The organism is Corynebacterium sp. c8Ua_99 (assembly GCF_039907185.1).
GTDB classification, from domain to species: Bacteria; Actinomycetota; Actinomycetes; order Mycobacteriales; family Mycobacteriaceae; genus Corynebacterium; species Corynebacterium jeikeium_D.
Genome location: NZ_JASBOG010000007.1, coordinates 57,672 through 115,342, shown reverse-complemented (window position 1 = coordinate 115,342; position 57,671 = coordinate 57,672). Strand labels below are relative to the sequence as shown.

Below are 57,671 nucleotides of genomic sequence, written 5' to 3'. Positions count from 1 at the left end.
ATATCCGAGGCATCGACCAACACCCAGGCGTTGGAGTGCTCATGCACCCGCCGAGAAATGTCAGCTACCGGGGCGATGGTGCCAATGAACGGATCCGCGGCCGGGACGACAACGAGGCGAGTGTGCTCGTCTACGAGCTCGTCGAACTGCCAGGACGGCAACGTACCCGAGGACAAGTCGGCCTCAGCAATGCGGACTTGAGCTCCGTAGAGATTGGCTGCCCGGCGTAGTGGTGCGTGTACGACCTGCGAACCAATGCGAGAAATCACCAGGTTAGAGCCGAGCGTCAAGCGTCGACTCATTGCGGACGTGAACTGCTCCATGAGCACCGCACGCGAAGATCCCAACACCACACCGGCGACCGGGCCGCCAGTGAGGTCGGCAAAAGCCCGGCGCGCACTGGCGGTTAGTTCCGCTGCAGCGGGAACGCCCGAGCTGCGCGACTGGCCATGAGCCCCCGCCCCAGTCTCACCAGGAAGGGACTTCTGCGCATTGCGAAATGCAGAAATCATCGCGGCCTGGACACGCTCGGGTACCTGGGTGCGTTGACCCGCATTGAGGTATGCCCAACCGTCGGAAAGCGACGAGTAAGCACCCCTGGTTGTCGGCACATCGAAGGCCATGAAAACCCTTTCCCGGTTTCGAATTCAAGCTGCGATATCTATTTCAGAGTTAACTGTGCAATCACCCACGAATCGAGCATCCATGCCCCGAACCGTGTATCGATTGCACATCTTAGTTGGAGCCAATTCTATCGGAGCAACCCCATATAGGATAATCTTTATCCCTTTTTAGCAGTTGCTTAAAATTGGCCGAACTTTTCTTGCCTGTAGCCATGCGCAAGCACTCCCGATGCGTGAACCATATGCACCAGCTGCATGCCATAAAGCAGTTACAGCGGTGATTGTATGTAAGTTTTCCAGGGTCACATAACCAGTCGCATAACCAACCGTGGAAACAGCCTCAGAAGCACCACGTCACCACCAATGACGACCACCCCACGCGACGGTTGTTCGCCGTCACGACGTGGAATAATGGCTCGCCCGGTGCCGTCGGTATTCAATCTAAACCGCCCTAGCTAGTAGTTTGGAGACGTGACTAACGCAGAAAATGATCGCCAATCCGCAGCTGCAGCCGACCAGCCGGCCAATACTGTGCGCAATGGCTCCGCTATCCGCACGGAGGAAACTCTCCGTCGCGACATTGCGCGCATAACTGACGCAACGGGTGAGGCACCGGCTTTCAAGTCGCGTTCCCGCACCATGGGCGCTGCCTGGCAGGATCTGGTTACCGGCTTCGGCCAGCGTGAGCTGTGGCTGCAGCTGGGCTGGCAGGACATCAAGCAGCGCTACCGCCGCTCCACGCTTGGCCCACTGTGGATCACCATTGCCACCGGCGCCATGGCCCTGGCTCTCGGCCTGCTGTACTCGCTGCTGTTCCAGCAGGAGCTGGCGTTCTTCCTGCCACACGTGACCGTTGGCCTGATCATCTGGGGATTCATCTCCGGCTGCGTGCGCGAGGGCGCAACCGTCTTCATTGAAAACGAAGGCCTGATCAAACAGTTGCCCAGCGCGCTGAGCGTTCACGTCTACAGGCTGGTATGGCGGCAGCTGCTCTTCCTGGCCCACAACATGGTGATCTGGCTAATCCTCGTGCTGGTCTTCCGGCCGGATTTGGGCTGGAACTTCTTTCTGGTCATCCCCGCGATGGCGCTGCTGGTGGTCAACGGTGTGTGGGTGACGATGTTCTTCGGCATCATCGCTACGCGCTACCGCGACGTGGCACCACTGCTGGATTCCCTAATTCAGCTGGTGTTTTACATGACTCCGATTGTGTGGACCACCAAGACGCTGGAGGAACAGGGCGGTGCCGTCGCCGAACGCGCACGCATCGCAGAGATCAACCCGCTGTTCCACTACCTGGAAATCATCCGCGCCCCATTGACCGGCGAGCCGGTGGATACCTACCACTGGTGGATTGTCCTCGCCTGCACCGCAGTCGGCCTGCTGCTGGCACTCGGGGCCATGCGCCTGTGGCGCTCCCGCGTGAGCTACTGGGTTTAGGCCGCAAGGGCCGTCGTAAAGCGAATAGAACTAGCAAGGGATAAGCATGGTCAGCATTGATACTTACAACGCGTGCGTTGACTTCCCCATTTTCGACGCCAAATCGCGGTCGATGAAGAAGGCGTTCCTCGGCGCCGCGGGTGGTGCGATTGGCCGCAATGACTCCAATGTCGTGGTCATTGAAGCGCTGAAGGACATCAACATCCACCTGCGTGAGGGCGACCGCGTCGGCCTGGTAGGTCACAACGGCGCGGGTAAGTCCACGCTGCTGCGACTGCTGTCGGGCATCTATGAGCCCACGCGCGGTGCCGCCGATGTGCGCGGCCGTGTGGCTCCGGTGTTCGACCTCGGTGTCGGCATGGACCCGGAGATCTCAGGCCTGGAAAACATCATCATCCGCGGTCTGTTCCTGGGGCAGACGCGCAAGCAGATGAAATCCAAGCTCGACGAAATCGCAGAGTTCACCGAACTCGGCGACTACCTGCACATGCCACTGCGCACCTACTCCACCGGTATGCGCGTGCGACTGGCGCTCGGCGTGGTCACGTCCATTGAGCCGGAGATTTTGCTTCTCGACGAAGGCATCGGAGCCGTCGACGCCGCATTCATGGCGAAGGCCCGGACGAAGTTGACCGAATTGGTCGACCGCTCCGGTCTGCTGGTGTTTGCGTCGCACTCAAATGAGTTCCTGGCGCAGCTGTGCGACACGGCGCTGTGGATTGATCACGGTACGGTTCGACAGGCAGGGCTTGTCGACGAAGTGGTCGAAGCCTACGAAGGTAAAGAGGCCGCCGACCAGGTGCGCCGCGTGCTCGCGCAGCGACGGTAGCAGCTTCGCCGGGAGTCCGGGCGCGGTTCCCCCCATCGTGGCCGAGCGAGCGGCTCGCGGGCAGCCGGCCGGCGGCTGGCGGGCGGCACGGATGCTTGGAATTGCCCACCCGGAGCAACATGGCAAGATAGACAGCAATAAAAACAGTAATAAACGGTACTTCCCCCGATGGAGAACGAAGTGAGCGAAAACTCGGCTGACCACCCAAAGCACGATGAAGCAGCAACGGCCGCAATCGTGGTGACTCACAACCGCATCGAGGACCTGCGTCAATCGCTTCCCATCGTTGCCAGCCAGACCCACATGCCGAAGTGGCTCATCATCGTCGACAACGGCAACGACCCGAAGGTCAAGGAACTCGCCGAGCAGGTGGCGGCGCAGCAGTCGTCGGAAAGCGGATCGGCGCCGGAGATTCACTACGTCGGTTCCAAGACGAACCTGGGCGGCGCTGGTGGTTTCGCACTGGGCATGCTGACTGCGCTGTCGCTCGGCGCGGAGTGGATTTGGTGCGCCGATGACGACGGGCGCCCGGAGGACTCCTACGTGCTGAAGGCGCTGCACAGCTGCGCGCGACGCCACCAGCTCGACGCTGTCTCGCCGGTGGTCTGCGATATTAAGGCTCCGAACAAGCTGGCATTCCCCCTGCGCCGCGGGCTGGTGTGGCGTCGTCATCGCGAGGAGCTTTTCGAAAGCGGAATCAACCCCAAACTCCCGGCAGTGAACGACTCTGAGGGGCGGAGATGGTTCACCAATTTCGCAGATCAGAAGGCTGCGACCGGACTCGAACTGCCTAGCGACCTCGAAACCATCGACGGCAACCACGACCTCCTGCCCGGCATCGCATCCCTGTTTAACGGCGCACTGTTTAGCGCCCGCTCGCTGGAACAGCTCGGCGTTCCCGACTACCGCCTATTCATCCGCGGCGACGAGGTCGAATTCCACCGCCGCCTGGTCCGCTCCGGCCTCCGGTTCGGCACATGCTTGACGACGGCCTACCTGCACCCCTCCGGTTCGGGTGAATTTGTGCCCATTCTCGGCGGCAAAATGCACACGCAGTACCCGACCAATGACTTCAAGCGCTACTTCACCTACCGCAACCGCGGCTACCTGATGAGCCAGCCCGGCATGCGCAAGCTCATGCCACAGGAGTTCCTGCGCTTCGGCTGGTTCTTCCTGGTCCAGCGCCGCGATGTCCGCGGCTTCTACCGCTGGTTCAAGCTACTGAAGCAGGGGCGCGCGGAGAACTTCGAGCGCTTCGATCCAAAGTCGAAGTAGTTCGGGCTGGCGTTGCGGCGCTGGCCTGCATATTTGGCCTCACCCGGGTCATGTAGTCCGCATTTCGAGTGCTCAGTGCGCAAAAGTGTTACCTAACCCCTGGTTCCCTTTTCCTCCACTGACATATCGATGAGGTATTCACTCATCGATGCGCTACAGCCTGCGCATAAGTGAATAGTCCTACGATAAGTGCGCGGGCCAGGCCAACAGCGTGGCCATAAGTCCTGAAAAGTCATCGATAAGTGGCGGGAAGCTGGCCATAAGTCCCGGAAAAACATCGACAAGTGGCGAGAAGTTGGCCATAAGTGAGCACGACGGCCAAAAAGCGTCGATGAGTCTTGAAAAACCGTCGATGAGTGAAGTGAAACTGGCCATAAGTCGCTGGAAATCCGAGCCAATCCGCTCGAAATCGCTCCTCGAAATCGTTCCAAGTCCGGTCAGCACAATTGCAATAGGTCAGAAGCCGAACTCAGCGGGAGTCGCGCGAGGCCGGTGCATTTTCCAGAAGCTGCAAACGCTGCTTACGCTCCTGGATTCTGGACTCACGGAGCTGCCGATCTTTATACGGGACAGTGGCTTGACGAAAACGCCCAACTTCGGACGAAAATACCAACCCACCTGCCTGAATGCGCTGCCTCTGTCGAATAGCGAACTGTCGCAAGACCTCCACGCAGTCCCCATTAATGACCTGTGCCCATTGGAAGCGGAGTACATCTAAGTGGAGATTCCTCAGACGCTTCTCGCGAGCTTGCTCTTTCAGAAGTACAGCCTCCGTAGCTGCTACCCCGCCACCGGAATACTTAGTCAGCCCATCGAACTCAATGATCAAATTCAGATGAGGCACATAAAAATCGACGCGCCCAATGAATCCTTCACTGTCATAGAACTCGACTTGCTGCATGAGCACGCATTTTTCGTCGTAAAGCGTGGCAATTCCTGAGTCGATTATGCATTTCTTTGTGATTGACTCACCGATGGTTTCGCTGTGTGCGCTGGCAGTTCGAAGTAGCTCGCGGGCGCGGCGGGTACCCGGCGAACGTGGGTAATTTGTGAGGACGGTGTGCAGTTCTTCGAGGTCACACCACTGTCGCAGTGCGGTGTCAACGATGATTGGCCCGTTTTCGGACTCGGCGGTGCGGCAGATATCGATGACGGTTTTCGGCACATCTGTAACGCAGCGCCCACCAATGCGAACGATGTCTTGTTCGAGGATCTTGGCACCGACATGGCGCAATCCGCCGCCAGGTCGGCGCAGGCCGGAATTGGCAAGCGCGATTGTGGCATTTCGAACAAGCAACGGGATGCCATGCAACGCAGCGGCTGCTTCGCCCGTAATGATTGTCCCGGAATCTGGCTTGACCAGTGCCTTTATCTGCAGTTGAAAACGTTCGAATGCTGACAGCGCATTCCAGCGAGAGCACTCGATGTAGGTGCCGTACGCCAGTCTGAGCAGGGATCCATCTCGAATATTTGCGCTTCCGACGTGCCCGTGCAGATTATCCAGCTCTGACTTGGCACTGACATATTCACAAGGATGCTTGATTTGCTTCTGCGAAGCCGCATGGATGAGGCCATCGGAATCGTAATTCCAGGTAGGCATTGGTTTAGGCACGCTCCCCGAGGTGGGCTACAGGAATTCACGCATTGGAATTAGTGCCTTTAGTTATGGTCGACCCCGCGGAAATTGGCAGCAGAAAAGCCGCCGAATTGCCCGTTTCTGTGGACAATTTGGCGGCTGTGGATAACTGCGTAGAGACTAGTTCAGGCTAATTCCGCGGCGCATTCTCGAGAACGATTCCAGAAGGAACTCCCGGGTCAGATGGCCAGTAGTATTCGTCGTCGGCGAAGGTAATTGTTGTGTGCTCACCATCGTTGTGCAGAGCGGGATTGACTACGGCTTTTTCAATCACACGCGTATCCGGCCCGCCTTGCCCAGATAGCTTCGCCGTTACCTCGGTCGGCTGATCCAACACCAAGATGGCATAGGGACCTTTATCCTGCGCACCAGGATTTGGATCCTGTCGCTGCTCATAGGCAAGAACCTCCGCTCTGGTCTGGAACACTTTCACGGTTCCCGTGAGCGAATTGGCTCCAGACGTTGTCGCCGAAGAATCCGAGTCCGAAGCCCCGGACTGCGAACCCGAACCAGACCCCGACCCCGAAGCCGACCGCCCCGCCGTCGGATTCGGGCCGCCGTTGCCACCGTTACCACCATCAGCGCCAGCACCATTCGAGCCCGAGCCCGAGCCCGGCGCGCAGTCATTACCAGCAGCAATGGCCTCGACGACATCCAGGTTGTCAGCCGGAATCCAGTTAAACTGTTCGAACTCCCCGGCACCCGGATTCGCAGGCGTTTCCACCAGCTCATTGCCCTGGCGCGTCACCAGCAAATCTTCCTGATCGCGCCCCATCCTCTCTGCAGAAAACGAGAACATACCCGGCTGACCAGTAGCTCGCTGAAGAGCGCGACGTACACCGCCCACAGAAGTCACGCCGTCATGGTAGGAATTCTGAAACTGAATTTCCTGACCATTCTCGTCAACGCCGTAGACACCAATCGCATCAATTTCGGCGCTCATCGCACTTGTGCCATAGTTCAGCACCAGCTCGGGCACGCACCCATCATCAAGATGCACGAGCGCATATTTCATCGCCCCACCGGGGCTAACTTCTCCGACAAAAGTCTGCAGTGGCGCCGGGTTCGCCAGCACCTGCTTGTACACAACGACGGCCTTCTCCGCCTGCGCCTGCACCTGCGCATCGCCATTTTCGCGTGACGACGACACACTGCCCTCGGCAGCCGCCGAATCGCCACCTCGATCCCCAGAAACCTGGAGGAAAAGGAACAGAGCCAGCAACAGGATAATCAGCACCAATAGCACCAAAATGGCGATGAGCTGCTTGCGGGTTTTGCCACCTGAGCTAGTCGAAGGCGTGGGTGTGTGCGTGGTCATGATTGAAGAACTACTCGCCTTGGAAGAACTTTTCCCAGTTGTCTTCGCTGGTCAAAGATGGCACGGCGGCACGCCACTGCTTCGCAAGGTCGTCCCACTTGGAGGACAGTTCGCGCATGAGGCTGATGGTCTCGGCGCGCATGGACTTTTCCTTATCCAGGTCGCGGACCAGGTGACGCACTCCGTTCTGGGAGGCATCGGTGACCCAGACATCGTCGAACGTGGAAATGTGCCACCAGAAGGAGTCCTCGAAGGCCACAGCCACCGGACCAGGGCGCTTCTTACCCATCTGCGTATAAGCCAAACGCTTTGCCATCGTCTTATTTTCGCTGGAGATCTCGTGTGACGGCGGGCGAACTGGGGTCAGACCACCCGGCATCTCGTGCATCGGCAGCAGCTCGGTCTCCGGGAAGTTCTTTCGACCAGCAGAAATGCGAGCGAAGTCGCCCTGCGATGCGTTCTTCAGCACCTCCGGGCCACGCAGCAGGTCACGAACAGCTTCCATCTGCGTCCAGGCCAGGCCGTAGCGCATGGAGACCAGGTTCGAGAGGATTCGTCGTGAAGCGACGTTGACCATGTCCTTTGCGGTGACATCGCCGTGCATGGTGGCGGCGATGAGGGAGTTGCGCAGGCCGAAGTACTGGGCGGCGTTTTCGATGTCCTTCCAGTAGAAATCGGCGTGCCAGACGGCGGCGCCCGGAATGGTGTCAGTCGGGTAGCCGGCCTTGGCGGCGCGGAAACCGTAGTCGATGTCGTCGTACTGGAAGAACAGCGGCAGCGCCAGGCCAATCTTCTTAATGACCTCGGACGGCACCAGGCAGGTCCACCAGGCGTTGTAGTCAACGCCCAGGCGACGCAGCTGGTGGTACTTGCGCACGTCCACGTCGGCGTAACCGAACTTGGGGTCGTTCTCCTCGACGGTCAGCGCCTTCCAGTTGTAGGTCTCGCCGGTGCGGAAGAGGCTGGTCGGGTTGAACAGGAAGAGCATCTGCGCACCGAGCAGCATCGGCTTTTCCGCGCATACGGCCAGGGCGGATAGGCGCAGGGTGGTTTCGGGCTCGGGGCGGATGTCGTCGTCGGTAAGCAGAACCATGCAGTCGCCCGCAGCGGTGGCGTCGCGCATGCCGCGGGAGAAACCGCCGGCGCCGCCGAGGTTCGGCTGGTGGACAACGTTCAGGCGCTCGCCGAGGATCTCCTTGGCCTGGATGAAGTCGGCTTCGTCGGCCGGGTGCTGTTCGCCCTGGTCAACGACGCGGATGGTGCGAACGCGCTCAAGGGCTGGCAAATCCTCAGCCAGCGTAGCGACGGTTCGAGCACAGTCAACCGGTCGGTTATAAGAACAAATGACCAGGTCAGTCGGAATATCGCGCTTGATAGCCGACTTGGGCACAACATAGCGGACATCGGAAATCTTTGCGCCTGCGTCCTCGGTGTCGAAGCGCAGGTGAATGGCACCGCCATCGGCGAAGCGGTCCAGCGGAACGGTCAGGCGAACCTCTTCATTGGCAGAACCCGACATCGGCGAATGCTCACCGGTCCAGTTGCCGTCGGCATCCGAGCCGCCCGCTGCCCAGGAGTCCTCCAAGCGGAGGTGGCCCCCAATATCTTCGGTGTAGGCCAGCACACGCGCGGAACCGACCACGCGCGCACGGATTTCGACCTGCTTAATTGAGGTCCAGCGCTGCCAGTAAGAAGCTCGGAAGCGACCGAAGTAGGTGTCAGTGCGCACCACGGTGTGGCGACCGAGCGTGATCGAGTTACGGGTGGCCTGCACCGAGCTGTCGTAGGCGCCAACGCCTTCGACTCGGTAGTACAAATCCGGCTCCACCCAGTCTGCGGGCGGAGCAAACAGCACGCGCTGAATAGTCAGCATGTCAACATCGGTTTCGGCGGTCAGCTGAGTGGATTCCTTATTAGAAGCAGTCGAAGTCACGTCCCCCAGCGTATCGCGCTATTTCACACGGAAGATGAATACACGCTGAATGATGAAGTTAATTACCGTCGCAACGCCCTGTGCGACGACGAATGCGCCGAACTGTGCCCACTGCGCGTTCCAATCCCAGGCCTCGACAAGCCAGGGCTGCAACACATTAAAGATGCCGACCTGTGTGGCGTAAGTAATCAAGTACAGCACCGCAACTGCCAGCACCTTCTTCGCCGAGGACTTCGACTTGAAGGTCCAGCGGCTGTTAATGATGTACGCCGTAATCGTGCCGAAAACCCAGCCGACCGTCTTGCCCCAGAAGTTGGTCGCCCCGAAGACGTTGAGCATGATGAACGTCAGGCCGAAGTCCACTACCGCCGCGATGACACCGGAGATGATAAAGCGCATCATCTGCACTTTCAGTCCGTGCTCGTCCTTGGTCTCCGTCGCCATTGGCACTGCGGCCGAGTCCTCTACGACAAAACCGTTTTCGTGGGAGCCGTTTCCGAGCTTGCCGTTGTCGCGGTTCGGGTTTTCATTTGCTGTTTCATTCGCTGACACGCCTAGGAATTCTAGGCCACCGGCCAGCTAACAAACAGCCAGCGCGAACATAAACAGGCAATAAAGAGGAGAAAAAATCTAACGTCGCAGCGCCTCACGCAGTAGATCCAGCCGCTCCACCGGCGAGAGCGTATCCTCCCCAGCTAGCCCCAGCGCGCTCATCTCCGCCCAGCTAGCCGCTGCCAATTCCTCCACGTCCTCGCCGGATAGCGGGATGCCCTCGTCGCTCTCCCAGCCGAGGCGCTCCATGACATGCGCCGCCACATCATGCCGTAGCTCATCCGAGGTCAGCGCCGCCAAGCACAGCAGCTCCACCAATGCCGCATCGTGCCCGGCTGGGTCTTTCTCGGCGTCCTCTATAGGCAATGCGCGCAATCGCTTAACGACGCTCTCCCCCGCCTCCCCGGTCAATTCCAGCGCGGTTGCTTCCGACCTCTGCAGGTCCAGAGCCTGTAACAGGGGCACGAATTCAAACACCCCCGACCTCTCGATGATGTCCACGATATCGGCACGAGCGGTGGCCAGCGTATTTTGAATAGAGTCCCGTCCGGTCAATTCCCTATTGATTGCGGCAATATCTACCGGCTCCTCCGCGTCCACATCCCCCAGTGCGCGGATTGAACCCGAGCCACCGATGCACAGGGCATCCGGGGTGGCCTCATCGCGGGCAAAAGCTTCTCTGACCTGCAAGGTATGTTCCCACAGGCCCCACTGCCAGATAAGGGTATCGCCGGGACTTTGCAGCACCTCGGCAACTGTGGTGGACAGGGGAACATCGACGACTCCGACCGCTGCGGGTCTGCCGCCAGTCACCAGCTGCGCCGCAGACTCCACCGCAGAGCCGGGCAAATGGAACTTCGTCGGCACGCTTTCCTCGCCCCACCCAAAGATGACTGCTAACACGCGGGACAGGCTTCGCAGATCCATCTGGTCATTGACCCCGAAGACGCGGTGGGCACTGCACGGTTCTTCCTCTAAAGAGGCACCGATAATGAGCGTGGCCGGTTCCGTGGCCACGCGAACGCCTGGGAAGGCGACTACGTTATCGGTCTGTGCTGCCATACCTCACAGCGTACGCAGGAAAAACAATGTGGCCTGGATGGCAAAAACTCGCTACAATGCGCGCGTTTTTACCAGCGGAATCTGGCGCGGCTCCGCACCCCACGGCTCTACCAAGTACTTGCGACGCAGGCGCTGCGACTCCACCGCGGTCCACTGCGCCACCAGCTCTTCTACCCCGCGGGCAAGCCCCAGCACCGGCCCTGCGACTTCTTCGCCTACATGCGGAAAATCAATAACCTCTACGTCGTTGACCTTGGGGAACCGCGGCTCCGTCAGATTTCCCTTGCCGGGCTTGGCCTTCTCTTCCTTCGCGGCAGCACGCAGCTGTCCGATGTGGTCACGAATGCCGGCCACGGATGCCGTCAGGTCAATCACCGTGGCCCCTGCCTGTTCAATCGCATGCGATAGCAGGTCCGCCCCCTCAGCGCTCTCTGCACTCTCTGCCGCAGCGTCACCGTCACCATCGCCCGCGGTCACAGACGCAACAAAGCAACCGGTGAGCAGATTGGTGGCGGTCTCCAGGGCTCCGTCGTCAAGCGGATCCACCAGCCATGCACCCGACAACCTCTCGCCTGCAAAGGACGGCGAGAGCTCCACATGCCAAATGACAACGGGCGATGTGGAACTACATACGGCAAGGGTCTGCGGAGCAGCAGCAGGCGTGGACATCATGAGGTTGATGGTATCGCGAGTGACGGATCCCACGCGGGGTAGCCTTTATCGCATGTTCGACTTTTTCAAAAAGAAGCCGCGTGAAACCATCAACATGGCCGCCGAGTACACCAACACCCCGCTGTCGAACCAGATGGTCATGCTGTTCGCCGAGGAACTGCCCATCCTCGACAGCAAGGAACGCGCACAGGTCTACCGCGCACTCGAGGCGTACGACGGCCCGCAGATCACCTCGCAGGAAATGCTGCCGGAAGAGATCCGAAAAATTATGGATCTATAGCCTCTCCGTACATTTCGTTCGCTTTCCGACGGCCCGTGCGCGGCCTCAAGCGTGACCAACACCTCGGAGCGTCACGGGCGACGGAGCCGGTGCAAGGGGGTAGCCTAGCCTTGATGTCCACTAACACTAACGGCAAGTCCAGCACCGATGCTTCGAACGGTGCCTACGGAGCCGTACACACAGAAGCCAGGACCCTGACCGGTTGGGGTCGTACTGCCCCCGCTAAGTCCCAGGTGCTGTCGACGCCGGACTTGGATGAAATTGTTAACGCCGTCAAGGCTGTCGCAGACCAGAACTCCGACAAGCCTGCCCACCTGCGCCGCGGTGTGATTGCCCGCGGTATGGGCCGCTCTTACGGCGACCCCGCCCAGAATTCGGGCGGTCTGGTCATCGACATGCAGAAGCTCAACAAGATCCACTCCATTGATCAGGAGTCGGCGATTGTTGATGTCGACGGCGGTGTCACACTGGATCAGCTGATGAAGGCCGCGCTGCCCTACGGCCTGTGGGTGCCGGTACTGCCGGGTACTCGCCAGGTCACCATCGGTGGTGCCATTGGTCCGGATATTCACGGTAAGAACCACCACTCCGCAGGTTCTTTCGGCAACCATGTGCTGTCGATGGAGCTGCTGGTCGCTGATGGCCGTATCCTGCACCTCGAGCCGGAGGGCTCCGCAGATGATCCGGACGGCAAGCTGTTCTGGGCAACTGTCGGCGGCATGGGCCTGACCGGCATTATTGTCCGCGCTCGGATCAAGATGACCAAGACCGAGACGGCCTACTTCATCGCCGATGGCGACATGACCCACACTCTGGACGAGACCATCGAGTTCCACTCCGATGGCTCCGAGGAAAACTTCACTTACTCCTCCGCGTGGTTCGATGCCATCTCGCCGGAGCCGAAGCTGGGACGCGCCGCAATCTCCCGCGGTTCGCTGGCAACCCTGGCTCAGCTGGAGGAATACGCCCCGAAGCTGGCCAAGGACCCGCTGAAGTTCAACGCTCCGCAGCTGGTGACCGTGCCGGATATCTTCCCGTCCTTCACCATGAACAAGCTGACCATGATCAGCATTGGTGAGCTGTGGTGGCTGAAGTCCGGTACCTACCGGAACCAGGTGCAGAACCTCACGCAGTTCTACCAGCCGCTGGATCTCATCGGTGAGTGGAACCGCGGCTATGGCTCCAAGGGCTTCCTGCAGTACCAGTTCGTTGTTCCGCGCGAGGCCGTCGAGCCGTTCAAGGAGATTGTCCGCGATATCCAGCGCTCCGGCCACTACTCGGCACTGAATGTGTTCAAGCTGTTCGGCGAGGGTAACCGCGCTCCGCTGTCCTACCCGATGCCAGGTTGGAACGTCTGCGTGGACTTCCCGATTAAGCCGGGTCTCGGCGCCTTCCTCGATGATTTGGATAAGCGCGTCATGGAGTTCGGCGGCCGCCTCTACCTGGCCAAGGAGTCACGCACTTCCGCCGCTAACTTCCACCAGATGTACCCCGAGATGCAGAGCTGGCTGGACACCCGCAATGAGATTGACCCACACGGTGTCTTCGCCTCTGACATGTCGCGTCGACTGGAACTGCACTAAGACAACCGAGAGGATTTAAGCCCCAATGATTAATGCTGTAGGCGCTGCCCAGTCCATCCTGCTGCTCGGCGGCACCAGTGAAATCGGTCTGGCGATCACCGCCGAGTTCCTGAAGAAGGGCTCGGCCAAGGTCATCCTGGCTTCCCTGCCAAACGACCCCCTGCGCGAAGCCTCCGCCGAGAAGATGAAGGCCGCCGGCGCTTCCGAGGTGGTCACCCTCGACTTCGACGCAACGGACTTCGACTCCCACCCGGAGGTCGTCGATAAGGCATTTGCCGACGGCGACGTGGACATCTGCATCGTCGCGTTCGGCATGCTTGGCGACGCCGAGGAGCTCTGGCAGAACCAGCGCAAGGCCGTCCTGGCTGCGAACATCAACTACACCGGCGCGGTGTCTATGGGTGTTCTGGTTGGTCAGAAGTTCAAGGCGCAGGGCCATGGTCAGTTCATTGCCATGTCCTCCGTTGCTGGTGAGCGCGTACGTCGCTCCAACTTTGTCTACGGTTCCACCAAGGCCGGCCTGGATGGTTTCTACCTGAACCTGGGTGAGGCCCTGGAGGAGTACGGCGTCAAGACCCTGGTTATCCGCCCTGGTCAGGTCCGTACCCGTATGTCCGCTGACGTGGACGAGGCTCCGTTGACTGTAAACAAGGAAGATGTCGCCAAGCTCGCAGTGAAATCCGTCGAGGCCGGTAAGACCCTGGTCTGGGCTCCGCCGGCATTCCAGCTAGTGATGATGGTGCTGAAGCACATCCCGCGCCCGATTTTCAAGAAGCTGCCGATTTAAGACTCGAACAGCAGAGCTTTACAGGGTACTTCCGCGCTGACTCTCAAGTTTCTTGCATCCGTTTCGATAAAACCCCAGGGCTGTTTTCTGAGGAGGGCGAGAAGTGCAAGAAACTTGAGAGTTTCTTGCACTTAGGCCCCCTTTTCATCCTTGACCCCACTTTTAGCGCCTGGGCTCAGACAACCAAGCGTGTATTAGTCTCAACCCACAGCTGCAGTTCCAATTGGGATAACCGTGGAGCAATACGATTGCAGCAGCTCATCATCGTGACTGACTAGAACTATGCCCATTCCCTCGCTGTTGAGTTCTTGCAGAACGCTCATCACTTTGGTCGCTGCTTGATAATCAAGCGCCGAGGTAATTTCATCGCAGAGCAGGAGCTTTGGGCGCACGGCTAGAGCACGTGCGATTGCAACACGCTGCCTCTGCCCTCCAGAGAGTCCACTTGGCTTACGCTGTGCGAGCTGCTTATCGATACCGACTTTATCGAGCAAATCTATTGCCGCTCGGCGTGCGTCACGGCGTCCCCTTACCGACACCCGGGCTGCACGCGCTACGGCATCGAGCGCGGTCATTTTCGGGTTCAACGTAGAGGCAGGATCCTGCGGAACTATCTGCATCATCAAACGATTCTTCCGTGGCCATGTACGCTTAGCTTCACGAGTTACACCAGCACATTCAATCTCACCCGACTCTGCGTGGTTTAGCCCGATTAGGCACCGAAGTAGTGTCGACTTTCCGCTTCCTGACGGTCCCTTGACCCCAACCATAGTGCCACGCTGTACAGCGAAAGAGAGGCCCTGAAAAAGAGTCACGCGTTCATTATTCACGCAGCTCAGGTTGGAAACTCTTAAGACTGGAGACGCGCCCGCCCCTGCCCCCGCCCCCGGCATAGATTCACCAATCGAGGCTTTGGAGAGTTCTGTGACCTGGATGCCTTTCGTTACTGAACGCGGGCTGTGGCCAGAAGTCGTCTCTACACTCTGGCGTTCCACGCGCTGGGTGATCGAATCGCTTTTTTCCGTTCCATTCCCGACAGCCACGACCGAGTCAATGCAAATCGCAAGCTTAGGAACCTGGTGGGCGGTGAAAATGACCGTAACGCCACTATCCGCGATGCCTCTTAGCAGATGAGCGATTACCGTCGAAGTATCGGAGTCAAGGCCGGCGAAGGGCTCATCAAGAGCGATGGCTTCAGGCGAACGCGATAGTGCCCGAGCCAGTGCCACCCGTCGCTGCTGTCCACCAGAAAGCTGGTGAATCCGCCGGGAAGCAATGCTGGCTGGAAGATCTACACGCTGCAGCAACGCTGCAACGTCGGTGCCTGGGGCCAACTCCCGGAGCAACCGGGCTACTGACATCAATGGTGGCAACTCGGCGCCCGGATCCTGTCCTACGAAAGCAATGTGCTCACGGCGAAAATGAGCTAATTCACATGATGGAAGCTCCAGCGGGTTTACATCTCGCCACTCACTGGACTCGACAGAAACCCCACCAATTACTTCCGATCTCTCCGGTACCGCACCAATCAATGCCTTTAAAAGTGACGTCTTCCCGGAGCCGCTCACCCCAGTTAAAACCGTAATCTCACCCGCTCGGGCAGTGAGCACTGTGCGGGGTAGGATAACGTGCCCGCTTTGCATCACGGAAATATCTACATCAATCACGAGCTCGGCACATCCTTCGGTTCCTTCTGCCTCCCATTAATCAGGGTCACTACAGCAATCGATGTCGCTGCCAACGCGGCGGCTGGTGCAAGTACTGACCAGGGGTTCAGTGATATTCCACTCGCGTTATCCCGCACCATCGCTGACCATGCAAACTCACCGAGGCTTCTCCCGACCCCAAGGAAGCTCGCCGTAGACAGCACATACAGCGCTTCGATAATGCGAAGACTCCATACCGAACGAAGTACTGCGGAAATATTGGGAATGATGTCCCGAAAAATTATCGAGACGGTCGTTGCGCCACTGCCCTGTGCAGCCTGAACATAGCCAGCGCTAGCAACGGGATAGGTTGCGGCAGCGACTACGCGGGCGGCGTATGGAGTACCGACTGCGACAGAAACGCTGATAAGTAAAGGCAATCCTCCATTGGGATATAACACAGCGGTTAAAAGCAAAAGAATTACCGCCGGCACCAAGATCGTGGCATCCGCCACTGCTTCAATAAAGAAACCCAGTTTTGGCCTTAGCGCCCCCAAGATACCGAGTAGGGTGCCAAATACCGTGGTTAAAGAACCGACGATTATTGCAGTTACGACCAAGGACTGGCCGCCAACAAGCACCGCAGCGCCCACACTTCTCCCCAGGTGTTCTGTTCCTAGGAAGCCCGCCTCATTACCGTTAGCGAAGGGTGTTCCATGCGCCGACGGCTCAATGTCAAACAAACCAGCAGCGACCGGTCCGCCTAACACTAGGGCGATAAAGGCCCCCGCTAAAAACCTTCGAATCATAGTTGCACCTTCGGGGTGAATGCGACTTTTATTGCATCTGCCACAGTCAGCAACACCAATATGATCGCCCCTGTTACAGCAAGTACGGCAAGAATCACCGAGATATCCCGTTGCGCGACTGCATTAGACACCAAAAGCCCCACTCCAGGATGGTTAAATAACGCTTCGACTGTGACTGTCCCTGCTACCAAAACACCTGCTGTTGTAGCCATTGAAGTAGCAAATGTCGGTGCGGATAGCGGCAGGATATGTCGAAGTGCCAGCTGATTTCCCACGATTCCGTTTAGCTCAGCATTGCGGACCGCAGTGTTGTGAGAAGCATCCTCGAACGCTGCGAAAAGCATTCTCGAATTCCAGGCCGCCTGAGGAATTACCAGCGCCATAACCGGTAATGCGTACATACTTATCTGGGTTGGCAAGCCTTCCGCGGTTATAGTGACCGCGGGAAACCAACCAAGCCAGAGAGAGAATACCGCTACCAGAAACACACCAACGACAAACTCTGGTAGCGCAATTAATGCCACTGTCGATCGGTCAATAATGTGCGAAATCCAGGGTCTTTCAGCACGTGAAGCCCAAAAAATGGCGATTGCTACCGAAAGAACAGCAGTGACTAAAAATGCCATACCAGTTGTTGCCAGCGTCACAGGCAGCGCTGAACTCAGCAGATTAATAATCGGTACTCCGTTTACGGAAGTACCAAAGTCGCCCGCAAACGCACTTCCCAGCCAGCTCAGGAAGCGGGCCATAAGCGGCTTATCAAGATTCAGGTTTCTTTCTAGCGCTGCCAGAGCTTCCGGGGTCCGGTTTGCGCCCAAGATTGCGGAGGCAGCATTACCGGGCAGCCAATCAATCGCTACAAAAACAAGTCCGAGAACTGCGAAAAGTAAGCCTCCACGAATTATCAGCCGAGGAATAAGCCAACGCGCGATTTCCGCTGGCACACTAAGCCTTCTGGACGGTTTCAAGAAGGACACGACCATAGCCTGGAGCCTTAGGCAGACCACTCAAATTAGCTCTCGCAATATCGACTCCGTCAGATGCACCCCAGACCAGATACCCGGATCGCTCGAACTCAATCTTCTGCAGCTGGCGGCTTAGCTGGTTAATTCTCTCAGTATCGGTGCTTTCCAGTACCTGGTCATAGATCTCGTTGAATTCAGCATCATCAAATGCGGTCTCATTGGAGGCTGCGTCGCCATCGAGAACCTTCCCGGCGAAGAAGAGCACGGAATCGTTAGTTCCCCAATAGCCACAATATAGGTCTGCCTTGGTCCATGTCTCGTCGTAGAAAGTACCCGAATCCTGCTCCACTACATTGAGAGTCATGCCGATTTCTTTCACCTGATCAGCGATAACCTTCATCGCCTCTACTTGACCCGGAGCCTCAGGGGTAACGTACAAGTCATACGTTTTCTCAAGGTCAAAATCTGCCTCTTGGAGGAGATTCTTCGCTTTCACAACGTCACGCTTACGCACTAACGAAGAATCCAGGTTCGAATCTGCCGTTCCAAGAATGTCGTTTGCAGGGGTTCCATAACCGGAGAGAGCTCGTTGGATGATTTGCTCCCGATCAACTGCAAGGCGCAGCGCCTGACGAACTTTCACATCTGAGAAAGGCCCATCTGAGGTACGCATGATTAGTGGAATAACCGAGTCATTCATCCGGCGCACAATCTTTATATCTTCATTTCCTTCGACGGATCGGGCCGCAATAGGACCCGCAGCTTGAGCTAAGTCAATTTGCCCGGACAACAGCGCATTAGTCATTGCGGTGGAGTCTTCAAATGGAATGACATGGACCTCAGCAACTCCTGCTACTGTTCCGTGATAGTTATCGAAACGCTTGAGCTTAGCAGAACCATTTTCCCAACTGACCAGCTGGAACGGCCCCGATCCAATGGGCTTTTCAGCAGAAGAACCCTTCTTCATCACGAAGGTCATCAATCGCGCAAGCATCGGAAGCTGTGAATTCGGTTCCGCAGTTTCCATCACAACGACGTTGGCTCCAGCAGCACGAATGCTATCAGGCATCACTGGAAGCCGGAATGAGTTTTCCTCATCCGAAAGCATCTTCTTCAACGACCACACGACATCTTCAGATGTGACCGAGGAACCATCATGGAAGGTAGCACCGTCGGCAATCATAAATTCCCACTCAGTCGGATTATTCTGTTTCCATTCCTGCATCAGGCGTGGCACTACAGTTTCTTTCTCGCCCGGCACCGTCAGAGCCTCCCAGATCAGGGAGCTAATAAGCATATCTGAATCATTAGGCAAAAGCTGGTAAGGGTCTCGTTGAGCGCTTGCCGCTTTCCCGAGAGCCCCAACACGCAGCACATTAACGTTTTCGACTTCATCCCCACTGGCAGCCCCATCCCCTGCCGTCGACTCTCGTGACGTACACGCCGTCAGAAAAGTGCCTGTCCCAATAACTGCCATTGCAGCGAGGAATTGGCGTCGAGAAAAATTGGTCATGATGGTTCCTTAATCTCTAAGAAAGACTGCCCACAGGAGAATAGACATTGCTAACAACTACAGCAGCAGTAAAGCTTAGGCAAGCCTACTAACGAAATTCTTTTAAGAATAATTATCTAGGTCACCCTTTACAGCATAGGTTACCCTCACCTAATTTCTTTGTCATGCAGAATTTGCACCTGAGCCAAGAACTCTCACACAGGATCGTTAAAGCTGCCGACGAACTGGCTGCGACACAGAAGATTAGCTCTCCCGACTCGTACAATGCCATCAATCATCTTTTGACTGATGAGCTGGAGGAACTGAAAGAACTAATTCTGCTCTCCCCTACTGCCCATGCCACTTCCATCCATGGACTTCCCTTCCCTGCAGTTCACGGACCTACCCCAGCCACGTGGCAGGAATGCGTTGGCAAGGTCCGAACCTGGAGATTCGTTCTTGCGATTATCGCTAGCGCTGCCGGTCGCCCATTCGGATGGTTCGGACAGCAGAAAGGCCGTATCACCACAGACTTGGTGCCGACCCGCGGCCAGGAGAACCAGCAAGTTGGCGCCAGCAGCAACACCACATTGACTCTGCACACGGAAGATGCTTTTCATCCGCGGCGCGCGACGCACTTCGCTTTATTTGGTCTTCGTAACCCCAAAAATGTCGGCACTACGCTGGCCCCCATCGATGAAGCATGGCATCTACTCGATGTAGATTCGAAAAAAATTCTAACCGGGGACGGAGCCATCATTATTCCAGATGCATCTTACGGTGATTACGAATATGCAGCTCCTACTGCCATGACATCAATCTGGAAAACTGATGGCAATTTAGGCATGAGGTTTGACCCCGCCTACACAGACAAAAATTCTGGAACCTTACAGTGGTGGGAGGCATTTGAGAAGCTTCAACAGGCTCTTCACACTGTCACCTATACGGTGCCTATAAAGCCAGGTCAGATGGTCATCATCAACAATGACCGATGCGCCCACGGACGAGTACCTTTCGTAGCCAACTACGACGGGACCGACCGCTGGATGCTACGCATCAACATTATGGGAACCAAAAACACACGCCCTATCAATGAAATCAACGAACCCGGCTACGGCCAACACATCCGATTTATGGATGGTGAAATCCTATGAAACAGCGAACTAACCTGACCGTCCTCAGCAGATCAGAATTAGCTCAAATAAAAATTTCACCCGAGTCCGTACTCGAGTCGGTGAAATCCGCTCTCATCGAGCTCGACCAGCCAGGAACTCTGTGCCCAGGGAAAATCAAAGTTGAAGTACCTGAAAGCGTGAGTTACTCGATGGTCGGCAGAAGTCGTTCTTCAAATTCCGTCGGATTCAAGACTTCCTATACCCATTGGGGCAAAACTCACCAACAAAGCGCCAGGGATAGAAGCTATTACACGACCCTCACACTGTACGACGATTCCAGCGGATATCCTATTGCACTTCTCGACGGCGCTGCGGCAGGAACTCTCAGAACCCCGGCAGTCTCAGCGCTATTGGCACAGTATGCTGGTGCAATTCCTCAGAGCGCTCTCATCATCGGTTCGGGAACCCAAGGACAAAACGCAGCCCCTTTTCTCCTTGAAACCTTTGAAACATTAAACACGATTTATCTCGCCGGCAGCCACAGCGTGGGACTAGAGAAAGGCGCCAAGATTGCATCAACAGCAGCAGTGAAGCTTGGCCGAAAAATAAGAATCAAGATTGTAGACGATCCTACAACTGTGAGTTCAAACTGTGATCTCATTATCGGGGCCGCTGGACCTGAGACTCGTTGTACTGTCACAGCATCCGATATTCCCCGGCACGCAACCGTCGTTGTTGTGGGCTACGGAATCGCCCCTGATATCTGTCATCAAGCGAGCAGAGTCATCACGACGAGTATCGAACAGATGAATGTTACCGGTCGCGATTACGCTGACACCGATGGTCGGTTGCCGAATGTCCATGCCGAACTATCCGATTTGCTCCGCAAAGGGCGCAAACTGCCTCGTATTGACGAAACTACGTTTTGCTATAACAGCGGACTAGTTCTAACCGATATCGCTGTCGGCCAAATCCTCGCCAAGGAAGGTCTTAAGCAGGGATTCGGGACGGAGATATCCCTGTGGTAAGTGCCATATCATGCAAGATTGATGTTCCAAGCTGGCAAACGGCTCTGATTGGCTCAGGGAAACTTGACTTCATTGCTGAGCTTTCCGACACCCCTTTTCATGTCCTTTGCCCAAACCAATTTGCTCAAACACTTTCAGCCTGGCATACAACCGCTAAGGAAGTCGGCATTAAATTCGGTATCCGGTTTGGCAAAAAGGCAAATAAGTCCGCGCACTTCAGTCGCGAGATAGCACTGAGTGCTCTTCGTGGTTTCGACAGTGGAATCGATGTCGCCAGCGTCGAAGAGTTCCAATCATCTCTGGCCGCTGGTGTACCAGGAAATAAATTAATCATTACTGGTGCTACACCGAGTCGAGAACTTATCCATTTGGCAGTTTGCCACGATGCAACTCTAACTATTTCCAATGAAGTAGATTCAAGAATAATTTCCCAATTTGTCGACGAAATCGATACGCCTAATCAGCTCCGAGTTCTTCTCCGGATTGCGAACCAAACCCCCTCCACACGGTTTGGTATGAGCATCGATACCGCCTTGTCTCTAACCGCTCGTCTTAGCCAAGGCCGTGCCAACATCGAAATTACCGGCCTAAGTTTCCACTGCAACGGTTATGACCTCCACGAGAGGATAAACATGTCGCATCTGGCAATCGACACCCTACTCAAGGTGCGCTCCCTGTCTCCACGGGCCGACACTATTTCCATTGGAGGTGGCTTTCCCACAAGCTCAGTCGAGTATGGAGTCTGGCGAAACCTGCAATCTCGACTAAAAAACGAAATGTTCATAGATTCGGATAAACCTAAAGACCAATATCCGTTCGGATCACCTTTATCCGGACAATACTCACTACGGTTTATAGCTAATCAACATCGCCCACTGACACGTCGAGATATGGAGTCCACTCGACGCAGCTCGGACTCCATGGCTCAGCGCGCTCATCGTCACAACATAAAGATTTTGGCAGAGCCTGGACGGTCTTTATGCCAGTTCGCGGGTGCTAGTTTCTTTCCTGTTCTTTCGTGTCACGCATTGCCCAATGCTGCACGGACAGTAACTGTCGTACGTGGAACTAGTCTCAGCCTCTCAGAGCAATGGTTCAACTCGGAGTATTATCCGGACCCATACCTTGTGCGTAACGGAGTCATTATCGACTCGGGAGTAGCTACAGCAACAGCAGTTTCCGGATCAACGTGCTTAGACAGCGATTATCTCAGCAAAAGAATGATTCAACTCCCCGACAGGCCTCGACCTGGAGATTTCCTAGTCTATCCCGACACAGCCGGGTATCAAATGGACTCGAACGAGTCTGCTTTCCACGGATATCGGATTCCTCAGAAATACGCCTTTAATCCTGTCACCATGACCATCACGGAAGATCGCTAGAACAGAGGCCAAATAAAGATGCCAAAAAGAATTTATACGCAGATGTCTCAACTCATTGGCAATACTCCTCTGTTCGAGCTTGTCTGTACGCCCCAGAAAAGTCGCGTTTTGCTTAAGCTCGAGCAATTCAACCCAACTGGAAGTGCGAAAATCCGGATGGCCCAGTCGATGATTAAGGCGGCAGAGCAGGATAACCGACTTCAAGAGCATGGCACTATCGTTGAATCGACTTCCGGTAATACTGGACAGGGCTTAGCACTTCTTGCACTTGAGCGCGGATACGACTTCGTAGCAGTCGTCGATAATCATTCTTGTAAAGATAAATTGAACTCCATGCGTGCAATGAATGCACAGATGTGCTTCGTTTCCAATCAAGATGACGATTCGCTCGCCACATCGGCTAGAGAAAACCATGCTGAGGAGCTCGGCAAACAACACGGCTGGGTATTCATGAAGCAGCATGACAATGTCGCAAACTCGATGGGTTATTACCCTGCAGCTGATGAAATTTTGAATGATCTTGGGGAAAGTCCGACTCATATCATTAGTGCCGTAGGCACAGGTGGAAGCCTCTTTGGAGTTACTGAACGTCTCCATCAATTGGGACACCGTCCCACTATTATAGGCGTCGAACCGGAAGGTTCCATTGCATTCGGTGCTCCTGGACACGACTATTGGCAATCTGGAACGGGCACCCCCGAAGGTGCAGTTATCGGCACTTCAGTTCGCTACGACTTACTCGACTACGGAGCAAAGGTATCCGACAAAGCAGCTTTCGCTGCATGCCGAACAATCGGAAAGCACATGGGGCTTCTACTGGGAGGATCTGCTGGCGGAGCCGTAATAGCAGCCCTCGAGCTCCTGCCGGGCTTTCCCGCTGGCTCTACATCGTTGACCATGGTGTGCGATGGAGGGGAAAAGTATCTAGATACCGTATTCAACGATGAGTGGATGTCCGAACGTGGTTTACTCGATGTCGCCCTCGAGGACAAAATTTGGGCACAAATTACGTCATTGCGCGCTGGGAAAAGTTCAATTCCGCTAGGTTCAACACGAATTTCATGGTCGAAGGAAAAGTAGTGCCCGGTACTACCTCACAGAACTTAAATCGTCAGCTTTTGGCGATGTCTCTTCCCCTCGCCGGCACACAGCTTGCGAACATCGCAATCTCAACCACGGACACTCTCATGATGGGTCAACTTAGCCTCGAGGCTCTGGCTGGCGGAGGCTTGGCAGTGGTGTGGTTTAACCAAGTACGCACAATGGCTGTGGGCCTATTAACACCACTGGGCAATAGGATTGCGTCGGCTCATGCGCTGTACGAAAGCAAATCTCGCGAACGAGCGGACTCTGAACTATCTGTTACTACGTTGCAAGGCGAAATTCGCAATCTTTCACGCACCGGCTGGTTCCTAGCAACTGCCAGTGGCCTCGTGGGAGCACTAGTGCTAATCGGGATTGCCTACGCGCTGCCATTTTTCGGCCAGTCCGCTGAGATTAGTTCCGCAGCCACTTCCATGATGTGGTTGCTCGCGCCAGGTCTTGTTCCTTGTTTGTGGTTCCAAGTCTCCCGTCAGTTTTGTGTAGGCCTCGGCAAACCAAAATCGCTACTACACATAACCGTGGCGATGATCGTAGTGAATGCAGCGTTGAACTACGCGCTCGGTTTTGGATTCGGGCCGTTTCCTGCATTGGGTCTGCTAGGCATTGGACTGTCCACCACACTGGTTCATTTATTGTCGGCCCTAATTTATCTGCGAATCACCATCCGAGATCCCGACCTCTCAACTTTTCTTGCCCTCGATTTCTGGAGTGCCGACGGAGACACGATGCACGGAAGGCTCCGTCACCTCGTCCGCACTCAGCTTCGTCTGGGGCTTCCAGTCTCAGCAACCTACGGAGCCGAAGCGGGCATGTTTTCTGTGCTGGCGATGGTCATGGGATCCTTTGGCACAGAAGCACTCGCAGCGCACAACGTCGTCTATCAAATAACCTTTATTGTTTTCCAGATTGGTGTTGGGTTCTCCCACGGCAGCTCTATTCTTGTGAGTCGCGCTTGGGGTCTGAATGACAACTCCCTTGCACGCCAAGTCGGCATTCGAACTCAAACGATGATGGCTGCCATCGTTGCTGTTGCTTCCGTCAGCTTTCTTTGCGCTCCCCGCCTCGTACTTTCCCCATTTATAAACAGCTCCGAGAAATCCAATGCCACCGAGACATTAAGCATCGCATTGGGGTTGTTGGCTATTGGCGCAGTGATGGAATTTGTCGATACTGCACAAAACATAGCTATCGGTCTCCTGCGCGGGATTAGCGACACCACTACTGGTTTGAAGGCATCCCTCACTGGTTATTGGATTATAGGTTTGCCAGCTGCTTTAATACTTGCTTTTCCCATCGGTCTAGGGCCTCACGGGGTGTGGTGGGGATTGGTCATCGGGCTTGCCAGTTCTTCAATAATCCTTTGGAGAGCTTTCCTTCTCGCGACGCGTAAAGACCTTACCGTGAAACTCTAAAGAACTCGTCCCTCAAAGCGATATCCACGTCGCAGGTATCCGGTCGTTCACGTTCGTGTGCAACACTTAAAAGCATGGTTGACAAGCAGGCCGACACCTCATCATGCAGCGAAGCCCAACAGGCTTCGCCAGCTTTTGACGAAACTACAGAGTTTTCCACAAACCGGCTCGCAGGCGAGTTCACCGACGAAGACCGTTACGAGATTTTCAATGATGACCAGCTCTCCCTCAAGGCTGCCTTCCTCTACCTGGTCGCAGCGCTTGTGGGCGGTTCGGTTATCGCTCTGGCGTCCTGGTTTGTGTTCCACCGCCTGTCGCTGCCGGCCTTTGGTGGCTCGCAGCTGACCAGGGCGGTCGCAACAGCGCTGATTGTCATCACGCTGACGCTCACCACCGTCCTGCTGTATTTCTTCGCCACCAAGGGCAAAGACAATCGCCCCAGGTGGCTAACGTGGTTGACGTACCTGATGGCTTACATGTCACCGGCCATTCTGGTGGTCTCTGCCGTCGGCCTGCCGCTGGGCTCGACCAGGCTGTGGCTGGACGGCCTTTCTGTCGACCAGGAGTTCCGCACTGAGTATCTCACCAGGATGGCCGCGGAGCCTGGCCTGCATGACATGTCGTACATCGACATCCCGTCTTTCTACCCAGCTGGTTGGTTCTTCCTGGGCGGACGCCTGGCCAATATTCTTGGCATTGCCGGCTGGGAGGTCTTCCAGCCCTGGGCATTGATTACACTCGCTGCCGCTGGCTGTGTTTTGGTCCCGGTGTGGCAACGCCTGAGTGGCTCCCTGCCCGTAGCCACTGGCATTGCGCTGACAACCACGGCGGTCGCCCTGGCGACTGTCGCCGATGAGCCCTACGCCGCAGTCGTTGCTATGGGCCTTCCGGCGATGACCGTGATGGCCTGGCGCGGTCTCACCGGCGCCTGGTCCGCCATGTTTGGCGTGCTCGTCTTCCTGGGTATTTCTGCGACTTTCTACACTCTTTACACTGCCGTAGGCGCGCTTATTGTGGTCGTGTTGGCCGTGGTCGCGTGGACGTCGTCAAGCTCTTGGATGCCCGTAGTGCGCCTGATCATTATGGGCGTGGGGTCGATGCTGATTGCGGCGACGGTGTGGGGTCCGTACATGCTGGCGGTTGCGACGGGGGCACCGCGCTCGGGCGCGACAGCGACGCACTACCTGCCCCCGGAGGGCGCGCAGCTGCCTTTGCCGATGCTCGCCGCCAGCGTAATCGGTGTGCTGTGTTTCATCGGCGTCGTGCGCATGCTGGTCAGCGCCACGGAGCCGGATGCCCGCGCGCTCGGCCTGGGCACGCTGGTGCTCTATGGCTGGGTAGTTGCCTCGATGGTGGCGACGCTGCTCGGACGCACGCTGCTGGGGTTCCGCCTCACCGCACCGATTACGTTCATGTTGATTGCGGCTGGTGTGGTCGCGCTTGCCGACGCCCGTCTCAACGGCATCGAGAAGTATTGGCCGCAGGCGGCACCAGCTCACATTGCCAAGCGCGTTTCCGCGGTAATGGCGGCAGTCTTGCTGCTGGCGGGCATTGGCTACGCGCAGTCGATTCCGAATAAGTTGCATGGCGCCATCGACTTGGCGCATACCGACACCGACGGTAACGGCGAGCGCGCGGACCGCTTCCCACCGAATGCCGGGGCGTGGTACTCAGCGGTGGACCAAACGCTGAAGGAGGCCGGGCTCGATCCGGCCCAGACAGTGGTGCTGACGGATGAGAAGAATTTCCAAGCACTCTATCCCTGGTATGGATTCCAGGCACTGACCAGCCACTACGCTAACCCTCTGGGTGAGTTCGACCGCCGTAATCAGGCATTGGAGGAATGGTCGGAGATTCGCGATCCCGATGAGCTCGTACAGGCCATGGATGAAACGCCGTGGCGCGGACCGGATGCCATTGTGCTGCGGGGCGAGGTTGAGACACCTGATGGCGAGGATGCCGCTCCACTGACGTTGGACATCGCGGATGATATCTATCCGAACAATCCGAATGTGGTCTTCCGGAGCCTGAATTTTGCCCGCTCTGCATTTGAGAAGCACTGGGAGCTAAACCAGGTCGGCCCGTTCGTAGTGGCGGTTCGCAAGTAGGTATTGGGCGGCTATCCCCTGCTGTAAACGTGATTCCTGTTACTAATGTGGAAACTGTGATGTAACTTTCGCGTTGCAAACTCAAAGAAAAACGCCAATTACCGTAGTATCTTTCCTTGTGACTGCCGAAACTAAAGAAATCAAAGAAAGTGTCGACGGCTCACCCGAAGTGACCATCGACCGCGTGGAGAGACCGCCTATGGACGGCCCCTCTCCTACGACACTGACTCGTTGGACAGCGATTATCGCTGGAATCGTCGGTTTCATTTGCTTTGTCATCACACCGTTCCTCCCGGTCGTGAATACTCAGTCCTCCGTGTCTTGGCCTCAGCGCGACACACTGAACTCAGTGGATGCACCGCTTATGGCGCAGGCACCGTTGGATCTGAGCGTCGATCTGCCTCTGTCCCTGACGGATGAACTTTCCGACAAACGGACGACCCTGTTGTCGACTATCCCCCCGACCGCGGATAAGCCGACCAAACGGGGCCTGATGGTGCGTTCGGGCAAGGACGGCCTCGACGTCATTCTGCGCGACAGCGTGGTGATGAGCCTGGATAAGAAGGAGCTTGCCAGCAACAAGGGCAAGATCCTGGAGATCCGCTCAAACGAGCATGAGACCACCGTCAACATCGACGGCGCCAAGAACTCAGATGGTGAGAAGCTCACCGCCACCACACACGGCGATTACCGTCCGCAGGTCACCGGTATCTACACTGACCTGCCCGCTGACGGTGACGCGGCCAAGGCCGTAGCCGATGGACTCGATGTCCACATGAACATCGACTCCCGCTACACCTCACACCCGACAGTGGTGAAGTACATCGTCATGTACTTGGGTCTGCTTCTGACGCTGGCTTCCCTGGTCGCGTTGGCTCGCATTGACCGTATCGACGGTTCCCCTTTCACTCCGCTGTTCAAGCGCGGTGCGTTGAAGCCGACTCCGCTGGGCATCCTGGTCGGCACGATTTTGGTTGTTTGGCACTTCATCGGTGGCAACACCTCCGATGACGGTTACATCTTCACCATGGCGCGCGTCTCCGACGAGTCGGGCTACATGGCGAACTACTACCGTTGGTTCGGCGCTCCTGAGTCACCGTTCGGCAGCCCCTACTACGACCTGCTGTCGCTGATGGTGAAGGTGTCCACCTCGTCTCTGTGGATGCGACTACCGGCGCTGCTGTCCGCACTGCTGGTGTGGTTCATTATTTCCCGAATGGTTATCCCGCGCCTCGGCGACAAGATTGCCCAGCGCCGGGTGGCCTACTGGTCTGCTGCTGGTGTGCTGTTGGCCTTCTGGCTGCCGTACAACAACGGACTGCGCCCGGAGCCGGTCATTGCTCTGGGATCCCTGCTGACCTGGGTATTCATTGAGCGCGCAATTCTGACTCGACGCCTGCTGCCAGCTGCAGTCGCAGTGGTTATCGCCACGCTGGCACTGGGCTCGGGCCCAACGGGCCTAATGGCAGTTGCTGCCCTGCTCGCAGGCATCCCGATGCTGGTGCGCATTGTCGTTGAGCGCCATAAGGCTCTCGGTGGTGGTTGGCAGGCCCCACTGATGCAGATTGCGCCGTTCCTGGCTGCGGGCACCGCAATCTTGGTCGGTGTCTTCGGCGACCAGACTTTGGCCACGGTCCGCGAGTCCATTCGCGTCCGCAGCATCATCGGCCCGTCGGAGCCTTGGTACAACGAGTACGTCCGCTACTACTGGCTGGTGCTGCAGTCGGTCGACGGCGCCTTCCCGCGTCGTTTCCCAGTTCTGATTGCACTGGCGTGCTTGACCATCACGATTGCCGCGCTGCTTCGTCACCGCACCGTTCCGGGGGCTCTGGCCGGCCCGTCGGCACGCCTGGTGTTCATGTTCATCGGCACCATGTTCTTCCTGACCTTCACGCCGACAAAGTGGACGCACCACTTCGGCGTGTACGCGGGCATCGCGGCTTCCCTGGCAGCACTTGCCGCTATGGCCATTAGCCATTGGGTAGCAGGTAACCCGCGCAACCAGCTGTTCTTTGCCGGTGGTATCACCTTCATCCTCGCTTTCTCGCTGATGGGCATTAACGGCTGGTGGTATGTGTCGTCCTACGGCGTGCCGTGGTTCGACAAGACCATTCAGTTGCGCGGCCACCAGCTGGGTTCAGCAGTATTGGCTCTGGCCTTGCTACTGCTGCTGGCTGGTGCCGTAATGAACTTCGTCCAGGAGTTCCGTACCAAGCCGAAGTCGCAGGAAAAGTCGGCACGCGCGCGCCGCGTCAATGCAGTTGCATCGTCCCCGATTGCAGTGACGACGCTGCTGGTGACGATGTTCATGGTGGCTTCACTGGGCAAGGGCGCAGTATCGCAGTACCCGGCATACTCGGTCGCCGCGGGCAATATCCGCTCCTTGGCTGGTCAGACATGTAATATGGCGAGCGATGTGCTGATGGAAACCGATCCGAACGATGGCTTCCTGAATACCGTCGATGGCAAGCCGCTAGCGGAATCGTTGCGCGGTGGCGGCAAGAACCGTGGCTTCGACCCGAACGGCGTCCCGTCAAACATGAAGGCCGAAGCTGTGGACACCAGCCAGAGCCAGGCAAGTACTGCCGACACTGATGATCAGTCTACTGATCCGGACGCCACAGTTGAGGGCGGCTCCGCGTCGGGCACCGACGGCGGCAAGCGCGCCGACAAGGGTGTCAACGGCTCGCAGGTCGAGCTGCCATTTGGCTTGGATCCGGATAAGGTGCCGGTGCTTGGCTCCTACTCCGAGGACATTCAGCGTCCTGCAAGCCTGGAAACTTCCTGGTTCCAGCTGCCTGAGATTGACGAGGACCACCCGCTACTCGTCGTATCGGCGGCCGGCCGTATCTTCCACCACGACATCAACGGTGTGGCTCAGCAGGGTCGCAAGCTGGTGGCAGAGTACGGTCGCAAGGGCGGCGACGAGGATGGCTTCGAGGTCCTCTCCGAGTCGGAGCCGATTGATATCGGCCCTGCTCCGACCTGGCGTAACCTGCGCTTCCTGACCGAGGAGATCCCAGAGGGAGCGACCGCTGTGCGACTGGTCGCGGAGGACAATGACGTCTCCGAGGATCAGTGGCTGGCACTGACCCCGCCGCGCCTGGCCGAGCTGCAGTCGATGACTGATGTCATTTCGCCGGAAACTGCGACTATCCCGGACTGGCCGGTTGCCTTCCAGTTCCCGTGCCAGCGTCCGTTCGACCACTACGCAGGTGTCGCAGAGCTTCCGGAATACCGCATCACTCCGGACCGTGGCCTGAAGGTCGTCGGTGCAGATGTCTGGCAGTCGGTCGATGGCGGTGGTCCGCTCGGATTCTCCGACGCTGTGAATGAGGCTACGTCCGTACCGACTTACCTCAAGAACGACTGGCGCCGCGACTGGGGTTCCGTCGAGAAGCTCTCGCCGCGTCCGAATAAGGACAAGGTCAAGCCGGATGTCGCCGAAATTGAGTATGAAGATATCACTCGCTCGGGTCTATACTCGCCCGGGAAGATGATTGTGAAGGATCCCTAGGCGAAAGAGCCTCGGTGCCTCCTTCACCTAAGGAGACCGAGTGACTGCACAAACCCGTTCCATCGTTGTCGCCGCAATGGTTGTGACTGACCCGGTGGGGCGGGTTTTGTGCGTTCGTAAGCGGGGCACGGATACGTTCATGCTGCCCGGCGGCAAGTTCGAGCCGGGTGAGTCCGTCGATCACCCGGAGGTCACCGCCGCGCGCGAAGTCTCCGAGGAGCTCGGCGTGGACATCGAGCTATCGCAGCTGCGTCCGTGGAATATCGCCCGTGCGGCCGCCGCCAACGAGGCGGGCTTCGAGGTCGTCGGCCACCATGTGCGCTATGTCGGCGAGTTCACCGATGAGCTGGCGAACGTTCAGCCCCACGCCGAAATTGAAGAGGTCCGCTGGCTCGACCCCTGGCTACCGACCGGGAAAATCGCCCCTATGCTGGTCGAAACCACTCTGCCGAAGCTCCGCGAAGAGCTGCCCCAGCTTGCCGCTGGCCGTGAGCAGCCACAGCGCGCACTGTCGTCACTGACTGTCTTCTGCGGCTCCGGCTTCGGCAACGATCCCGCCTGGCGCGTCACCGCCGAACGCCTCGGCCAGACACTCGCGGAAAATCGGGTGGAGCTCGTCTACGGGGGCGCGGCGATTGGTCTTATGGGCACGGTTGCTAACGCGTCGCTTGACGACGGCGGCAGTGTCACCGGTGTCATCCCCGAGGTCCTGGTCAAGAAGGAAATTGCCCATCCGCGGCTGACTCACCTGGAAACTGTTGCGACTATGGCCGACCGCAAGTCGCGCATGTATGAGCTTGGCGATGCTTTTGTTGCGCTCCCCGGCGGCGCGGGCACGCTGGAGGAGTTCTTCGAAGTGTGGACCCAGCAGCACCTGGGGATTCATGCCAAGCCAGTGGCGTTGCTGGGTCCTTCGGGCTTTTGGGAGCCACTGTTGGCTCTGCTCCGCAACGTTGTGGATGCGGGTTTTGTGCGGCCGGAGCTTCTCGATGCGCTTATTGTCGTCGACGACGTCGACAAGCTCCTGCCTGCGTTGATTGCGTGGCGTGCGGGGCGGACGAAGTTTTAGCCCGACCCCAGACCCCACAACATCCTGCTAGTGAGCAGCAGCCAGCTGCTGCAGCTCAGCTTCGGTGCCGTTGAAGACGTCCTCGTCCACGTTGGTCGGGATGCCATCGACGCGGCCGGTGGAGGAACGCTGCCAGAAGGCCATACTCTCCCAACCACCCGGCAGTGAGGTCGGAGCGCTGTCTTCGTAGGCGGCGAGCCACAGCGGGTAGTCGGTGAAGTCGGTCGAGTTACCCATCGGGTTCTGCCAGAACCAACGGTAGGTGTAAATCATCGGGGTTTCGCCGGTCTTTTCCTCTACGCGCTCGAGGAAGTCCTTGGTCCACTTCTGCAGCTGGGTCGGGTTGAGGCCATTATCCAGCTCGATGTCCAGCACCGGCGGCAGTGTCTTGTCTGTGGAGATTTGCTCATCGCGCTGCTGCAGTGCTTCTACGTACTGGTCAGCCTGCGCAATTGCGGAGCGATCCGGATGTGCCTTGTGGTAGCTGCCCACATACAGACCGGCCTTCGCTGCAGCAATGGAGTCCTCGAGGAAGTACTTCTGGTCACCTTCGACACCGTCGGTGGCCTTGATGAAAGCGAACTTCTGGCCGCTGGCTGCGACCTCGTCCCATTTCAGCGCGACGCCACCTGGGCGCTGCCACTTGGAAACGTCCACGCCGGTCGGCCCCATGTTGAAGCCGGTGCGAGCCGAGTTTGACGATGCGCTGGTAGCCGAACCAGTTGACGAACCGTTGGCATCAGAGCCCTGCGACTCCTGAACAGTCAAAAAGTCGAGCGACCCCTTGGAATCAGCAGCGGACTGGTTGGAGTGTGCAGATGCGTCCTGTGTTTGTGCGTCTGCCGGTGCAATAACACCCAAGGTCAGCGGCGCAACGGCCACGATACTTGCCAAAGTGGCGCGTCCCGGGCGTCGCTTCAACACCGCGTTCGCGGAAAGTGGAAGAAATTTCATGGTTTGCACCTTACCCCCTAAACCACTTCAGCCCCATTCGTAAGCCTAAACTTATTCCACCCCTCCAGTCACAGCTTCAATCCGCCCTTGCCCCTAGACTGGCGGCATGACAAATAGCACTAATACTGAGACCCAGTCCGCAACGTCCCAATTCTCAACAACTCCTCGCCCGCAGGACGACCTCTACTTGGCCACCAACGGTGGGTGGATTAGCAATCACGTCATCCCGGCTGACCGCCCCATCGATGGCGCCTTTTACAAGCTGCGGGATGAGGCGGAGGAAAACGTCCGCGAGCTCATCACCACTGCCGCCGATGCGGATCCGAATTCCCGCGTCGCTCGCTTGTACAACTCTTTTATGGACGAAGCCGCTATTAATAACGCCGGCGCAGCTCCTCTCGCGCAGGATCTAGAAATGATTGCCTCCGCCGAGAACGCGCATGAGCTGGCGTTGGCGCTCGGCCGCCTCGACCGCCTCGGTGTCGGTGGTGCGCTCGGGTACTGGGTAGAGAAGGATTCCGGCTCGGACCTGGATGCTCTCTATCTGTTGCAGTCGGGCCTCGGCCTCCCGGATGAGGCTTACTACCGCGAGCCTGGTCACGCCGACACCCTCGCTGCCTATGAGCAGCATGTTGCCGCTATGTTGAAGCTTCTCTCCTCGCATGACGACGGCGCGGGGAACCTCTCCACCGCGCTTGCTGCATTCGAGTTGGTGGACCCGGCCGCTGCGGCGGCGCGCATCGTGGCTTTTGAAAAGCGTATTGCCGCTGGTCACTGGAATGTGGTCGATACCCGCGATGCACTGAAGACCTATAACAAGACGGCCATTTCTGACCTCCCCACCGGCTTCCCGGTCGCGGAGTGGCTCGCGGCCACCGGTGTCAATGAGACGAACCAGACTGCCATCGACACCATCGTGGTGATGATGCCGTCGTACTTCGAGCACTTGAGCAAGTTGTGGCAGGACACTGACCTGGCAGATCTGCGCCTGTGGGCACTGTGGCGCGTCCTCCACCAGCGCGCCGCCTACCTGTCGGATGACTTCTCTGCGGAGAGCTTTAACTTCTACGGCCGCACCCTGCAGGGTTCGACCGAGCAGCGTGCACGCTGGAAGCGTGGTGTTGCCTTTGCGGACGGGGCGGTTGGACATGACGTCGGCAAGCTGTATGCGGAAAAGCACTTCCCTCCGGAGTACAAGGAGCAGGTCCTGGAACTGGTGGACTACCTGCTGGCGGCGTACCGGGAGCGAATTTCGAAGCTGCCGTGGATGACGAAGGCGACACAGGAGCGGGCGCTGGAGAAGCTGTCGCTGTTTAAGGCCAAGATTGGCTACCCGGAGCGTTGGCGTGATTACTCGGCGATGGAGCTCGGGGATTCACTGATGGACAATGCTCGCGCTGCCAGCGCTTTTGCGCATGATTATGAGGTGGCAAAGCTGGGAACCCCGGCCAATCGTGATGAGTGGCATGGCACTCCGCAGACGGTCAATGCCTTCTACAATCCGGTGGTCAATGACATCACGTTCCCGGCTGCGATTTTGCAGTCGCCGTTCTTCTCACCGGACGCTTCCCCGGCGGAGAACTTCGGTGGCATCGGTGCGGTTATTGGTCACGAGATTGGTCATGGTTTTGATGACCAGGGCTCGCAGTATGACGGTCACGGCAACCTTCACCAGTGGTGGACCGATGAGGATCGCGCAGCTTTTGAGAAGCTGACCTCCGCACTGGTGGACCAGTACGAGGGCCTGGTTCCGCAGGCTCTGCGCGAGCAGGCCGAGGAGGGCGCTGACCTGCCCGGTGTCAACGGTCGCTTCACCCTGGGAGAGAACATCGGTGACTTGGGCGGGCTTGGTATTGCTGTCGTCGCTTTCCGCCGTTTCCTCGCTGCCCGCGGAAAGGAACTCGGGTTGGAGGACACCCCCGAGACCTACCGTGACCTGTTCAAGCAGTGGGCACTGGTCTGGCGTTCCAAGATTCGTCCGGAGTTTGCACGTCAGCTGCTTGCCATTGACCCGCACTCGCCGGCGGAGTTCCGCTGCAACGTCATTGCCAGCAACATCGATGAGTTCCATGAGGCCTTCGGCACTTCAGCGGGGGACGGCATGTGGCGTGAGCCGAATGAGCGCGTGAATATCTGGTAATTCTGCGGGAACCCAACCTGCGCTGCCTTATCCTCCGATGCTTTCCGGGCTCTCCGATGCCTTCCGCAGCCTCCGGGGACAGCAAACGCCTCACCGTTTACTACAAATGCAAAAGCTGACTTTTTGTTTTTGCAAACGTAGAACTAAAATCACAGGTGAGGCGCACGCTTTCCCGATGACCAAGTCGGGCAGGGTCCCAATCAAGCGAGGTTCCTGTTACAAGTGCGCTTACTAAGTGCTCTTGCTGGAGGAGGCCGCTGTGGACACCCGCGACATCCAAGCACTCACCGCCGTCAAGCTCTATTACGGCGAGGGGCTCACACAGTCTCAGGTTGCAACCGAACTCGGGGTTTCCCGCCCAACGGTCTCTAAACTGCTCAACCTTGGCCGTGAGCGCGGTTACGTGCGCATTGAAATCCACGACCCGCGCGAGGAAGCCTCAGAGACCGCGACGCAGATGCGGGATCGCTACCAGCTCAACGATGTGCGCCTGGCGCAACCGGCACGCGCTGGCAACGCGGTCTTGCTCCGCGAGTTGGGGCGTGTGGGCGCCGAGCTTCTCGACGAGCTGGTGGTCGACGGTACCCTTCTCGGTGTTTCGTGGGGTAAGACCATGTACTCCGTATCCACGCAACTGAAGTCCAAGGATGTCTCGGGCGTGGAAATTGTGCAGCTCAAGGGCGGAATGAGTCATTCCGATAAGTCGACGAATGACATCCGCACTATTGGCGGGTTCTGCCACGCTTTCCATGCCTATGCCCGCACATTGCCGCTGCCGGTGATTTTCGATTCGGTCGAGACCAAGCGCATCGTGGAACAGGATCGGTTCATCGCCAGCGTATTGGCGCTTGGCCGGACGGTGGACATTGCCGTTTTCACTGTCGGCGCAGTCGACCATGATTCACTGGCCTTGAACTTGGGGCAGCTGTCGGCAACCGAAAAGGACTTACTCGTGGAGCGCGCAGTGGGCGATGCCTGCTCACGCTTCTACCGCCCGGACGGTGGCATTGCGCTGCCAGAGGTCGATGCCCGCACGGTAGGTATCAGCCTCTCTGACCTGCGCCGGATCCCCACTCGGGTACTTGTGGCCGGTGGCGCACACAAGGCCGAGGCTATCGATGTGGCCCTTCGAACAAAGTTGGCCACTCACTTGGTCATTGACGATGCCACCGCCGAGCGCCTACTTTCGCTCGACTCATCGGACTCACCGGGCTCGCCAGACTCACCCACTAGCTCCACCCCTCCCTCTGCCACGGATTAGCTGTCTCGGGACGCATCAGTACAAAGAACTGACACCCGGGCCCGAGAAGCGTCTCTGCCCTCTTCGACCGATAGACTTAAGCGAGCGCAGATGTCCGCATATATGTTGCAGCCGCTGTCCGGTCGGAGAGGACGATTCTTTAGGTGTCACCAGCACAGCAGATCAAGCACACACTCCAGACCTACGAGTCGGCGGACGCATCTTTTGCTCAGTCCGCGAAGAAGTTGCCACCCGTGGGGTGGAAAGGAGCGCTCTACGCTCTCAAGCGTGCGGGTATCGAGTTTTTCTTGGAGCTCGGTTTCGACGCCGCCGCGAAGTTGACTTACTACACGGTGCTAACCTTCGCACCCGCACTGCTTGCGATTTACTCAATTGCCACGCTGATGTTGGCCGGTTACACCGATGACCTCAACCGACTGACCGAGGATTTCATCCGCAGCTACATTCCAGCTGAGTATGCCGAACCGATTCGCAATGTCATCTCAACGATTATCGGCTCCGCCACGGGCGGTCTCGTCGCACTGACTATCGGTATTGTCTTTGCGCTGATTTCGTCGTCGGCCTACACGCGCGCATTTTCGCGCACGGGTAACTCCATCTATGGCGTTTCCGAAGGCCGCACGCTTATTCGCTACCACCTGCTCATGGTCGCCATTACGCTATTGCTGCTCATTGGCACGGTGGTACTGCTCATTGCGATTGTTGTCAATGACCAGCTAGTTATCACCATCGTCGAACCGGTTGCCCGCCCGTTGGGTATTGAATCGACCACGCGACAGGTCATTGACTTCTGCATCTCCGTCTGGAGTTGGCTGCGCTGGCCGGTCATTATCGTCATGTCGATGATTCTGATTGGCTCGCTGTACTACTTCACACCGAATGTGCGCATGCGCAAATTCCGCTGGCTCAGTACCGGTTCGGCACTGGCAATTATCAGCTCGCTGGGTATTGGCAAGGCATTGCAGCTTTACCTGTTCAACTTTGCGGCTTCAAACCCCTACGGCGCCATGGGTGCCGTCATTGCTCTCATGACTGCACTTTGGGGCATTAATGTCGTCGTGGTCTTCGGCTTCAAGCTGGATGCCGAGGTTGAGAGGATGCGCCAACTGCGCGCCGGCCTGCCCGCAGAGCGATACATCCAGCTTCCACCCCGAGCTACCGCGGCCGCCGAGGGCGAGCAGAAAATCCATCAGAATCTAGAAAAGCAGGCGGCCGAATTCCGAACTGAGGAACCCGACCGCCTGGATAAAATGCCAGCAGAAGCAACTGAAGATTTTTCCTCGCAGCCCGCTGCTGAGACTGACCCTGCTACCGATCCGTTCCAGAAGATCGACTAGCAGGGCCAGTAACTAACCACACAGCACCTAGCTATAGCGCAATCACACCCACAATTGCAGCGTTGAGCAGGTTGGTGCACAGGCCCGCAATCAGCGCCAGCGGACCGTTCTTGGCAATCTCACCGCGACGTTCCGGCGATAGCGCACCGAAGGAACCGATCTGAATTGCAATGGAAGACAGGTTGGCGAAGCCAGCCAGGGCGAAGGTCGCCAGCATGATGGACTTCGGATCCAGCGAGTCGACGTGCTCCGAGAACGAGGTGTAGCCGACGAACTCGTTCAGAATCGTCTTCTCACCAATGAAGCTACCGACCAGCCCTGCGTTCTCCCACGGCACACCAATCAGCCAGGCAATCGGCGCGAAGACCAGGCCGAACAGCCCCTCCAGCGACCAGTTTTCCTGACCGAACCAGCCGCCGATGCCGCCAATCATCGCCGACAGCATCGCAATCACAGCGATGAACGCAATCAACAAACATGCCACAACCACAGCGATACGACCGCCGGCCAACGCACCCGCCCCGAGCGCGTCAATGACGTTCTTCGACTCAGTGTCGCGGACATCCTTCACCGACGCATCCAGATCGGATTCCTCCGTCTCCGGCCAGAAAGTCTTCGCAATCAGCAGCGAGCCCGGCGCGTTCATTACCGATGCCGCCAGCAGGTACTCCAACGGCGCACCGAGCAGGGAGTAACCGATCAAGGTCGATCCGGCCACCGACGCAAAACCGCCCGACATACATGCGAACAGCTCCGACTTGGTCAGTTTCGGAATATACGGCTTAACGACGAGCGGAGCCTCCGACTGCCCGAGGAAAATCACCGTGGAAGCGAAGACGGACTCCACCTTCGAGGTTCCCATAATGAACTTCAGTGCGGACCCGACATATTCAACGAAGTACTGCACTACCCGCAGGTAGTAGAGGGCGCCGAGGACCGCGCCCAGGAAGATAATCACTGGCAGCACGTTGAGCACGAAGACGAAGTTTTTACCCGTGCCGTCGAAAAGATTACCGAAGACAAACGAGGTGCCCTCATTTGTAAAGTCGATCATCTTCTCAATGGCACCGGCCACGCTCTTCAACGCCTGGAAGCCGGGTTCCCACTTCAGCACTACCAGCGCGAACACCGCTTGCAGCAGCAGGCCAACGCCGAGTGTGCGCCAGTTAATGGCTTTCCTGTTCTTTGAGATAGCAATGGCAAATCCGATGACGAGGATGATGCCCAGTAAGCCTTGCAGTCTATCCATGACTAAGGTCTTCTTTCTTGATAAAAGAGGCTGTGGTGATGATGCCTACAGGTCCTCGGGACCAAAGGCGTAAGGGAGAATTTTTTCAAAGTCAATGCTGGCCGGAGCGCCTAAACCACCATTTTCCGGGCGCTTGGATTCCACAATGACACGCTTGCACCCAAATTCGTGCAGGACCTGCCGACAGGCACCACAGGGGTGGCACGGTGCCGCCTTTCGCCCGACAATGGCACAGGCCGCAATCTTATGGTTGCCGCCATGCTCCGCGACCATGCGGAATACGGCTGTGCGCTCTGCGCAGTTGGTCAACCCATAGGACGCGTTTTCCACGTTGCAGCCTGTGACCACCGTACCGTCGTCAAGCAGAAGTGCGGCACCAACCGGAAAACCTGAATAGGGAACGTACGAGTTTTCCGTGGCGGCGTAGGCCTTAGCCAGCAGTTCTTCGTCTGAGATGTGGGACATTGTGCTCTCCCTCCCCGAGCCTGTTCGAGGTGTTTATGCAAACATACTTATGTGGGTACAAATGGAAAGTTAACTGTTGACATTTGTTCTAGTGCTGATGATAATCGGAATCAGCAGAGTTCACAAGACCAATATCGCTAAGCACAATCGCCTATAAAAGGAGCGAACAATGGCTGAAAAGTTCGATGTAGTTGACGTCATCAAGGTAAAGCGTGATGGCGGTGAACTCAGTCCGGAAGAGATTTCCTGGGTCATTGACGCCTACACTCGCGGCGTCGTGGGCGATGAACAGATGGCGGCGCTGAACATGGCCATCTTCATCCGCGGCATGAATCGTCGCGAAATTGTGGATTGGACTCAGGCGATGATTGACTCGGGCGAGACCATGAGCTTCGCATCGCTGAGCAAGCCCACCACGGACAAACACTCCACCGGTGGTGTCGGTGACAAGATCACGCTGCCGCTGGGCCCACTGGTGTCCTCCTACGGCGTGGCCGTCCCGCAGCTGTCCGGCCGCGGCCTCGGCCACACCGGCGGCACCCTGGACAAGCTGGAATCCATTCCGGGCTGGCAGGCTGATGTTCCGAATGACCGTTTGATGCAGATCCTGGAGGATTCCGGCGCGGTCGTCGCAGCAGCCGGTGCGGGCCTGGCACCTGCGGATAAGAAGATTTACGCGCTGCGTGACATCACCTCGACGGTGGACTGCATTCCACTGATTGCCTCGTCGATCATGTCCAAGAAGATTGCGGAGGGCACCTCCAGCTTGGTGCTGGATGTCAAGGTCGGCTCGGGCGCCTTCATGAAGGATCTGAATCAGGCCCGCGAACTGGCCCGCACCATGGTTGACCTGGGCAACGATGCGGGCGTGAATACCCGCGCACTGTTAACGGACATGTCCACTCCGCTGGGCCTGACCATCGGCAACGCCCTCGAGGTCCGCGAATCGGTGGAGGTTCTCGCTGGCGGTGGCCCCGCGGACGTCGTGGAGCTGACCTGTGAGCTGGCCCGAAACATGCTGGAGCTGGCCGGCGTACACGATGCTGACGTGGAGCAGGCTCTGAAGGACGGCCGCGCAATGGATTCGTGGAAGAAGATGATCCGCGCTCAGGGCGGCGATCCGGATGCCGCGTTGCCGGTGGCACCTCACACGCACGATGTGGTTGCGCAGGCTGACGGTTACCTGACCAAGCTGGATGCACTGGCTCTCGGCGTTGGTTCCTGGCGCTTGGGCGCGGGACGTGCTCGTAAGGATGATCCGGTGCAGGCCACCGCCGGTATTGAGATTTTCGCCAAGCCGGGAGACAAGGTGGTCAAGGGTCAGAAGCTGCTCACGCTGCACACTGAAACTCCGGATAAGTTCGAGCGCGCTCTCGAGTCCATCGAGCCGGGCATTGAAATCGGCGACACCGCGCCGACAGCCGAGCGCGAGATTATCCTCGATCGCGTGTCCTAGAAAATTTCTGACGGGCTCGCGCCGGCGCCACTTCCCCGCCCCGAGCCCGCCATCTCCCTACTTTGACGCTCTCTCCCAAATTTCCGAAAGGACTTGATTTCTCCCATGACTTCCCGCGCTGATGTTGCCAAGATGATTGACCACACCCTGCTCAAGCCAGAAGCCACCTCTGACCAGGTCAAGGCTCTTATCGCCGAGGCCGCCAAGCTCGGCACCTACTCCATCTGCATCTCCCCCTCGCAGCTCCCAGTCGAGGTGCCTGAGGGCCTGCACATCGCCACTGTCGTAGGCTTCCCCTCCGGTGCGGTGAAGGCCGAGGTCAAAGCCACCGAGGCCGCCCGCGCCGTGGTCGATGGTGCCGAAGAGATTGACATGGTCATCAACATCGCCTTCGCCAAGGAGCACCGCTTCGACGACCTTGAGGCCGAAATCAAGACTGTTCGCGATGCCATTCCGGGCAAGGTTCTGAAGGTCATCATCGAGTCGGCCGCCCTGACCGATGAGGAAATCATCGCAGCTTGCAAGGCCTCCGAGTCCGCAGGCGCAGACTTCGTCAAGACCTCCACAGGTTTCCACCCAGCTGGCGGCGCTTCCGCTCACGCCGTGAAACTCATGCGCGAAACCGTGGGCGACCGCCTTGGAGTCAAAGCCTCTGGCGGTATCCGCGATGCCGCTGCCGCTGAGGAAATGATCGCCGCTGGCGCCTCTCGCCTGGGCCTTTCTTCCTCCGCCGCTGTCCTCGACGGTCTGAAGTAGGCTAACCCCGATGCTCTCCGAACAGCTACAAGCCACCATCACCGATTGGATCGCCCACGATCCGGACTCGGCCACCGCCGCTGAGCTCTCCTCGCTTTACGACGAAGCCAAGGCCGCCAACCCCGATGCGATTGCCGAGCTGGAAAGCCGTTTCGCCGGGCCACTCGAATTCGGCACTGCAGGTCTTCGCGGTGTCGTTGCCGCTGGTCAGTCTCGCATGAACCGTGCCACGGTCATCCGTGCCACCGCTGGCCTGGTTGCGCATCTGAAGAACATTGTGGGCGACGACTTCACCGTGGTCATTGGTTGCGATGCCCGCCACGGCTCCGCCGATTTTCACCGCGATGCCGCCGCGGTTGTCGCCGCAGCCGGTGGCAAGGCCCTGGCTCTGCCACAGCAGCTGCCCACACCGGTGACCGCCTTTGCCGTGCGCCACCTCAATGCCGATGCCGGCATCATGGTCACGGCCAGCCACAATCCACCGAAGGACAACGGCTACAAGGTTTACCTCGGTGGCCGCGCGGTGGAGTCGGATTCCCGCCGAGGCGTCCAAATCATCGCGCCCCATGACAAGCAAATTGCGGACGCCATCGCCGCTGCTCCACCGGCTGATGAGGTCCCGCGTGACTTCGATGCCGTCGAGCAGGTTGGTCCTGAACTACTGGACGCCTATGTGAAACGGGCGGCTGCGCTCGCAACGACGTCGTCAAGCGAAGAGAAGCAGGCAGCGAAGATTGTTCTCACCCCGATGCATGGTGTCGGTGGCGAGACCATCGTGCGCACACTGAACGCGGCAGGTTTCTCGAATGTCAGCGTGGTCGAAAAGCAGTTCGCGCCGGATCCGGAGTTCCCGACGGTATCGTTCCCGAACCCGGAGGAAGCCGGCGCGCTGGATCTTGCGTTTGAGCTGGCACGTGCCGAAGACGCGGATGTCATCATCGCGGCTGACCCGGATGCGGACCGCTGCTCGGTAGCTATTCCGGACAGCGGCGTCGATGGCGGCTGGCGACAGCTCTCCGGCGACGACATCGGTGCGTTTCTGGGTGAAGTCATCGCTGCGGATGCCGAGGCCCGTGGGATTGCGACCGTGACCAATGATGAGGGCGCAGAGTTTCCGGCCACAATGGCTAACTCGATTGTGTCCTCACGCCTGCTGGGCAAGATTGCCGCAGGTCACGGACTGAATTATCGCGCTACACTGACCGGCTTTAAGTGGATTGCTGGTGTGGACGGGCTCGTCTTCGGCTACGAGGAGGCCATTGGCTACTGCACTGACCCGGCAGTCGTGCGAGACAAGGACGGCGTATCTGCGGCGGTGCGTGTCGCCGACGCGGTGGCGCGACTGAAGGGCCAGGGTCTTGGCATCCAGGACCTTCTGGATGATGTCGCCCGTGCCCATGGTCTCTACAAGACCGCACCGTTGACCTTCCGTGTCGAGGACCGCTCGCTGATCACCAAGGGCATGGACACTCTGCGCGCCAACCCGCCTGCACAACTGGCTGGTTCGAAGGTCACGCAGGTCACGGACATGAATGATGGCCTAGACATGGTCGATGCCAAGGGCGAGAGCTATCACATCCCTCCTACCGACGGCATTCTCATCCTCACCGAGGCCAACGACCGCGTCATTGCCCGGCCTTCCGGCACGGAACCGAAGCTGAAGTGCTACCTGGAAGTCGTGCTGCCGGTCGCTTCGTCCGCGATTCCACACGTGGCCGCGGCCGAGCGGCTCGACCAGATTAAGGCCGAGCTCAAGGAAATCCTGGGGATGTAGCCACTAAGCAGCTACCAGCTACCAGCTACACCTCGCAACAAACTGGGGTGCGCATGAACGAAACGGCCGAAAAATGGCCGTGGGGTTTCACGCGCGCCCCAGTTTCACATATGCAGCCCGGAGTCTTGGACCGGCTCATGAGTTACTGACTAGGTTTATGACAAAAACAAGCAGAAATTAGTGCCGAAACTGACATAAACTTAGGCAGTTTCTCGATGGTCACAACCTCATTTGAAGCTCACCACCTCATTTCGGGTCTAGCTAAACCCGTCCTTGCCGCATTTTGCGGACGACATGCGTCTCCTAACATGCTTTACAGTTTTCCCAGTAATACAATAAAAGCCGTTAACCGTGTCCCCAGGGGATGGAGCACCATTCGCTACGCGGGTTGGGCTCATCACAGGGGGAACACTTCCTCCTCGTGATTGGTACGTCCAGCATGTCGCATAACGAGTTCCCCAGCTCAGACCCCAACTACAATTCGAATCCTTCCACCGGTTCTTTCGGCCCCGTGTACCCGAACCAGGCACCTCAACCCCAACCACAACCACAGCCCCAGCCCCAATTCGCTGCGCAGCCGGCACCAACTTTCGCTTACGCAGCCCCGGCGTATCCGCAGCAAAGATCAGGTACTTCCGGCGCAATGATTGCGCTCATTTCAGTGCTGGTCGTGGTCCTGCTGGGCCTGGTTGGCGCGGTACTTTATGTCACCCTGAGTAAAGATGACTCGGTAACTGCGGCCGACACACAGACGGCTGCCACTACACAGGCCGCTGCCGATACTTCGAGCCAGCCCAACCCACCGGTCACACAGACTGAGACCGTGGTTGTTCAAGATTCGAGTGGCTCATCCGGTAATTCGGGCTCGTCTCGCTCATCGGGCCTGGCTGGCGGCAACCTCTCCAGCGCATGGAAGGGCACGTCCTCAACGAGCGATCCGTTCGTTCGAAATGTACACAGCGCCTACGTCCGCTATCGCAATTCCACTGGTGCGGAATCCGGCACCATCACGGCCTACAGCCCAACGACTGGCCTGACCTACAACATGTGGTGCCGTCCTGCTGGCGGCAACATCAAGTGCACGGGCGGCCGTAACGCAGTGGTGTACATCGGCTAACGCATACCGCCCACCGCCACAGTCGCAACACTCCAGTCCGCGCCCTCCGCCGCAACCTACGCCACTGCGTCGTCCAGACCACCAGCTAGGTCATGGAAGATCGCTCGGTTGAGACGAAATGCCTTCTTCGCCTCGTCGACCACGGCATCTTTATCGGCATCCGAAATGCCCAGCTCAGACAGACTCCGTCGGTAGCCGTCGCGGTAGGGCTTAATTTTTCCGATAGCGGAGAAGTCATAGAATCGGGTTCCCTCCGCACCGATGCCGTAGTGCTTGGCCAGCATGGACGCAATCACCTGGCCACCAGAAAGATCGCCCAGGTAGCGAACGTAATGGTGTGCCAATGCGGCGTTGGCGTTGCCGTTGCTTTCGATTTCACGAAGCTCGGCCACGTAGTTCTTTGTCGCCTCCACTGGCGAGATCTTTTCCCGCCAGTCAGGCCCCACCAAATGCTCAAGGTCGGCCGCCAGAGCCTCCAGGCGCTCCAGCTGCGCATCGTAGACCGCGCTGACCTGCGGCGATTCCGCAGTGGATCGCACTGCCTGCTCCAACGCTTCGTACACAAAGTAGAGCTGACCAGTTAGATCGATGGCCGCCTGCGCATTCAGTTCACCCGCAAGCAGCCTCGACATGAAGTCGGAGTTCTCCGCTTCACTGTGGACACCCGCAGTCTCCACTTTGAGTCGCTCTGCCAAGGGCTGAGCAGCCAGCTTGTCATCCTTTTTAATCGTGTTTTCAACCATGATTTTCTTCTTTCTCTGCGAGGTTCGGAGACTGGGGTGAGAGGTTTTTGTCCGCGCGTTGAGGTACCAGCACTGGGTTGCCCGCGGAGTCCTGAAGCACTTCCACACCGATGCCGTAGACTTCGCTGACGGTCTGTGCATCCAGGGTTTCCGCAGGCGGGCCTTGCTTTACGACGCGCCCCTGCGCCACCACCACAACGTGATTGGCATACGCCGCTGCGGCGGACAAATCGTGCAGGACTACAACCACGGCTTTGCCCGCCGCCGCGCGGGCGCGCATCATTCCCATGATTTTTTCGGCGTGGTGGAGGTCCAGAGCCGCGGTCGGTTCGTCGAGAAGTACGACGGGAGTGTCCTGGTAGAACACGCGCGCGCTGTGGACGCGGGCGCGCTCGCCGCCGGAGAGGGTCGGGACTTCCCGGTCAAGGAGGTGCGCGACGTCGCATTCAGTGATGACTTCCGCGAGCAGCTCCTCGTTCGGGCAGCCCCAGGGGTTGCGTCCGAAGTCGATGACCTCGCGGCTGGTGAATGGCACGGACAGTTCTTGGCTCTGCACCAGGACAGCGCGGTAGCGGGCCAGGTCGGCGATGGAGAGCTCGGCAATGGAGTGCTCGCCGATCCGGACGTCGCCGCCGCTGAGCTCATGGTCGCCGGAAAGCGCTGCGAGCAGTGTCGACTTTCCGGCACCATTCGGGCCGACCAGCGCGGTGACTTTTCCGGGCTCGGCGACCACGGAAACATCGTTGAGGATGCGGTGACCATCCAGGGTGATGCTGACATTTTCGGCAGAAATTCCCAGGCCAGAGTGGATTTCCATTAGTGCACCGCCCTCTTCGAACGCAGGAGCAGCCAGAAGAACAGCGGGCCACCGACAATCGAGGTGAGCATTCCCAGCGGCAGGTCCGCACCGGTAATCATGGTGCGGGCCGCGAGGTCGGCCAGCGTTGTGGCCAGCGCCCCGCCGAGGATGCATGCGGGAATCAGCGTGCGATGCGCTGGCCCCAGCAGCAGTCGTGCAGCGTGCGGCACGACCAGGCCGATGAAGACGATGATGCCGGAAAATGCCACTCCAGCCGCCACGACCAGAGACGTGCCGAAAATAATGGCGCGACGCAGCGTAACGACGTTAATACCCAGGTGGCGGGCTTGCGCTTCACCAAGACTCAGAATGTCCAGCTTGCGGTAGCTGACCCACATGGCAATTACGGCCGGAACTGTCACCAGCGTAATGATGACAACCTGCGTCCAGGTGGCGCTGGCAAACGAGCCCATCTGCCAGAACACAATGCGGTCGCGGGCAGCCGTGGAGGCTACGAATGTCAGGAGCGAAACCAGACCACCACAGATGGAGTTCACAGCCACACCGACCAGAATGATTCGAGCGATATCGCGGCCACCGTGCGCATTGGCGGCCACAATAGCCGTGGCTACCGCGCCACCAATAAAAGCTGAGACCGCAATGGCCCAGCTGCTGGCGAAGACACTCAACACTCCGCCGAGCACTCCGGAAAGCCCGGCGGCGGTGCCCAAAACTGTGGCGGTGGCAGCGCCGACCGCGGCGCCGGAGGAAACGCCGATGAGGCCGGGTTCGGCAAGCGGGTTGCCGAACACCGCTTGCAGCGCCACACCTGCGAGGGCTAGTCCCGCACCAACGAGGCAGGCCAGCGCGATGCGCGGCAATCGCACTTGCCACAGCACGGTGTCGATGGGCTCTGGCGCGTCACCGAGACCGCCATTGAACACTAGCCTCACCATTGAGCTCAGTGATTCGCCGATGGTGGCGCCGAACTGCCCCACGGAGGCCGACCAACCTATTGCCAGCACAAGCGCTAGGGCGAGCCCAATGAAAACGGCCGCCTGTCTGAACGGACTAGTTTTGTTCGCGGTTGTCTGCATTGCTCAGCCAGTCACTTCCCCGCAGTCTTGTCAGCGCTCACACGAGAGCCTGCACCAGCGCCATCACCTGCACCATCACCAGCACCGCCACCGTAGAGAGCATCCGCAATGGCGCGAATCGCACGCGGCGACTGCGAGTCAAAGGACAGCAGCTGCGAATCGGGCACGTCCACAACGGACTCATTCTGGCCCGCCGGGGTCTGTGCGATACCCGGGATTTCCTTCAAGCCTTCAATCCCGCCGACGGACTCCAGGCCACCAGACATAACCAGGATGGTGTCTGGAGCCGCAGCGATGAGCGACTCTGGCGTAATCGGCGTGAACGCACCCTCAATACCCACGCCCTCACCGGCATCGACACCGCCGAGACGAGTGATCAGAGAACGCCCACCAGAATCCGGTCCCGCAATCATGGCCACACCGGTTCCGCGCACGTAGAGAATCATCATCTTGCGGCCATCGGCCTTGGCCTGCGCGTACTCGGTCGCAGCCGCCAGCTCCTTGTCCAGGTGCTCCTTCACCGGGCCAACTTGGTCAGCCAGGCCGACTGCGCCCGCGACTTCGTCGATAAGCGTGTTGATCGTCTCGGGAGTGCGCTCGTCCGACACATGGACGACGGTGATCCCCGCTTTTTCAAACGTGTCGAAGACACGGCTAGGGCCAATCGTGCCATCGGTAATGATGAGCTCCGGCTTTAGCTTCATCACCGACTCAGCATTGACTGCATGCCCGCCGATGGTGAGGTTCGGCAAATCCTTTACCGCCGGGAAATCGGAGGTGGAGTCGCGCCCCACCAGACGGTCTCCGAGGCCAAGCGTGTAGACCGCACGACTGAGTGCTCCCGCCCGGTCAAGCGTGAGAATACGCTGGTAGTCCTTGTCCGCCGCCGGTTTCGGGTCTTTCAGCAGCACTTCGGGGTTTTCCGAAGGCAGGTTCGCATGCGCGGCACCGTGAGCGGAAATGTTGTCGGCGCGCGGAACCGTCGTCACGCCAGCGCTTGACGACGATGCCCCCTCCCTCGCGGCATCATCGGAACCACAGGCGACTAGTCCTGCGACTAGGACAACACTCAGCAGTGTTCCGGCAAGACTGCGAACGCGACAGGCAGGCACGGTGAACATATTCCCCCTCTGTGAGCTGACGCTGCACGGAGATAGACGACAAAAAGAATGACTAAATAACGACTAACACTAGTAACAAAGAGCTTAGAAAGGACTTTGCTCTACTCACCCAAAGAATCTTAGGCTATCTTTTAGTTCTAGGTTAGCCTACCCTTAAATAAAGATAGTAATTTCTACAGTTTTTCGGAAGGACGTTACCTCCTATGACTACTCGTACACTCCAGCGTCGCGCGGCTTTCCTGGCTATTCCGGCCGTCGCCGCACTTCCACTTCTCGCCGCCTGTGGCGCAGATGACGCGTCCGATGCCGCGCAGGATGCTGCCAACGCCTCGGAAACCACCAGCTCGGCTGCAGATCAAGAAACCGACACCGACGCCAGCGCCGGCGAAGTAACCATGGAGGCCGAGCCGGTCAACGACCTCTCCGAGGGCGATGTCATCTCCGTCGACCTGTCTGGTCTCGACCCCGACTACGGCTACTACGCCGCACTCTGCGCCGCCGAGAAGGCTCCAGGCAACCCCGTCCCGGACTGCACCGGTGACCGCAGTGCCGGCACCCAGTCGCAGCAGTGGATTACCAAGAAGTCCGGCGGCACCACCACCATCGCCGACGACAACACCGCACACTTCGAGCTCAGCGTCGTCCCCACCGGCGAGGCCGTGGACTGCACCCAGCAGGACTGCGTGCTGAAGCTCTTCGGTGACCACAGCGAGGGCTTCGAGGACATCACCGAGATCCCGGTTACTTTCGCAAAGTAGCCAAACCGCACACGCGCAGGCGTCGCAGTCCTAGGCTAAGAGCCATGGAAACCGACCAGCCTGCGACTGCTTTAGAAGCGGCACCGCGCCGCATCACACTCCTGCCCGGCGACGGCATCGGCCCCGAAATCACCGATGCCTGCCGAGGACTCATCGCCGATGTCTTCCCGCACTGGGAGCTGACAGAGGCACAAATTGGCTGGTCCCAGTGGTGCGCGCACGGCAATCCCGTCCCGCAGGAAACTTGGGAAACACTCGGACGCAGCGACGCCGCTCTGCTCGCGGCGATTACCTCCAAGCCCGCTCGCGAGGCTGAGGAAGAACTAGCACCGCATCTGCGCGATACCGGCCTGACCTACCGCTCCCCTGTTCTCCAGCTGCGCCAGCGCCTCGACCTCTTCGCCAACATCCGCCCGGTCACCCTGCCCGGCGCGGCTGCCGACTTCACCATCGTCCGCGAAAACACCGAGGGTCTCTACAGTCACGACTATCTCCTCCCGCCTTACGACACCCCGACCGACTCCCCGCACCACCACCTGTGGGCAGAGGTGGCGGAGGACTCGACGGTGGCTCGCGCCGTCGATAAGCGTGGCGACGTTGCGATTTCTTTGCGCGTGACGACGTCCTTTGCGTGGCACCGCCTTGCGCGACAGGCGGCCAAGTTGGCTCTCGCGCGCCAGGCGGCAAACCCCGATTCGGAGGCCACGCCGATGGTGACGGTGGCGGACAAGCCGAATATCCTGCGGGACTCTGCGCGTGTGATTCGCGGGGCAGTTGAAGAGGTGGCGGAGGAGTATCCGCAGGTTGCATTCGATTTTGCCAATGCGGATGCCGTGGCAATGCAGCTGGTGACCGACCCGGCGCGCTTTGATGTCATCATCGCGGAAAACCTCATCGGCGACATTCTCAGTGACATCGGTGCCGGTTTGATTGGCGGGCTGGGGCTGGCGGCATCGGCGAATGTTGGCGACGACTTTGCGGTTTTCGAGCCGGTGCACGGTTCGGCACCGGACATTGCCGGGCGCGGCATCGCCAACCCGGCTGCGTTTTTGCTCTCTGCGGCAATGTGCGCGGAGCACCTTGGGCATCCGACCTCGGAACTTGCGCCCGCAGCCAAGCTGCGCGAGGCCGTCTACGCCGCCAAGTGCACCGCGCCGACGCCAGACCTCGGCGGCACCGCGACTACCAGCGAGTTTGTGACTGCAGTGCGGGCGGAGCTGGGGTTGTAGGCATTGACTCGATTACGAAGCGCAATTAAAGTGGTTGCTATCAATCCCAGCCGTTGACCCTCCGCCGATAAGGAGAGCGCCGATGACTGGGATTACTCATAGGGGGGAGGGCCAAGAAATATGAGTAGAAACAGATATAGTGCTGCGCGAGCTGCGCCTTTACGCGAGATCACTACAGCAGTGCTTGTTGATGGTGGCTTTTACCGCAAACGTGCGGCAACACTGTTTGGTCATAAGACCGCAGAGGATCGCGCTGATGAACTGGTCAAGTACTGCCATCGCCATATACGTGAATCGCGCGCTGGACTGTACCGAATCTTTTACTACGACTGCCCACCGTCACAGCGGGTTGTTTATCACCCATTGCTCCAGCAGCAAGTCAACCTTGGTAAAAGTGAACTTTTTACCTGGACCAATGACTTCTTCGCTGCATTGGCTAAAAAACGAAAGGTTGCGATTAGAAGAGGAGAGCCTCTTGAAACTCAAGGTGGGTACACCCTAAAAGAGGCTCCGCTCAAGAAGCTTTGCCGTGGCACTATCGATGTTTCACAGCTGACCGAAAATGATTTCACCCTTGATATTTCTCAGAAAGGAGTGGACATGCGAATCGGTCTCGACATCGCTTCTCTTGCTGAACAACGACATGTAAATCAAATCATCATGATTTCGGGCGACAGTGATTTCGTCCCTGCAGCCAAACATGCCCGCAGATCTGGGATAGATTTCATTCTCGACCCGATGTGGGCCCCGATTACCGATAGCCTTAGCGAACACATTGATGGCATTCGCGAGTGCGTAAGCAAACCACCCAAAAACGAAGACGATCCTTTACACGTTAACTACACCGGAAAACAGGACCCTGAGGACGACGAAGAAGAGCTCTAGCCCCTACTGGAACTGGTTGAGGTCAATGCCTTCCAGCGGGTCGGACTCGCGGATGTCCTCCTCCGGTGGCAGCGGCACCTCGCAGAGTACAACTGCCGCACCACACGGATCCTGCACGGTTGCCAGCGGGCCGAACTCGGTAGCCTGCGGGGCAACGAGCACGGAACCGCCCAGTTCCTCAGCCTTGGCGACAGCGGTGTCGATGTTCTCCACGCCAAGGTAGGCCAGCCAGCCAACGAAGCTCTTATCTGCCGCATCGGTCTGTGCAGCAACCGAGCTGGCTACCAAGCCAGCGAACGGCGCCCCGTCTTCCATCGCAACTGCGAAAGTGCCGTGCTCGTTCTTGTTGCGCACTGCGATTTCCCAGCCAAAGAAGTTGTGGTAGAAGTCCGCGACCTGCTCAAAGGTCTCCTCCGGGCCTGCGACCAGCTCGAACCACACCGGGGTGCCGGGCTCGCCCGCTGCAATGAAGGCCTGCTCACCCGGCTGTTCCAAAAGTCCAATGAGGCCACCGGCGGGGTCGGAAACGACGGCCATCGTGGATCCGTCGACAAGCGGGGTCGGTTCCTGGAAGACCTCAGCGCCAAGCTCGCGCGCCTTCTCGACGGCACCAGTGGCGGAGTCGACATGGAAGTTCACGCGCCACTGGTTGACGAAGGCATCCTCAGCGTCCTTATCGGCCTCAAGCAGCACCGACACCGGCATTCCGGACAGCATGGCAACGCGGCGACCAGCGGATGCCTCGCGGGCATCCTCATGGATTGGCGCGGTATTGCGATAAGCCCACCCGAGAACGCCGCGGTAGAAGCGCTCGGTCTTACGCGGTGCGGCGGAGAGCAGGTCTACGCGCAGGGGCATGCCAAATTCGGCGGGAAATGCGGGCATGAGTTACAAGTTCCTCCACTTTTCAGGATCAAAGTCATCGTCGGCGGTGGCCTCATCAAAGTAGTCATCATCGACTTCATCGGCGGTGGCCACGCGTGCCGACATACCGGCAACAGAGACGACGTCCCCTGGACGCAGCACCTTGCCACGGCGAGTGTCGACCTCACCGTTCACGCTGACCTGGCCCTCGGCAATGAGTTCCTTGGCCAGACCGCCCGTTTCCACCAGGTTTGCCAACTTCAGGAATTGCCCGAGACGGATAGACTCGTCCCGGATTGCGACATCGATAGGCTCCATGTCCTTAAGTGTGTCATACCCGGTGAAAATGGTCGGAGTTTGGTTCGGGTCTGGTTCGGGTTTGGAGGCTTGGGAGACCTGGGCGCCACCCCATTTAAACTTCTGTTTCGATAAAAACCTCGAACCGCGACGCGGATGAGGCAGCACACCCTAACATCGTTCTCATGTCTAATTCACGGTCCCCGAAGTGGCTCCGGATTGCCAGCGAAGCGCCACCCCGCCCTCCGCTGCGCCATATTATCGCCGCCTCGGTAGCCGTGAGCCTGCCGCTGATGACCCTGGCACTCATCTCAACTTCTGTCTCTGACCTGCTATTTTTGCCCCCTATTGGCGCTGCCATGGCACTTATCGTCGGTGCGCCCAACTTGCCTCTGGCTCAGCCACGAAATGTGGTGGTCGGACACCTCATCGGCTGCACGACTGGCATCGCAATTCTGCACATGTTGGGTTCGACCATCATTGCTGCAGCGGTTGCCGCCGGCGTTGCCTTCGCGCTCATGCTTCTTGCTCGCGCGGCTCACTCCCCTGCCACCGCTACCGCTATGGTCACCGTGCTAATGCCACACGGCCATGGGCTTGCCAACGACTTCCGCTTCATAGGCTTCATTTTCGCTTCGTCGATCATGATCGTGGTGCTTGGCATCCTCGCAAATCGACTGCGCGGCCTTCGGTATCCCACCTACTGGTGGTAGGTGAATTCGCAGTCACGCACTCCGGCTAAATACGGCTATCAGTGGGATAATGACACTCATGCCAAAGCAGTGGATTAACAACACGACGACCGAAAAGATTGTCATCGTCGGCGCTGGTGGTTTTGGCCGAAACGTGGTCAGCTTCATCAAGGACATCAACGACTACGCAGCAGCCAACGGCCTACCACCGCAGTGGGAAATCCTAGGCATTATTGATGATGGCACCCCAGATATGACCTTTTTCCACAAAATGGGCGTGCAACTCTTGGGCAAAACCGAAATCCTCGCTGACTTGCCCGAGGGGGTCTACTACACAGTCGCAATCGGCAGCGGCGCAGCTCGACGTTCGATTGTGCAACGCGCAGATACCGAAGGGCTCGTGCCTGCGACTCTGGTCCACCCAGACACCAGCATCGGCGCGCTGGTCACGCTCGGCGAGGGCACCGTCATCTGCCCCGGAGCGCGCCTGACCTGCAATATTGAGGTAGGCAAGCACGCCCAAATCAATATGAATGTCACGATTGGCCACGATGCGGTGCTGCGGGACTACTGCACAATCTTCCCGCTCAATGCCGTGTCGGGCTTTGTCACGCTTGGCGAAGCCTGCACCCTAGGCGCCAACTCCGTAATCAACCCCGGCCTCACCGTTGGCGAGGGAGCGTACATCGGATCCGGAGCCGCAGTTACTAGCGATGTCGATGACTACACCGTTGTCGCCGGTGTTCCTGCAAGTGTGATTAAGAACCTGCGCTAGCCGAGACGTCCTTCTCCGACGAACCGGTGAACTCGGTCATAGTCACTTGCCCCTCTTCCGAGATCCCTTCACGCTTGAGCACCACCAAGATCGTGTCAAGCAGAATCTTTGCATCGAGCAGTAGCGACCAATTATCCACGTACTGCACGTCGTACTCGAAACGTTCTTCCCAGGTGATGCCATTGCGGCCCGAGACCTGGGCAAGCCCCGTAATTCCCGGTGGCACCTCATGGCGGCGTGCTTGGCGCGGCGAATAGCGCTCTAGGTACTTCATGCGCAGCGGGCGCGGACCAACGAGGCTCATGTCGCCACGCAGAACGTTAAAGAGCTCCGGGAGTTCGTCCAAGCTTGTGGACCGAAGGAACTTTCCCACCTCCGTGAGGCGGGACGCATCGTCGACAAGCCCCTTTGCCGGATTGACGTGATGCATCGTCCGGAACTTGAGGATATTAAACGGCTTACCATCCTGGCCCGGGCGTTCCTGGCGGAATAGGACTGGCTTTCCCATGGAAAGTCGCACTGCCAGAGCCGTAGCGCCCATAACTGGCGACAGCACAATCAAGCCCGCTGCAGATGCCGCGATGTCGACGCCACGCTTAATTACCCGTTGCGCGCGGATGCTCAGTGAATCCATTGGTTATCTCCTATTTTTCGTTGAACATTTCGCGCAGAAGCTTTTCGGCACGCGCATCGACTTCCGCATTGGAACGGTTCCTGACCAGCCATCCGATTGCACCCACTGCACCGGCCGCGGCAAACGACGCTGCCGCAACGCGCAGTTTCTTGTGGTCATTCTGGTTGTCAGGCGCACTTTGCTTGACGACGGCCACCGCTGGCTCCAGCTCCGGCACAACCGGCTCCGCGGTATCGGTGACCATGACTGGTTCGGGCTCGGCTGCGGGTTCTGGTTGCGGCTCCAGCTCTGGTTCTGCCAATGCTGTGTCCTGCGCGCGGCGCCGTAGGCTCAGCATTGTAAATGCTGCTGCAAAGCCAAATAGCCATAGCGAACGGGAATCGTAGTAGTAGCCGGAAAAAACCTGTGCCACAAGAACCGCTAACGCCACAGCTGCGGTCAGACCAGCTTGAAGAAACTTGAATAGGTGGCGACAGGCGATTGCCAGCACAACCAGCACAATCACAAACAGACCGATACCTATGACACCCGCTTCAGATCCGACTGTGTAGAAGATATTGTGCGGATGCTCCAATGGACGTGAAGACCTCGGTGTCGACAGCACAACGAAGCTATGCAGGCCTCCACCAAAGATGCGGTGTTCACCCATGATTCGGAAAGCTTCATCATGGAGATGACCGCGTCCGGAATCATGTTCTTTTTCGAAGGTCAACTGGATAAAGCGCGTCTTAAAGTACTCTTCAATCTCGGTACCTGCGATGAACCGCGAGTATCCATACGCGACCGCTGCGGCGACTGCGACGTAAAAAACAGTCGCCCACTTCCAACCCCAGTGAAAAAACACAGCTATAGCGGTAAAGAGGACTACCACGGTGGTAGCAACCAGTACACCGCGGCTTCCCGACGCAACGAGACCGTAAGCAAATGGTGCAGCGAACAAGAGAGCTGCCCACATGAACTTACGCCACAGCATGAAAAACACAGCTGCCGCGATGCCGTACAGCATGAAACGGGCAAAGACATTCGGTCCACCGCCGAACGCCGTCATGCGCCCGACATATTTCGGACCAGTAATGCCACCGTAGAGAAAAATAAGCGAGCAAATGGCTACTGCTAACCACAGCCATACCAGTGCCTGAGGATGCAAATAGAACAGTACTGCTGACATCGTGGCGATGAGCCCAAGCGTTATCAACGCAGTAACGACAGGAGCAACTTCGGCAGCTTCGGGGGCCCACAGTCCGGACAGCATCATCCAGAACAACCAGGCATAGAAAGCCACTAATGCCCACACGGCCATCGGCCACTGCTTTACATTGCCAGCGCCTTTCATCGCATTCAGCCAACTCTGGCGCTGCGCTTCTGGGGTGCCGAAGGCGGTAAGGATTGCAACGATTACCAAAATCGGCAATGCAAGAGAGAGATCAGGAAGCGCCGAAGAGACGTCCTTCATCGTCGTGTCGCCAACGTAGAGGACACCAGCAAACATTCCCGCGGCCACCACAATAAACAGCGACTGCAGTATTGGTTTTCGCTGTTTTACAGTTTCTCCTGCTACCTCTGTAGGAGTCATCCCAGCACTTCCTTCAAAACACCTATCACCCGCGCGACGTCGTCATCGTCCAGCGCCGGACCACTAGGAAGAGTAATGCCGCGGGAGAAAAGATTCTCAGCGGTGCCGTTGATGCTGGCTCGTGCGCCCTCGTATACCGGCTGCAGGTGCATCGGCTTCCACAGGTGACGAGCCTCAATGCTGGCCTCACCAAGTGCTGCAATCACGCTGTCCGGGGTCAGCACACCCTTATCGACGGCCTCCTGCGGCAGCACAATTGAGGTCAACCAGCAGTTCTCGGTGAAACGCTCGTCGGAGTCAGAGAGCAAGCGGGTACCTTTACCAGGGGCATCGTCGTCAAGCGAGGCGAGCAAATCTAGGTATGCATCGCGAATCTGGCGGCGGCGAGCAATCATGCCGTCCAGACGCGAGTGCTGCGCCCGCCCCAGTGCGGCAAGGAGATTGGAAAGTCGGTAGTTGTAGCCGATTTCGGTGTGTTCGTACCAAGCGACGGGCTGACGCGCCTGGGTGGACAGGTAGCGCGCGCGAGCGATGAGATCGGCATCATCGGACAGCAGCATGCCACCGCCGGAGGTGGTCATGATTTTGTTGCCGTTGAAAGACAGCGCGGCGGCACGGCCGAAACTGCCGGCCGGCTGACCATGGACGCTGGCACCGAGCGCCTCGGCGGCGTCCTCGATGAGCGCGATGCCGAGTTCTTCCAGGCGTGGCGCGAAGGCCGGGTAATCGGCGCAGCGGCCAAAGAGGTCCACAATCATCACGGCGGGAACGCTCTTGCCCTCGGCAAGCAGCTCATCGACGGTGCGGAGCAGCAGCTCAGGGTCGATGTTTCCGTCCTCTGCGGCATCGACGAACACCGGCGTAGCACCAACGTAAGCAATGGCGTTGGTCGTGGCCGCGAAGGTCATGGTGGAAACCGGAATGTAGTCACCTTCACCGATCCCCAGCGCAAGCAGCGCCAAGTGCAGGCCAGCGGTGCCAGACGACAGCGCGAGCGCGTGCTCAACACCGCAGCGCTTGGCAATCTCCGCTTCAAACGCGTCTACTTCGGGGCCCAACGGAGCCACCCAACCAGAGTGGAGCGCGCGAACGACGGCCTGTTCTTCTGCTTCGGTGACTGTCGCGAGCGAAAGGAAGATCCGCTCATTGGGCTTGTTAGCGTCGGCGTTAGTCATTACTTCTGCACCTTTCGGACGCGGTTGAGTACCTCGATGAGCTGGTTGTACAGGCTGTCACGGGCAAAACGCTTCTCACCCAGTTCGCGGTTTCGCTGTCCCGCTGCGCGCATCTCATCGCGGTCGGAGATGATCTCAGCGAATCGCTTGGCCGCGGTCGGAATATCGCGCGAGAGACGCCAACCGGCATCGTGCTCGGTTGCGGCTTCCTCCAGCCAGCCACCATGGTTGAACACCACCGGACGCGATGCGGCCATGGCATCGAAGACCTTGTTCAGGGAGTTGCCCTCCAGGCAGGGGTCATCACGCAGCGGCGATAGCGCGATATCGGCGGCAGACACGTACTTGGCGACATCTTCCTTCGGCTGACGGCCGAGGAACATCGCATCGGCATCGAGGCCAGCGTCCTTGGCGCGCTGATACAGCGCGTCCGAGTCGCTTCCCTGCCCCAGCAGGACAAAGCGCACATTCTCCACGCCATCACGACGCAGCTGCGCCGCCAAATCCACAAGCCACTCCAGCTGGTAGGACATGCCAAAACCACCGGCATAGACAGCTACCACGTCATCGCCCCAACCCTGCTCCTTTCGGAAAGCAGCGCGCTGATCGGCCGGGACATCAAAACGCTCAAAGTCCGACGCATTCGGAATCACGGTCACGCGCTTCTTCGGAGCGACCTCTTTGACGCCATCGGCCATCGACGGCGACAGCGCCACGACCTCGCTCGATGCCGCATAAAATGCCTTCTCCAGCTGCTTGGCCAGGAAAATTGCCACCGGATTATTGAGGTAGCCCAACTTGATCGGCACCTCTGGCCACAGGTCACGAATTTCTGCCACCAACGGCGCACGCTGGGTAAACTTCGCCACAATTCCCGGAACCG

50 protein-coding genes (2 of these 50 cut by a window edge) are annotated in these 57,671 nt (G+C 58.3%); 26 read left to right on the top strand and 24 right to left on the bottom strand.

The features are described 5' to 3' along the window. Positions 1–623: the 5' end (the start) of an aminotransferase class V-fold PLP-dependent enzyme gene (locus QKE19_RS05925; RefSeq protein WP_187403875.1), read on the bottom strand. The gene continues 646 nt to the left of window position 1, outside the view; only the first 623 of its 1,269 coding nucleotides appear in the window; it begins with the start codon at positions 621–623; its stop codon lies beyond the left edge, outside the window. 471 nt (positions 624–1,094) lie between these two features. On the opposite strand from QKE19_RS05925, the gene QKE19_RS05920 reads away from it, so the two are divergent. The 3 genes from QKE19_RS05920 (at position 1,095) to QKE19_RS05910 (ending at position 4,167) form a co-directional block, all read left to right on the top strand. After that, positions 1,095–2,063 (top strand): ABC transporter permease, encoded by a 969-nt coding sequence (locus tag QKE19_RS05920; RefSeq protein ID WP_080969573.1) that lies wholly within the window; start codon positions 1,095–1,097, stop codon positions 2,061–2,063. Positions 2,064–2,109: 46 nt separating this feature from the next. Continuing rightward, on the top strand, positions 2,110–2,892 hold the full coding sequence (locus tag QKE19_RS05915) for an ABC transporter ATP-binding protein (RefSeq protein ID WP_005510871.1): 783 nt from the start codon (positions 2,110–2,112) through the stop codon (positions 2,890–2,892). A gap of 168 nt (positions 2,893–3,060) precedes the next feature. Then, positions 3,061–4,167 (top strand): glycosyltransferase family 2 protein, encoded by a 1,107-nt coding sequence (locus tag QKE19_RS05910; protein WP_042388319.1) that lies wholly within the window; start codon positions 3,061–3,063, stop codon positions 4,165–4,167. A gap of 469 nt (positions 4,168–4,636) precedes the next feature. Here QKE19_RS05910 and QKE19_RS05905 read toward each other — a convergent pair whose 3' ends face one another. The 6 genes from QKE19_RS05905 to QKE19_RS05880 form a co-directional block, all read right to left on the bottom strand. Beyond that, a complete protein-coding gene (locus tag QKE19_RS05905) occupies positions 4,637–5,767 on the bottom strand; it encodes an endonuclease domain-containing protein (protein ID WP_256881086.1) in 1,131 nt (376 codons plus the stop codon). Positions 5,768–5,933: 166 nt separating this feature from the next. Further along, positions 5,934–7,121, bottom strand: a complete 1,188-nt coding sequence (locus QKE19_RS05900) for a hypothetical protein (protein ID WP_347890575.1) — start codon at positions 7,119–7,121, stop codon at positions 5,934–5,936. A 10-nt stretch (positions 7,122–7,131) separates the two neighbouring features. Next, positions 7,132–9,054, bottom strand: a complete 1,923-nt coding sequence (locus QKE19_RS05895; RefSeq protein WP_016421829.1) for a glycosyltransferase — start codon at positions 9,052–9,054, stop codon at positions 7,132–7,134. An 18-nt stretch (positions 9,055–9,072) separates the two neighbouring features. Then, a complete protein-coding gene (locus QKE19_RS05890; RefSeq protein WP_016421828.1) occupies positions 9,073–9,606 on the bottom strand; it encodes a GtrA family protein in 534 nt (177 codons plus the stop codon). Between the two features lie 78 nt (positions 9,607–9,684). Continuing rightward, entirely contained in the window at positions 9,685–10,668 is a 984-nt protein-coding gene (locus tag QKE19_RS05885) for a hypothetical protein (protein ID WP_070549355.1), read from the bottom strand. A 51-nt stretch (positions 10,669–10,719) separates the two neighbouring features. Beyond that, a complete protein-coding gene (locus tag QKE19_RS05880; protein ID WP_256881088.1) occupies positions 10,720–11,373 on the bottom strand; it encodes a hypothetical protein in 654 nt (217 codons plus the stop codon). A 19-nt stretch (positions 11,374–11,392) separates the two neighbouring features. Here QKE19_RS05880 and QKE19_RS05875 point away from each other — a divergent pair, with 19 nt between their 5' ends. The 3 genes from QKE19_RS05875 (at position 11,393) to QKE19_RS05865 (ending at position 13,990) form a co-directional block, all read left to right on the top strand. Continuing rightward, positions 11,393–11,620, top strand: coding sequence for a hypothetical protein (locus QKE19_RS05875; protein WP_005510976.1), 228 nt, complete (start codon positions 11,393–11,395; stop codon positions 11,618–11,620). A gap of 113 nt (positions 11,621–11,733) precedes the next feature. Then, the gene (locus QKE19_RS05870; protein ID WP_016421825.1) at positions 11,734–13,203 is read left to right on the top strand and encodes an FAD-binding oxidoreductase; all 1,470 of its coding nucleotides are present in this window, start codon (positions 11,734–11,736) and stop codon (positions 13,201–13,203) included. A 25-nt stretch (positions 13,204–13,228) separates the two neighbouring features. Next, positions 13,229–13,990, top strand: a complete 762-nt coding sequence (locus QKE19_RS05865) for a decaprenylphospho-beta-D-erythro-pentofuranosid-2-ulose 2-reductase (RefSeq protein ID WP_070642719.1) — start codon at positions 13,229–13,231, stop codon at positions 13,988–13,990. A gap of 200 nt (positions 13,991–14,190) precedes the next feature. Here the strand turns inward: QKE19_RS05865 and QKE19_RS05860 are convergent, their stop codons facing one another. From QKE19_RS05860 to QKE19_RS05845, 4 genes are read right to left on the bottom strand one after another with little or no spacing between them, the layout of a single operon-like run. Then, the gene (locus QKE19_RS05860) at positions 14,191–15,657 is read right to left on the bottom strand and encodes an ATP-binding cassette domain-containing protein (protein WP_347890572.1); all 1,467 of its coding nucleotides are present in this window, start codon (positions 15,655–15,657) and stop codon (positions 14,191–14,193) included. Further along, a complete protein-coding gene (locus QKE19_RS05855) occupies positions 15,654–16,445 on the bottom strand; it encodes an ABC transporter permease subunit (RefSeq protein ID WP_347890571.1) in 792 nt (263 codons plus the stop codon). Before QKE19_RS05855 ends, QKE19_RS05860 begins: the two co-directional genes overlap by 4 nt. Further along, entirely contained in the window at positions 16,442–17,389 is a 948-nt protein-coding gene (locus QKE19_RS05850; protein WP_284870392.1) for an ABC transporter permease, read from the bottom strand. Before QKE19_RS05850 ends, QKE19_RS05855 begins: the two co-directional genes overlap by 4 nt. A gap of 1 nt (position 17,390) precedes the next feature. Next, positions 17,391–18,923 (bottom strand): ABC transporter substrate-binding protein, encoded by a 1,533-nt coding sequence (locus tag QKE19_RS05845; protein ID WP_035010183.1) that lies wholly within the window; start codon positions 18,921–18,923, stop codon positions 17,391–17,393. Positions 18,924–19,087: 164 nt separating this feature from the next. Here QKE19_RS05845 and QKE19_RS05840 point away from each other — a divergent pair, with 164 nt between their 5' ends. The 8 genes from QKE19_RS05840 to QKE19_RS05805 all read left to right on the top strand — a co-directional run bounded on the left by QKE19_RS05840 (position 19,088) and on the right by QKE19_RS05805 (position 31,637). Then, positions 19,088–20,056 carry a TauD/TfdA family dioxygenase gene (locus tag QKE19_RS05840; protein WP_347890569.1) on the top strand — a complete coding sequence of 323 codons (969 nt, stop codon included), beginning with the start codon at positions 19,088–19,090 and terminating at the stop codon, positions 20,054–20,056. Continuing rightward, on the top strand, positions 20,053–21,045 hold the full coding sequence (locus QKE19_RS05835) for an ornithine cyclodeaminase (RefSeq protein WP_347890568.1): 993 nt from the start codon (positions 20,053–20,055) through the stop codon (positions 21,043–21,045). Before QKE19_RS05840 ends, QKE19_RS05835 begins: the two co-directional genes overlap by 4 nt. Beyond that, a complete protein-coding gene (locus QKE19_RS05830) occupies positions 21,039–22,427 on the top strand; it encodes an alanine racemase (RefSeq protein ID WP_076772194.1) in 1,389 nt (462 codons plus the stop codon). The genes QKE19_RS05835 and QKE19_RS05830 overlap by 7 nt, the downstream gene beginning before the upstream one ends. An 18-nt stretch (positions 22,428–22,445) precedes the next feature. Next, positions 22,446–23,507 (top strand): cysteine synthase family protein, encoded by a 1,062-nt coding sequence (locus QKE19_RS05825; protein ID WP_076772192.1) that lies wholly within the window; start codon positions 22,446–22,448, stop codon positions 23,505–23,507. Next, the gene (locus tag QKE19_RS05820) at positions 23,489–24,943 is read left to right on the top strand and encodes an MATE family efflux transporter (RefSeq protein WP_347890567.1); all 1,455 of its coding nucleotides are present in this window, start codon (positions 23,489–23,491) and stop codon (positions 24,941–24,943) included. Before QKE19_RS05825 ends, QKE19_RS05820 begins: the two co-directional genes overlap by 19 nt. A gap of 74 nt (positions 24,944–25,017) precedes the next feature. Then, on the top strand, positions 25,018–27,051 hold the full coding sequence (locus QKE19_RS05815) for a galactan 5-O-arabinofuranosyltransferase (RefSeq protein WP_076772189.1): 2,034 nt from the start codon (positions 25,018–25,020) through the stop codon (positions 27,049–27,051). Positions 27,052–27,169: 118 nt separating this feature from the next. Then, a complete protein-coding gene (locus QKE19_RS05810) occupies positions 27,170–30,568 on the top strand; it encodes an arabinosyltransferase domain-containing protein (protein WP_347890566.1) in 3,399 nt (1,132 codons plus the stop codon). Between the two features lie 40 nt (positions 30,569–30,608). Next, the gene (locus QKE19_RS05805; protein WP_147719260.1) at positions 30,609–31,637 is read left to right on the top strand and encodes a TIGR00730 family Rossman fold protein; all 1,029 of its coding nucleotides are present in this window, start codon (positions 30,609–30,611) and stop codon (positions 31,635–31,637) included. 27 nt (positions 31,638–31,664) lie between these two features. Here QKE19_RS05805 and QKE19_RS05800 read toward each other — a convergent pair whose 3' ends face one another. Next, positions 31,665–32,591, bottom strand: a complete 927-nt coding sequence (locus QKE19_RS05800) for a glycoside hydrolase family 25 protein (protein WP_070652694.1) — start codon at positions 32,589–32,591, stop codon at positions 31,665–31,667. Between the two features lie 106 nt (positions 32,592–32,697). On the opposite strand from QKE19_RS05800, the gene QKE19_RS05795 reads away from it, so the two are divergent. The 3 genes from QKE19_RS05795 (at position 32,698) to QKE19_RS05785 (ending at position 37,329) form a co-directional block, all read left to right on the top strand. Continuing rightward, a complete protein-coding gene (locus tag QKE19_RS05795; RefSeq protein WP_070429111.1) occupies positions 32,698–34,731 on the top strand; it encodes a M13-type metalloendopeptidase in 2,034 nt (677 codons plus the stop codon). A gap of 259 nt (positions 34,732–34,990) precedes the next feature. Next, positions 34,991–35,992 (top strand): sugar-binding transcriptional regulator, encoded by a 1,002-nt coding sequence (locus QKE19_RS05790; RefSeq protein WP_049172610.1) that lies wholly within the window; start codon positions 34,991–34,993, stop codon positions 35,990–35,992. 143 nt (positions 35,993–36,135) lie between these two features. Beyond that, a complete protein-coding gene (locus QKE19_RS05785; RefSeq protein ID WP_347890564.1) occupies positions 36,136–37,329 on the top strand; it encodes a YihY/virulence factor BrkB family protein in 1,194 nt (397 codons plus the stop codon). Positions 37,330–37,360: 31 nt separating this feature from the next. On the opposite strand, the gene QKE19_RS05780 is transcribed toward QKE19_RS05785, so the two are convergent. Continuing rightward, positions 37,361–38,578 carry a nucleoside transporter C-terminal domain-containing protein gene (locus QKE19_RS05780; protein WP_016421816.1) on the bottom strand — a complete coding sequence of 406 codons (1,218 nt, stop codon included), beginning with the start codon at positions 38,576–38,578 and terminating at the stop codon, positions 37,361–37,363. A gap of 45 nt (positions 38,579–38,623) precedes the next feature. Continuing rightward, the gene (locus QKE19_RS05775; protein ID WP_272715506.1) at positions 38,624–39,043 is read right to left on the bottom strand and encodes a cytidine deaminase; all 420 of its coding nucleotides are present in this window, start codon (positions 39,041–39,043) and stop codon (positions 38,624–38,626) included. A gap of 169 nt (positions 39,044–39,212) precedes the next feature. On the opposite strand from QKE19_RS05775, the gene QKE19_RS05770 reads away from it, so the two are divergent. The 4 genes from QKE19_RS05770 (at position 39,213) to QKE19_RS05755 (ending at position 44,146) form a co-directional block, all read left to right on the top strand. Further along, positions 39,213–40,499: a thymidine phosphorylase gene (locus tag QKE19_RS05770; RefSeq protein ID WP_016421814.1), complete on the top strand. Its 1,287-nt coding sequence runs from the start codon at positions 39,213–39,215 to the stop codon at positions 40,497–40,499. 105 nt (positions 40,500–40,604) lie between these two features. Next, on the top strand, positions 40,605–41,255 hold the full coding sequence (gene deoC, locus QKE19_RS05765; protein ID WP_016421813.1) for a deoxyribose-phosphate aldolase: 651 nt from the start codon (positions 40,605–40,607) through the stop codon (positions 41,253–41,255). A gap of 10 nt (positions 41,256–41,265) precedes the next feature. Then, complete coding sequence (locus tag QKE19_RS05760) at positions 41,266–43,029, top strand: phospho-sugar mutase (RefSeq protein WP_284807352.1); 1,764 nt, start codon at positions 41,266–41,268, stop codon at positions 43,027–43,029. Positions 43,030–43,672: 643 nt separating this feature from the next. Further along, positions 43,673–44,146: a hypothetical protein gene (locus tag QKE19_RS05755; RefSeq protein WP_231367165.1), complete on the top strand. Its 474-nt coding sequence runs from the start codon at positions 43,673–43,675 to the stop codon at positions 44,144–44,146. 56 nt (positions 44,147–44,202) lie between these two features. On the opposite strand, the gene QKE19_RS05750 is transcribed toward QKE19_RS05755, so the two are convergent. From QKE19_RS05750 to QKE19_RS05735, 4 genes are read right to left on the bottom strand one after another with little or no spacing between them, the layout of a single operon-like run. Continuing rightward, a complete protein-coding gene (locus QKE19_RS05750; RefSeq protein ID WP_016421810.1) occupies positions 44,203–44,889 on the bottom strand; it encodes a biliverdin-producing heme oxygenase in 687 nt (228 codons plus the stop codon). Further along, positions 44,882–45,706 carry a heme ABC transporter ATP-binding protein gene (locus QKE19_RS05745; protein ID WP_016421809.1) on the bottom strand — a complete coding sequence of 275 codons (825 nt, stop codon included), beginning with the start codon at positions 45,704–45,706 and terminating at the stop codon, positions 44,882–44,884. Before QKE19_RS05745 ends, QKE19_RS05750 begins: the two co-directional genes overlap by 8 nt. Continuing rightward, the gene (locus QKE19_RS05740; RefSeq protein ID WP_016421808.1) at positions 45,706–46,785 is read right to left on the bottom strand and encodes an iron ABC transporter permease; all 1,080 of its coding nucleotides are present in this window, start codon (positions 46,783–46,785) and stop codon (positions 45,706–45,708) included. Before QKE19_RS05740 ends, QKE19_RS05745 begins: the two co-directional genes overlap by 1 nt. Before the next feature lie 11 nt (positions 46,786–46,796). Next, positions 46,797–47,906 (bottom strand): ABC transporter substrate-binding protein, encoded by a 1,110-nt coding sequence (locus QKE19_RS05735; protein ID WP_076772174.1) that lies wholly within the window; start codon positions 47,904–47,906, stop codon positions 46,797–46,799. 203 nt (positions 47,907–48,109) lie between these two features. Here QKE19_RS05735 and QKE19_RS05730 point away from each other — a divergent pair, with 203 nt between their 5' ends. From QKE19_RS05730 to QKE19_RS05720, 3 genes are all read left to right on the top strand, one after another. After that, positions 48,110–48,664 (top strand): neocarzinostatin apoprotein domain-containing protein, encoded by a 555-nt coding sequence (locus tag QKE19_RS05730; RefSeq protein ID WP_016421806.1) that lies wholly within the window; start codon positions 48,110–48,112, stop codon positions 48,662–48,664. A 44-nt stretch (positions 48,665–48,708) separates the two neighbouring features. Continuing rightward, on the top strand, positions 48,709–49,893 hold the full coding sequence (locus QKE19_RS05725; protein ID WP_147766059.1) for an isocitrate/isopropylmalate family dehydrogenase: 1,185 nt from the start codon (positions 48,709–48,711) through the stop codon (positions 49,891–49,893). A gap of 120 nt (positions 49,894–50,013) precedes the next feature. Continuing rightward, on the top strand, positions 50,014–50,778 hold the full coding sequence (locus tag QKE19_RS05720) for an NYN domain-containing protein (RefSeq protein ID WP_284807357.1): 765 nt from the start codon (positions 50,014–50,016) through the stop codon (positions 50,776–50,778). A 3-nt stretch (positions 50,779–50,781) separates the two neighbouring features. On the opposite strand, the gene QKE19_RS05715 is transcribed toward QKE19_RS05720, so the two are convergent. Further along, the gene (locus tag QKE19_RS05715) at positions 50,782–51,663 is read right to left on the bottom strand and encodes a VOC family protein (protein ID WP_147766061.1); all 882 of its coding nucleotides are present in this window, start codon (positions 51,661–51,663) and stop codon (positions 50,782–50,784) included. Positions 51,664–51,666: 3 nt separating this feature from the next. Then, positions 51,667–51,960, bottom strand: coding sequence for an RNA-binding S4 domain-containing protein (locus QKE19_RS05710; RefSeq protein ID WP_005510922.1), 294 nt, complete (start codon positions 51,958–51,960; stop codon positions 51,667–51,669). A gap of 164 nt (positions 51,961–52,124) precedes the next feature. Here QKE19_RS05710 and QKE19_RS05705 point away from each other — a divergent pair, with 164 nt between their 5' ends. Both QKE19_RS05705 and QKE19_RS05700 read left to right on the top strand, forming a co-directional pair. Further along, a complete protein-coding gene (locus QKE19_RS05705) occupies positions 52,125–52,652 on the top strand; it encodes an HPP family protein (RefSeq protein ID WP_070595852.1) in 528 nt (175 codons plus the stop codon). 49 nt (positions 52,653–52,701) lie between these two features. Beyond that, complete coding sequence (locus QKE19_RS05700) at positions 52,702–53,406, top strand: NeuD/PglB/VioB family sugar acetyltransferase (RefSeq protein ID WP_242458690.1); 705 nt, start codon at positions 52,702–52,704, stop codon at positions 53,404–53,406. Here the strand turns inward: QKE19_RS05700 and QKE19_RS05695 are convergent. The 4 genes in view from QKE19_RS05695 to QKE19_RS05680 are tightly spaced (at most 10 nt apart) and all read right to left on the bottom strand, a layout consistent with a single transcriptional unit that may run on beyond the window. Next, a complete protein-coding gene (locus tag QKE19_RS05695; protein ID WP_147766065.1) occupies positions 53,390–54,040 on the bottom strand; it encodes a sugar transferase in 651 nt (216 codons plus the stop codon). The two genes, QKE19_RS05700 and QKE19_RS05695, sit on opposite strands and share 17 nt — an antisense overlap. A gap of 10 nt (positions 54,041–54,050) precedes the next feature. After that, positions 54,051–55,613, bottom strand: coding sequence for an O-antigen ligase family protein (locus tag QKE19_RS05690; protein WP_347890563.1), 1,563 nt, complete (start codon positions 55,611–55,613; stop codon positions 54,051–54,053). Beyond that, positions 55,610–56,788: a DegT/DnrJ/EryC1/StrS aminotransferase family protein gene (locus QKE19_RS05685; RefSeq protein ID WP_126107793.1), complete on the bottom strand. Its 1,179-nt coding sequence runs from the start codon at positions 56,786–56,788 to the stop codon at positions 55,610–55,612. Before QKE19_RS05685 ends, QKE19_RS05690 begins: the two co-directional genes overlap by 4 nt. Then, on the bottom strand, positions 56,788–57,671 hold the 3' portion of the coding sequence (locus QKE19_RS05680) for a glycosyltransferase family 4 protein (protein WP_016421795.1). It continues 307 nt past the right edge of the window; only the last 884 of its 1,191 coding nucleotides appear in the window; the start codon falls outside the window, past its right edge; it ends in the stop codon at positions 56,788–56,790. The genes QKE19_RS05685 and QKE19_RS05680 overlap by 1 nt, the downstream gene beginning before the upstream one ends.

Bases quoted from the DNA above. Each gene is read 5' to 3' on its own strand.
- QKE19_RS05915 (WP_005510871.1), top strand. From the start codon at position 2,110: ATGGTCAGCATTGATACTTACAACGCGTGCGTTGACTTCCCCATTTTC.
- QKE19_RS05910 (WP_042388319.1), top strand. From the start codon at position 3,061: ATGGAGAACGAAGTGAGCGAAAACTCGGCTGACCACCCAAAGCACGAT.
- QKE19_RS05905 (WP_256881086.1), bottom strand. From the start codon at position 5,767: ATGCCTACCTGGAATTACGATTCCGATGGCCTCATCCATGCGGCTTCG.
- QKE19_RS05900 (WP_347890575.1), bottom strand. From the start codon at position 7,121: ATGACCACGCACACACCCACGCCTTCGACTAGCTCAGGTGGCAAAACC.
- QKE19_RS05885 (WP_070549355.1), bottom strand. From the start codon at position 10,668: ATGGCAGCACAGACCGATAACGTAGTCGCCTTCCCAGGCGTTCGCGTG.
- QKE19_RS05875 (WP_005510976.1), top strand. From the start codon at position 11,393: ATGTTCGACTTTTTCAAAAAGAAGCCGCGTGAAACCATCAACATGGCC.
- QKE19_RS05870 (WP_016421825.1), top strand. From the start codon at position 11,734: ATGTCCACTAACACTAACGGCAAGTCCAGCACCGATGCTTCGAACGGT.
- QKE19_RS05865 (WP_070642719.1), top strand. From the start codon at position 13,229: ATGATTAATGCTGTAGGCGCTGCCCAGTCCATCCTGCTGCTCGGCGGC.
- QKE19_RS05855 (WP_347890571.1), bottom strand. From the start codon at position 16,445: ATGATTCGAAGGTTTTTAGCGGGGGCCTTTATCGCCCTAGTGTTAGGC.
- QKE19_RS05845 (WP_035010183.1), bottom strand. From the start codon at position 18,923: ATGACCAATTTTTCTCGACGCCAATTCCTCGCTGCAATGGCAGTTATT.
- QKE19_RS05840 (WP_347890569.1), top strand. From the start codon at position 19,088: ATGCAGAATTTGCACCTGAGCCAAGAACTCTCACACAGGATCGTTAAA.
- QKE19_RS05835 (WP_347890568.1), top strand. From the start codon at position 20,053: ATGAAACAGCGAACTAACCTGACCGTCCTCAGCAGATCAGAATTAGCT.
- QKE19_RS05825 (WP_076772192.1), top strand. From the start codon at position 22,446: ATGCCAAAAAGAATTTATACGCAGATGTCTCAACTCATTGGCAATACT.
- QKE19_RS05820 (WP_347890567.1), top strand. From the start codon at position 23,489: ATGGTCGAAGGAAAAGTAGTGCCCGGTACTACCTCACAGAACTTAAAT.
- QKE19_RS05815 (WP_076772189.1), top strand. From the start codon at position 25,018: ATGGTTGACAAGCAGGCCGACACCTCATCATGCAGCGAAGCCCAACAG.
- QKE19_RS05800 (WP_070652694.1), bottom strand. From the start codon at position 32,591: ATGAAATTTCTTCCACTTTCCGCGAACGCGGTGTTGAAGCGACGCCCG.
- QKE19_RS05795 (WP_070429111.1), top strand. From the start codon at position 32,698: ATGACAAATAGCACTAATACTGAGACCCAGTCCGCAACGTCCCAATTC.
- QKE19_RS05780 (WP_016421816.1), bottom strand. From the start codon at position 38,578: ATGGATAGACTGCAAGGCTTACTGGGCATCATCCTCGTCATCGGATTT.
- QKE19_RS05775 (WP_272715506.1), bottom strand. From the start codon at position 39,043: ATGTCCCACATCTCAGACGAAGAACTGCTGGCTAAGGCCTACGCCGCC.
- QKE19_RS05770 (WP_016421814.1), top strand. From the start codon at position 39,213: ATGGCTGAAAAGTTCGATGTAGTTGACGTCATCAAGGTAAAGCGTGAT.
- deoC (WP_016421813.1), top strand. From the start codon at position 40,605: ATGACTTCCCGCGCTGATGTTGCCAAGATGATTGACCACACCCTGCTC.
- QKE19_RS05760 (WP_284807352.1), top strand. From the start codon at position 41,266: ATGCTCTCCGAACAGCTACAAGCCACCATCACCGATTGGATCGCCCAC.
- QKE19_RS05755 (WP_231367165.1), top strand. From the start codon at position 43,673: ATGATTGCGCTCATTTCAGTGCTGGTCGTGGTCCTGCTGGGCCTGGTT.
- QKE19_RS05750 (WP_016421810.1), bottom strand. From the start codon at position 44,889: ATGGTTGAAAACACGATTAAAAAGGATGACAAGCTGGCTGCTCAGCCC.
- QKE19_RS05745 (WP_016421809.1), bottom strand. From the start codon at position 45,706: ATGGAAATCCACTCTGGCCTGGGAATTTCTGCCGAAAATGTCAGCATC.
- QKE19_RS05740 (WP_016421808.1), bottom strand. From the start codon at position 46,785: ATGCAGACAACCGCGAACAAAACTAGTCCGTTCAGACAGGCGGCCGTT.
- QKE19_RS05735 (WP_076772174.1), bottom strand. From the start codon at position 47,906: ATGTTCACCGTGCCTGCCTGTCGCGTTCGCAGTCTTGCCGGAACACTG.
- QKE19_RS05730 (WP_016421806.1), top strand. From the start codon at position 48,110: ATGACTACTCGTACACTCCAGCGTCGCGCGGCTTTCCTGGCTATTCCG.
- QKE19_RS05725 (WP_147766059.1), top strand. From the start codon at position 48,709: ATGGAAACCGACCAGCCTGCGACTGCTTTAGAAGCGGCACCGCGCCGC.
- QKE19_RS05720 (WP_284807357.1), top strand. From the start codon at position 50,014: ATGAGTAGAAACAGATATAGTGCTGCGCGAGCTGCGCCTTTACGCGAG.
- QKE19_RS05715 (WP_147766061.1), bottom strand. From the start codon at position 51,663: ATGCCCGCATTTCCCGCCGAATTTGGCATGCCCCTGCGCGTAGACCTG.
- QKE19_RS05710 (WP_005510922.1), bottom strand. From the start codon at position 51,960: ATGGAGCCTATCGATGTCGCAATCCGGGACGAGTCTATCCGTCTCGGG.
- QKE19_RS05705 (WP_070595852.1), top strand. From the start codon at position 52,125: ATGTCTAATTCACGGTCCCCGAAGTGGCTCCGGATTGCCAGCGAAGCG.
- QKE19_RS05700 (WP_242458690.1), top strand. From the start codon at position 52,702: ATGACACTCATGCCAAAGCAGTGGATTAACAACACGACGACCGAAAAG.
- QKE19_RS05695 (WP_147766065.1), bottom strand. From the start codon at position 54,040: ATGGATTCACTGAGCATCCGCGCGCAACGGGTAATTAAGCGTGGCGTC.
- QKE19_RS05690 (WP_347890563.1), bottom strand. From the start codon at position 55,613: ATGACTCCTACAGAGGTAGCAGGAGAAACTGTAAAACAGCGAAAACCA.
- QKE19_RS05685 (WP_126107793.1), bottom strand. From the start codon at position 56,788: ATGACTAACGCCGACGCTAACAAGCCCAATGAGCGGATCTTCCTTTCG.